The organism is Ruminococcus flavefaciens ATCC 19208 (assembly GCF_000518765.1).
Taxonomy (GTDB): Bacteria; Bacillota; Clostridia; order Oscillospirales; family Ruminococcaceae; genus Ruminococcus; species Ruminococcus flavefaciens.
The window spans coordinates 123,002-180,672 of record NZ_KI912491.1; the positions used below are offsets into that span (position 1 = coordinate 123,002).

General features: G+C 44.9%; 58 protein-coding genes (1 of these 58 cut by a window edge). 44 read left to right on the forward strand and 14 right to left on the reverse strand.

What is annotated here, in order from left to right:
- Positions 1 to 420, forward strand: a 420-nt coding sequence (locus L870_RS0113465; RefSeq protein WP_028518589.1) for a dockerin type I domain-containing protein, incomplete at its 5' end; no start/stop codon positions are given.
- Between the two features lie 28 nt (positions 421 to 448).
- Positions 449 to 1,291, forward strand: a complete 843-nt coding sequence (locus L870_RS0113470; RefSeq protein ID WP_028518590.1) for a dockerin type I domain-containing protein — start codon at positions 449 to 451, stop codon at positions 1,289 to 1,291.
- A 212-nt stretch (positions 1,292 to 1,503) separates the two neighbouring features.
- Here the strand turns inward: L870_RS0113470 and L870_RS0113475 are convergent, their stop codons facing one another.
- Positions 1,504 to 2,133 carry a metallophosphoesterase family protein gene (locus L870_RS0113475; RefSeq protein WP_028518591.1) on the reverse strand — a complete coding sequence of 210 codons (630 nt, stop codon included), beginning with the start codon at positions 2,131 to 2,133 and terminating at the stop codon, positions 1,504 to 1,506.
- A gap of 112 nt (positions 2,134 to 2,245) precedes the next feature.
- Complete coding sequence (locus L870_RS0113480) at positions 2,246 to 2,869, reverse strand: hypothetical protein (RefSeq protein WP_028518592.1); 624 nt, start codon at positions 2,867 to 2,869, stop codon at positions 2,246 to 2,248.
- 451 nt (positions 2,870 to 3,320) lie between these two features.
- On the opposite strand from L870_RS0113480, the gene L870_RS0113485 reads away from it, so the two are divergent.
- The gene (locus tag L870_RS0113485; protein WP_028518593.1) at positions 3,321 to 3,755 is read left to right on the forward strand and encodes an RrF2 family transcriptional regulator; all 435 of its coding nucleotides are present in this window, start codon (positions 3,321 to 3,323) and stop codon (positions 3,753 to 3,755) included.
- A gap of 64 nt (positions 3,756 to 3,819) precedes the next feature.
- Here the strand turns inward: L870_RS0113485 and cysK are convergent, their stop codons facing one another.
- Positions 3,820 to 4,746 (reverse strand): cysteine synthase A, encoded by a 927-nt coding sequence (gene cysK, locus L870_RS0113490; protein ID WP_028518594.1) that lies wholly within the window; start codon positions 4,744 to 4,746, stop codon positions 3,820 to 3,822.
- Positions 4,747 to 5,006: 260 nt separating this feature from the next.
- Entirely contained in the window at positions 5,007 to 5,891 is an 885-nt protein-coding gene (locus L870_RS0113495) for a hypothetical protein (protein WP_028518595.1), read from the reverse strand.
- 447 nt (positions 5,892 to 6,338) lie between these two features.
- Here L870_RS0113495 and L870_RS18715 point away from each other — a divergent pair, with 447 nt between their 5' ends.
- The 22 genes from L870_RS18715 (at position 6,339) to L870_RS0113605 (ending at position 26,676) form a co-directional block, all read left to right on the forward strand.
- Entirely contained in the window at positions 6,339 to 8,405 is a 2,067-nt protein-coding gene (locus tag L870_RS18715) for a cellulase family glycosylhydrolase (protein WP_051411574.1), read from the forward strand.
- 201 nt (positions 8,406 to 8,606) lie between these two features.
- Complete coding sequence (locus tag L870_RS19760; protein WP_028518596.1) at positions 8,607 to 10,553, forward strand: GDSL-type esterase/lipase family protein; 1,947 nt, start codon at positions 8,607 to 8,609, stop codon at positions 10,551 to 10,553.
- A gap of 56 nt (positions 10,554 to 10,609) precedes the next feature.
- Complete coding sequence (locus L870_RS0113510; RefSeq protein ID WP_028518597.1) at positions 10,610 to 11,527, forward strand: diacylglycerol/lipid kinase family protein; 918 nt, start codon at positions 10,610 to 10,612, stop codon at positions 11,525 to 11,527.
- A 2-nt stretch (positions 11,528 to 11,529) separates the two neighbouring features.
- A complete protein-coding gene (locus L870_RS0113515) occupies positions 11,530 to 12,513 on the forward strand; it encodes a DNA polymerase III subunit (protein WP_028518598.1) in 984 nt (327 codons plus the stop codon).
- A gap of 20 nt (positions 12,514 to 12,533) precedes the next feature.
- Positions 12,534 to 13,397 carry a PSP1 domain-containing protein gene (locus tag L870_RS0113520; RefSeq protein ID WP_028518599.1) on the forward strand — a complete coding sequence of 288 codons (864 nt, stop codon included), beginning with the start codon at positions 12,534 to 12,536 and terminating at the stop codon, positions 13,395 to 13,397.
- 2 nt (positions 13,398 to 13,399) lie between these two features.
- On the forward strand, positions 13,400 to 14,023 hold the full coding sequence (locus L870_RS0113525; RefSeq protein WP_028518600.1) for an epoxyqueuosine reductase QueH: 624 nt from the start codon (positions 13,400 to 13,402) through the stop codon (positions 14,021 to 14,023).
- Positions 14,024 to 14,121: 98 nt separating this feature from the next.
- Positions 14,122 to 14,586: a GNAT family N-acetyltransferase gene (locus L870_RS0113530; protein ID WP_028518601.1), complete on the forward strand. Its 465-nt coding sequence runs from the start codon at positions 14,122 to 14,124 to the stop codon at positions 14,584 to 14,586.
- 174 nt (positions 14,587 to 14,760) lie between these two features.
- On the forward strand, positions 14,761 to 14,991 hold the full coding sequence (locus L870_RS0113535; protein WP_028518602.1) for a hypothetical protein: 231 nt from the start codon (positions 14,761 to 14,763) through the stop codon (positions 14,989 to 14,991).
- A gap of 22 nt (positions 14,992 to 15,013) precedes the next feature.
- Positions 15,014 to 15,490: a Cys-tRNA(Pro) deacylase gene (gene ybaK, locus L870_RS0113540; protein WP_028518603.1), complete on the forward strand. Its 477-nt coding sequence runs from the start codon at positions 15,014 to 15,016 to the stop codon at positions 15,488 to 15,490.
- A gap of 33 nt (positions 15,491 to 15,523) precedes the next feature.
- On the forward strand, positions 15,524 to 17,308 hold the full coding sequence (locus L870_RS0113545; protein WP_028518604.1) for a GGDEF domain-containing protein: 1,785 nt from the start codon (positions 15,524 to 15,526) through the stop codon (positions 17,306 to 17,308).
- A gap of 132 nt (positions 17,309 to 17,440) precedes the next feature.
- Positions 17,441 to 17,968 (forward strand): hypothetical protein, encoded by a 528-nt coding sequence (locus tag L870_RS0113550; protein ID WP_028518605.1) that lies wholly within the window; start codon positions 17,441 to 17,443, stop codon positions 17,966 to 17,968.
- 213 nt (positions 17,969 to 18,181) lie between these two features.
- On the forward strand, positions 18,182 to 18,607 hold the full coding sequence (locus L870_RS0113555) for an Hsp20/alpha crystallin family protein (RefSeq protein WP_028518606.1): 426 nt from the start codon (positions 18,182 to 18,184) through the stop codon (positions 18,605 to 18,607).
- A 410-nt stretch (positions 18,608 to 19,017) separates the two neighbouring features.
- Complete coding sequence (locus L870_RS0113560; RefSeq protein ID WP_037272392.1) at positions 19,018 to 19,839, forward strand: HAD family hydrolase; 822 nt, start codon at positions 19,018 to 19,020, stop codon at positions 19,837 to 19,839.
- 156 nt (positions 19,840 to 19,995) lie between these two features.
- Positions 19,996 to 21,726 carry an indolepyruvate ferredoxin oxidoreductase subunit alpha gene (iorA, locus tag L870_RS0113565; RefSeq protein WP_028518608.1) on the forward strand — a complete coding sequence of 577 codons (1,731 nt, stop codon included), beginning with the start codon at positions 19,996 to 19,998 and terminating at the stop codon, positions 21,724 to 21,726.
- A 158-nt stretch (positions 21,727 to 21,884) separates the two neighbouring features.
- Positions 21,885 to 22,112 (forward strand): hypothetical protein, encoded by a 228-nt coding sequence (locus L870_RS0113570; protein ID WP_028518609.1) that lies wholly within the window; start codon positions 21,885 to 21,887, stop codon positions 22,110 to 22,112.
- The gene (locus L870_RS0113575) at positions 22,090 to 22,485 is read left to right on the forward strand and encodes a hypothetical protein (protein ID WP_028518610.1); all 396 of its coding nucleotides are present in this window, start codon (positions 22,090 to 22,092) and stop codon (positions 22,483 to 22,485) included. The genes L870_RS0113570 and L870_RS0113575 overlap by 23 nt, the downstream gene beginning before the upstream one ends.
- Before the next feature lie 28 nt (positions 22,486 to 22,513).
- The gene (locus L870_RS0113580; RefSeq protein WP_028518611.1) at positions 22,514 to 23,299 is read left to right on the forward strand and encodes a hypothetical protein; all 786 of its coding nucleotides are present in this window, start codon (positions 22,514 to 22,516) and stop codon (positions 23,297 to 23,299) included.
- Positions 23,300 to 23,326: 27 nt separating this feature from the next.
- Complete coding sequence (locus L870_RS0113585; protein ID WP_028518612.1) at positions 23,327 to 23,902, forward strand: indolepyruvate oxidoreductase subunit beta; 576 nt, start codon at positions 23,327 to 23,329, stop codon at positions 23,900 to 23,902.
- Between the two features lie 131 nt (positions 23,903 to 24,033).
- A complete protein-coding gene (locus L870_RS0113590; RefSeq protein ID WP_028518613.1) occupies positions 24,034 to 25,341 on the forward strand; it encodes a phenylacetate--CoA ligase family protein in 1,308 nt (435 codons plus the stop codon).
- A 67-nt stretch (positions 25,342 to 25,408) separates the two neighbouring features.
- A complete protein-coding gene (locus L870_RS0113595) occupies positions 25,409 to 25,633 on the forward strand; it encodes a hypothetical protein (RefSeq protein WP_028518614.1) in 225 nt (74 codons plus the stop codon).
- Positions 25,634 to 25,682: 49 nt separating this feature from the next.
- A complete protein-coding gene (locus tag L870_RS0113600) occupies positions 25,683 to 26,117 on the forward strand; it encodes an amino acid-binding protein (RefSeq protein ID WP_028518615.1) in 435 nt (144 codons plus the stop codon).
- A 124-nt stretch (positions 26,118 to 26,241) separates the two neighbouring features.
- The gene (locus tag L870_RS0113605; protein ID WP_028518616.1) at positions 26,242 to 26,676 is read left to right on the forward strand and encodes a zinc ribbon domain-containing protein; all 435 of its coding nucleotides are present in this window, start codon (positions 26,242 to 26,244) and stop codon (positions 26,674 to 26,676) included.
- Here L870_RS0113605 and L870_RS0113610 read toward each other — a convergent pair whose 3' ends face one another.
- Positions 26,677 to 27,093 (reverse strand): putative ABC transporter permease, encoded by a 417-nt coding sequence (locus L870_RS0113610; protein ID WP_051411575.1) that lies wholly within the window; start codon positions 27,091 to 27,093, stop codon positions 26,677 to 26,679.
- Positions 27,094 to 27,165: 72 nt separating this feature from the next.
- Between L870_RS0113610 and malQ the strand changes: the two genes are divergently transcribed.
- From malQ to nifJ, 3 genes are all read left to right on the forward strand, one after another.
- Positions 27,166 to 28,638 carry a 4-alpha-glucanotransferase gene (malQ, locus tag L870_RS0113615; protein WP_028518618.1) on the forward strand — a complete coding sequence of 491 codons (1,473 nt, stop codon included), beginning with the start codon at positions 27,166 to 27,168 and terminating at the stop codon, positions 28,636 to 28,638.
- Between the two features lie 114 nt (positions 28,639 to 28,752).
- Positions 28,753 to 29,196 carry a SpoVA/SpoVAEb family sporulation membrane protein gene (locus L870_RS0113620; protein ID WP_028518619.1) on the forward strand — a complete coding sequence of 148 codons (444 nt, stop codon included), beginning with the start codon at positions 28,753 to 28,755 and terminating at the stop codon, positions 29,194 to 29,196.
- A gap of 940 nt (positions 29,197 to 30,136) precedes the next feature.
- Positions 30,137 to 33,664 carry a pyruvate:ferredoxin (flavodoxin) oxidoreductase gene (nifJ, locus tag L870_RS0113625; RefSeq protein WP_028518620.1) on the forward strand — a complete coding sequence of 1,176 codons (3,528 nt, stop codon included), beginning with the start codon at positions 30,137 to 30,139 and terminating at the stop codon, positions 33,662 to 33,664.
- 158 nt (positions 33,665 to 33,822) lie between these two features.
- On the opposite strand, the gene L870_RS0113630 is transcribed toward nifJ, so the two are convergent.
- From L870_RS0113630 to L870_RS0113650, 5 genes are all read right to left on the reverse strand, one after another.
- Positions 33,823 to 34,251, reverse strand: a complete 429-nt coding sequence (locus L870_RS0113630) for a DUF2178 domain-containing protein (protein ID WP_028518621.1) — start codon at positions 34,249 to 34,251, stop codon at positions 33,823 to 33,825.
- A gap of 11 nt (positions 34,252 to 34,262) precedes the next feature.
- Positions 34,263 to 34,469: a helix-turn-helix transcriptional regulator gene (locus L870_RS0113635; RefSeq protein ID WP_028516074.1), complete on the reverse strand. Its 207-nt coding sequence runs from the start codon at positions 34,467 to 34,469 to the stop codon at positions 34,263 to 34,265.
- Positions 34,459 to 34,584: a hypothetical protein gene (locus tag L870_RS20080; protein ID WP_278244615.1), complete on the reverse strand. Its 126-nt coding sequence runs from the start codon at positions 34,582 to 34,584 to the stop codon at positions 34,459 to 34,461. The genes L870_RS0113635 and L870_RS20080 overlap by 11 nt, the downstream gene beginning before the upstream one ends.
- A 213-nt stretch (positions 34,585 to 34,797) precedes the next feature.
- Positions 34,798 to 35,184 (reverse strand): hypothetical protein, encoded by a 387-nt coding sequence (locus tag L870_RS0113645; RefSeq protein WP_028518622.1) that lies wholly within the window; start codon positions 35,182 to 35,184, stop codon positions 34,798 to 34,800.
- 318 nt (positions 35,185 to 35,502) lie between these two features.
- Positions 35,503 to 35,982, reverse strand: a complete 480-nt coding sequence (locus L870_RS0113650) for a hypothetical protein (RefSeq protein ID WP_028518623.1) — start codon at positions 35,980 to 35,982, stop codon at positions 35,503 to 35,505.
- Between the two features lie 214 nt (positions 35,983 to 36,196).
- Between L870_RS0113650 and L870_RS17780 the strand changes: the two genes are divergently transcribed.
- Positions 36,197 to 36,478, forward strand: a complete 282-nt coding sequence (locus tag L870_RS17780; protein WP_037272395.1) for a sporulation transcriptional regulator SpoIIID — start codon at positions 36,197 to 36,199, stop codon at positions 36,476 to 36,478.
- Between the two features lie 34 nt (positions 36,479 to 36,512).
- Here L870_RS17780 and L870_RS0113660 read toward each other — a convergent pair whose 3' ends face one another.
- From L870_RS0113660 to L870_RS0113675, 4 genes are read right to left on the reverse strand one after another with little or no spacing between them, the layout of a single operon-like run.
- Positions 36,513 to 37,883: a DUF4340 domain-containing protein gene (locus L870_RS0113660; protein WP_028518624.1), complete on the reverse strand. Its 1,371-nt coding sequence runs from the start codon at positions 37,881 to 37,883 to the stop codon at positions 36,513 to 36,515.
- Positions 37,883 to 39,391 (reverse strand): Gldg family protein, encoded by a 1,509-nt coding sequence (locus tag L870_RS0113665; RefSeq protein WP_028518625.1) that lies wholly within the window; start codon positions 39,389 to 39,391, stop codon positions 37,883 to 37,885. Before L870_RS0113665 ends, L870_RS0113660 begins: the two co-directional genes overlap by 1 nt.
- A gap of 6 nt (positions 39,392 to 39,397) precedes the next feature.
- Entirely contained in the window at positions 39,398 to 40,132 is a 735-nt protein-coding gene (locus L870_RS0113670; protein WP_028518626.1) for an ABC transporter permease, read from the reverse strand.
- 1 nt (position 40,133) lies between these two features.
- Positions 40,134 to 41,153 (reverse strand): ABC transporter ATP-binding protein, encoded by a 1,020-nt coding sequence (locus tag L870_RS0113675; protein ID WP_028518627.1) that lies wholly within the window; start codon positions 41,151 to 41,153, stop codon positions 40,134 to 40,136.
- Positions 41,154 to 41,730: 577 nt separating this feature from the next.
- Between L870_RS0113675 and L870_RS17785 the strand changes: the two genes are divergently transcribed.
- The 15 genes from L870_RS17785 to L870_RS0113750 all read left to right on the forward strand — a co-directional run.
- Positions 41,731 to 44,319: a glycoside hydrolase family 48 protein gene (locus tag L870_RS17785; RefSeq protein WP_051411576.1), complete on the forward strand. Its 2,589-nt coding sequence runs from the start codon at positions 41,731 to 41,733 to the stop codon at positions 44,317 to 44,319.
- Positions 44,320 to 44,499: 180 nt separating this feature from the next.
- A complete protein-coding gene (locus tag L870_RS0113685; RefSeq protein WP_028518628.1) occupies positions 44,500 to 45,378 on the forward strand; it encodes a YicC/YloC family endoribonuclease in 879 nt (292 codons plus the stop codon).
- Between the two features lie 6 nt (positions 45,379 to 45,384).
- Positions 45,385 to 45,642, forward strand: coding sequence for a DUF370 domain-containing protein (locus L870_RS19650; protein WP_028518629.1), 258 nt, complete (start codon positions 45,385 to 45,387; stop codon positions 45,640 to 45,642).
- Positions 45,629 to 46,240 (forward strand): guanylate kinase, encoded by a 612-nt coding sequence (gene gmk, locus L870_RS0113695; RefSeq protein WP_037272399.1) that lies wholly within the window; start codon positions 45,629 to 45,631, stop codon positions 46,238 to 46,240. The genes L870_RS19650 and gmk overlap by 14 nt, the downstream gene beginning before the upstream one ends.
- Positions 46,233 to 46,442: a DNA-directed RNA polymerase subunit omega gene (gene rpoZ, locus L870_RS0113700; RefSeq protein WP_028518631.1), complete on the forward strand. Its 210-nt coding sequence runs from the start codon at positions 46,233 to 46,235 to the stop codon at positions 46,440 to 46,442. Before gmk ends, rpoZ begins: the two co-directional genes overlap by 8 nt.
- Positions 46,442 to 48,892, forward strand: a complete 2,451-nt coding sequence (gene priA / locus L870_RS0113705) for a replication restart helicase PriA (RefSeq protein ID WP_037272402.1) — start codon at positions 46,442 to 46,444, stop codon at positions 48,890 to 48,892. Before rpoZ ends, priA begins: the two co-directional genes overlap by 1 nt.
- Before the next feature lie 19 nt (positions 48,893 to 48,911).
- Positions 48,912 to 49,382 carry a peptide deformylase gene (def, locus tag L870_RS0113710; RefSeq protein ID WP_028518633.1) on the forward strand — a complete coding sequence of 157 codons (471 nt, stop codon included), beginning with the start codon at positions 48,912 to 48,914 and terminating at the stop codon, positions 49,380 to 49,382.
- Positions 49,379 to 50,308: a methionyl-tRNA formyltransferase gene (gene fmt / locus L870_RS0113715; RefSeq protein WP_028518634.1), complete on the forward strand. Its 930-nt coding sequence runs from the start codon at positions 49,379 to 49,381 to the stop codon at positions 50,306 to 50,308. The genes def and fmt overlap by 4 nt, the downstream gene beginning before the upstream one ends.
- Before the next feature lie 10 nt (positions 50,309 to 50,318).
- A complete protein-coding gene (locus L870_RS0113720) occupies positions 50,319 to 50,993 on the forward strand; it encodes a zinc metallopeptidase (RefSeq protein WP_028518635.1) in 675 nt (224 codons plus the stop codon).
- Positions 50,993 to 52,285 (forward strand): 16S rRNA (cytosine(967)-C(5))-methyltransferase RsmB, encoded by a 1,293-nt coding sequence (gene rsmB, locus L870_RS0113725; protein ID WP_028518636.1) that lies wholly within the window; start codon positions 50,993 to 50,995, stop codon positions 52,283 to 52,285. Before L870_RS0113720 ends, rsmB begins: the two co-directional genes overlap by 1 nt.
- A gap of 9 nt (positions 52,286 to 52,294) precedes the next feature.
- Positions 52,295 to 53,353, forward strand: coding sequence for a dual-specificity RNA methyltransferase RlmN (rlmN, locus tag L870_RS17790; protein ID WP_037272406.1), 1,059 nt, complete (start codon positions 52,295 to 52,297; stop codon positions 53,351 to 53,353).
- Positions 53,350 to 54,075 carry a Stp1/IreP family PP2C-type Ser/Thr phosphatase gene (locus L870_RS0113735; RefSeq protein ID WP_028518637.1) on the forward strand — a complete coding sequence of 242 codons (726 nt, stop codon included), beginning with the start codon at positions 53,350 to 53,352 and terminating at the stop codon, positions 54,073 to 54,075. Before rlmN ends, L870_RS0113735 begins: the two co-directional genes overlap by 4 nt.
- 16 nt (positions 54,076 to 54,091) lie before the next feature.
- Positions 54,092 to 56,473 carry a Stk1 family PASTA domain-containing Ser/Thr kinase gene (gene pknB, locus L870_RS17795; RefSeq protein ID WP_051411577.1) on the forward strand — a complete coding sequence of 794 codons (2,382 nt, stop codon included), beginning with the start codon at positions 54,092 to 54,094 and terminating at the stop codon, positions 56,471 to 56,473.
- Positions 56,473 to 57,348, forward strand: a complete 876-nt coding sequence (rsgA, locus tag L870_RS0113745) for a ribosome small subunit-dependent GTPase A (protein ID WP_028518638.1) — start codon at positions 56,473 to 56,475, stop codon at positions 57,346 to 57,348. Before pknB ends, rsgA begins: the two co-directional genes overlap by 1 nt.
- On the forward strand, positions 57,345 to 57,671 hold the 5' portion of the coding sequence (locus L870_RS0113750; RefSeq protein ID WP_037272409.1) for a thiamine diphosphokinase. The gene runs 315 nt beyond the window's last position; only the first 327 of its 642 coding nucleotides appear in the window; the start codon lies at positions 57,345 to 57,347; its stop codon lies beyond the right edge, outside the window. Before rsgA ends, L870_RS0113750 begins: the two co-directional genes overlap by 4 nt.

The window sequence follows — 57,671 nt, forward strand, 5'->3', positions numbered from 1 at the left end:
ACCGAATCAACTACATCAACCTCAAAGACATCAATTGCATCTACAACTACTACCACCGAATCAACTACATCTACTTCAAAAACATCAATTGCATCTACTACAACAACTGTGACATCAACATCAACTGCCACAACAACACAGCCAACGACCACAACACCGGATACAGGAAAGAAGTATAAGCTCGGAGATCCTAACGGTGACGGTCTTATAGACTCTGTTGACGCTTCTGCTATACTTAAAATTTACGCAAGATTATCCACTAACAGCACAGAACCTACAGAGAAGGAAAGTGCTACATGTGATGTGAATCATGACGGACTTATCGACTCGGCAGACGCATCAAAGGTACTTGCTTACTATGCATACATTTCAGCAAATGACGCAATAGAGCTTGAAGCATTTCTCAGCAGGAAGAAATAAGGAACAGACTCGGAAAGGACTGTAATAAATGAAGAAATTATTCAAAAAACTCGTTTCAGTATCTATCGCAGCATTAATGCTCGCATCTGCAACAGCACTGCAGGCTTTTGCAGGTGCTGCCAAGGGCGATGAATATGAACTCGGTGACCTTGACGTTTCGCAGGCAACTGTAAAGCCCACTATATCCATAACTCAGCAATCAATTTCATATGCTGAATACAAGGCTAACCCTGTTAGAACAATAGAGGTCAAAATAAAAGATGCCGACGGCAAATATGACAATGCAGGCTTCAGCGTAAAGGTCGATGACAGACTTAAATTAGTCAAGGACGACGAAGGCTATATTGCATTTGCAGGTCAGGCTCTCAAGAGAAGTATGTTTGAAGCTTTTCCTGAGGGGGATAACGGTTTCAGAGTTTTGATCGCAAGTGCAGGTGAGAAGAACAGAGACGGCGTGATGTTTACGTTTCAGGTCGAGCTTCCCAGCGAGAACGGAGATTTCACTAAATATCCGATTGAGATATACTACAATAAGGATACCGATCTTTTCACTAATGCCTTAATGGACGAAGAGGGAAAGCTCATGGAAGCATGGACTTTCACTCATGGTATCGAGCACGGATATATAGAAGTTTACGGAGACCCCTCACATGATCTTTTCCCTAAGGGCGATGTGAACTTCGACAGAAAGGTAGACTCTGTAGACGCTTCGATGATACTTGCTTTGTATGCCAAAATATCCACAGGCAAAACAGAGCCTACAGAAAAGCAGCTAAAGGAATACGACTACAACGAGGACGGTTCTATAGACTCTGCCGATGCATCAAAGGTACTTGCTTACTACGCAGCAAATTCAACTTCAACTAAATAAACAGCAAGCCCCGAGGCATTGCCTCGGGGCTTGTCTTTTGAGCCATTAGTCGTTAGCCTAATTAGTAGGGGCGGATATTATCCGCCCGATAATAAAGCGGCGAAGCCGCTTCCTGATGACTAACGGCAAGATCAAAATTTTTTCAAATCACGCGATGATATCTACCTGATAATTCAGTGTCTCTCGCGGCTGTATTTTGTTTATCGGTATCATTATAGCGCGGAGCAAGGGTGCAGCGTCACGCTGCAATGCTCAAAGCTGACACCGTTTTCGTTAGCTTCGATCATAAGGAACGAAGCACCTTCCAGTCCGGAAGCCGAAACGGAAACTACATTTCCTTTCACGAAATTCTCGTGACAATGACCGACTACGACGAGATCGTATCCCTTTACTTCTTCACTTTCGCAAGCCTTATCGAACTCGCCGTTTTTCAGAGATGACAGCGGCAAAAACGGATAAGGCGCATTTACGTCTAAGAACAGAAAATGCGAAAAACGTATTTTGTGTCCGTGGCATTCGTTCTCATAGTACAGCGGCATCTGCCTGATGAACTGCATCTGCTTGTCCGTAAGCTTTTCCCTGATACCGTCATAATAAGCTCTCAGGTGTTCAACGTCGGGATCAACATCGACACCATGCTCGGCATAAAGCTCGCAGTTGCCTTTCAAACAGATTATATTACTTGCCTTTAAAAGCTCAAGACATTCCGTTTCTTCATTTCCGCGCTGAAAGATATCTCCTAAAAACACTGTCAGATCGGGAGCTTTTTCTCTGATCTGTTCAAGTACAGCTTTTAAAGCTTTAAGATTTCCGTGTACATCTGAGAATACTGCAATTTTCATAGCAAACCCTTCTTTCGTATCATTATCGTTAAAAATAAAATAACGCCATAGTGCTCATATCAGAAAACTATGGCGTAAAATCCAGTAATAGGTATAACGGTCAAGCCGTTTTTTACTTTAATACCTCAGCGTCGGGAGCTGTGATATTATCGGCAGTGATCTTATATTTGATAACTGTTGTTTTGTTGTTGGGGTCTTTTCCTGTAGGGAAGAAGCATACATTGAAATCGTTCATATCTTCATTGAGAATGAAGCCGCCTATGATACCGCTGAACTGTCCGTTTGATGGGATAGTGAACGGATCAACGAAATACTTGTCGTCCTTGAAGTGGTTTCCTGCATACAGCTGTGTGCGGACTTCGGAATAAAGCTTAGTACCCGCAGGAAGCTCGATATAGAAATTATTGAGTGTGCTGAGCTCATATTCCTTATCGGTGTTGTTGCGGAGAGTTATATCAAAGTAGATGAACTTTGCAGAGTCGTCGCGCAGACCCGGGTCGATAACAGCGTTGAGAGTGAAGTCGGTATCGTTTTCTGATACCATAGTTCCGATTTCGCCGTTTATAACATTGGAACCCATAGATGAAAGGTCTACCTGTGATCTTTCGTCATCGGCAGCACGTGTCGGACGTGGCTCAGATGAAGTAGTGGATTTCTTTCTGCCAAGACATCCTGCGGAAACGGATGTTGTTACAACAGCCGCAAGAATCAGAGCATAAAGCCTGTTTTTTTTCATTTTTTCTATCCTCCGTATCGTTAAAAGCCGCTATACGGCGTATTTTTATATAAGACAAGTATAGTATATCACATTTTACAGCAAAATGTCAAGATTAATTCGGATAAGCGGAAAATAATAAAAGATGCAAAAAAGCACTTGCAAAACATAGTAAACCTATGGTATAATTAGCGTATCCTCGATGACCGCCGAATGGCGGTTATCGCCCTGAACAAAGTTCAGGGAGCGCAAATTCTTTATTATTTAGGAATTTGCGCGATACACTAATTGATGTCAAGCTCATTTTGCCCTAAGGGGCAAAACAAAGTGCAGAAAAAATCATAAATTATTATTTTTTCTTACACTTTGACAACTTCAGATTGGCTTTATAAAGCTATATTAAGCCAATCTGAAGTTGCTGAGCTGACATTAATTAAAATACACCTAACAATCGCTTGAAAGGAGCGTACTAATGAAAATATCTACAAAAGGCAGATACGCACTCAGAATGCTGTATGATCTTGCTGTTCATCAGGAAGAGGGCTATGTATCCTTAAAGGATATTGCCGACAGACAAGGAATATCAAAAAAATATCTCGAACAGATAGTGCCTCTTCTTAATAAAACAGGACTCCTCAGGACTAACCGCGGAAACAGAGGCGGATATATGCTTGCGGGAAAGGCAGCTGACATCACTGTGGGAGATGTACTGAGAGCGACTGAGGGAAGTCTTGCGCCTGTATCATGTCTTGACTTTGAACCAAATGAATGTCCGAGAGTGAATGAATGCTCTACACTTTTTGTCTGGGAGGGGCTTTATAAAGCTATAAATGAATACCTTGACAATATAACTCTCCAGACAGTTATCGAACGCGGAGCCGTTATCGGCGGAGATTATTGCATATAAGTGTTTATTATGACAAAAGCGGAGCTTTTAAGCTCCGCTTTTGCTGTATAATGGCATATAAGAATTATTCAAACATAGGAGTTGAAAGGTAACGCTCACCTGTATCCGGGAGAAGTGCTACGATGACCTTTCCCTTGTTTTCGGGGCGCTTTGCGAGCTGGATAGCAGCCCATACAGCAGCACCTGATGAGATACCAACGAGTACGCCGTCGTTTCTTACGATATTTCTTCCTGTTTCAAAAGCGTCCTCATTTGAAACAGTGATGATCTCGTCATAAATACTTGTATTGAGTGTCTCGGGAACAAAGCCTGCACCGATACCCTGTATCTTGTGAGGGCCTGCTGTGCCCTCTGAAAGTACAGGTGAGCTCTTAGGCTCAACAGCAACTACCTTAACGTTAGGGTTCTTGGATTTGAGATAAGCACCTGTACCGCTTAAAGTACCGCCTGTACCTACACCTGCAACGAAGATATCTACCTTTCCGTCGGTGTCGTCCCAGATCTCAACGCCTGTTGTCTTTTCGTGGATAGCAGGGTTAGCAGGGTTAGTGAACTGTGATGGGATAAAGCTGCCCTTGATCTCGGAAGCAAGCTCCTCAGCCTTTGCAATAGCGCCCTTCATGCCCTTTGAGCCTTCTGTGAGAACCAGCTCTGCACCGTAAGCCTTCATAAGGTTGCGTCTTTCGATACTCATTGTCTCAGGCATTGTGATAATGAGTCTGTAGCCTCTTGAAGCTGCAACAGAAGCAAGACCGATACCTGTATTACCGCTGGTAGGCTCAATAATAACGCTTCCCTCATGGAGAAGTCCCTTAGCCTCGGCATCGTCGATCATAGCCTTTGCGATTCTGTCCTTGACGCTTCCTGCCGGGTTGAAGTATTCGAGCTTAGCAAGGATAGTAGCATTGAGCTCATAAGTTTTTTCAAGGTTTGAGAGTTCGAGAAGGGGAGTTCCTCCGATAAGATCAGTTATCTTCTTATAAGTTTTCATAATAATATCTCCTTTATATAAATTATATTTAAAATTTCATTTTATTCAAAAAAACATTTCTTGTATAGGATATTCAACATCGTTTAGAAAGAATACCATACATTCAACTCACTCCATTTCGTTCCACTATATTTCCTATATGTTTGGTATGGTTTTATTATAGCAGTAAAATTTACATTTGTCAAGCTCTTTTTTAGTTTTTTCGGTATTTTTTTGAAGAAAAAAATAAAGCTCCCGAAATATCGGGAGCTTTCAGCTTTTTAGTTTGACTTTGGCTTTTCGCCTGTAGAAGCAGATGAAGCAAATTTAGCAAATTCACCTGAAGGGATAACGTCCTCAACTTCCATAGCGTTTGAATCAAAGTATATCCATACCAGCATAGCAGCCATGCCCGGGTTGTTCTTGAGATTTATGCGGTAGCAGATCTCTTCGCCCGGCTTTGCTGAAATATTGTCACCGTAAGCAACGAAGCCTGTTTCGGATGAAACGTTCTGAGCCTCGATATCGCCGCCTACACGGATATTACCCTGAATTACCTTATCAGGCTTGATAGAAGTTCCGCCGATAGTTGAGAAATCAGGATTGAATCTTACAGCATAGTCCTTTTCGGGGATATTGTCCTTGAGCTTGAAGTATACCTCGATGAAATCATCGTTGAATACATAGTCTTTATCCTTTGAGATGTCTATCCACAGACAGTATCTGCTGTCGGTCTTGCTTACATAGTTGTTAGCAGAAGAACCTGTTGTGGTTTCAGCAGCCTTTGTAACGATCTGTGTAACTACCTGTCCGTTAGCGTCTGTAGCCTTTTCACCGTTTGCCTCGGTAACTTCTACTACCTCTGTAGCAGGCTCTTTAGCAGCTGTAGGATCTTCAGCGTCAAGTGCCGTTGCCTCATCAGGAGCTGATGCAAGTCCGAGATCGGAAGGCGAACCTGACTGGAAAGGAGTTACGACAACATTGCCCTTTTCGTTGTCGATATGCTCGAGTGTGGGAGCATTACTATCCTCGGTTGCCTCAGTAGCAGCGCTGTTGTTATTACCGCCGTTATCGTCTTTTTTTGAATCCATACATGAGACAGCTGATGTAAGCATAACGCATGCAACAGCTGCTATGGCGATCATTTTTTTTCTGAAATCATTCATATTGTTTGTGTCCTTTCATTTCATATAAGAGTTTTATACGATTGAAAAATGCGAAGCAGTGCTCTTCGCTCATCTTATAATCATTATACACGTGTGGTTATAATTTGTCAAGCCGAATAACAAATTGTAATCAATTATTTGCATATTCACCACCGGGATTTCATCGTTCTGTCATTTTTGATACAGGTACAGAAAAAGCGGAAGTTATAGGCATATTAATAAATAAAAACATACTGATACAATATATATTAGTTTAAATCATGTATTGCAAATATGCCTGAATCATGTTATAATAACAATGAGTGTTCTTAAAACTGATGTTTAAATATTCCGCTTCTGTAAGATACACTATTATGACTCAAAACGATCAGCAGCGGAGCAGAGATAGGGGACATCGGTTGTGTTTGAGTTTTCGTTATCATCTATGATGAGGAGAGGAAATTTGAAATGAGGATAAGAAAGGTCGCACTGGTGATCGCTGCGGTATTAGCTGTATCGGCTGTCGGCTGTGCGAAGAAAAAGGGGACTTCTGATGTTGCCGAGAAAGAGAAGGCAACTCAGGAGAAAATTACTACCGTTATTACCGAGGAGGAAACTACAGAGATGGCGACCGAGCATATAAGCCCAGTTGAGACTGTTTCCGCAACTCTTAATTCGCAGATAACCGTTAACAGGACTATCGGCCGAGCTGAGGGAAGCAATACGATCAAGTTCCCCCTTGCCGATCTCATTGAGGACGGCGACAGGGTAAAGTCTTTTACTTTTACCATATATTCAGCTGACGGCAGCGATATAGGGGGATTCAAAGGCGGCTGCGGAATTGCTGTTGACAGCGATTGTCCTGCTGCTACAAACAAGGGCTGGTATCAGAGCCCTGACTTTTCAGCACCTACTCAGGGAAGCTATGGTGAAATAACATGGGAAGTACCTGAAGAGCTGAAGGATTACATACACGCAGGCGGAGAGGTTTTGTTCGGATACTGGTGGGGCAATTGTGAGAGTATCAGAATAGAAAATGTTGTATGTACATATGAAAGAACGAGAGAGGTCCCTGTTGACGGCATGGGAACAGCAGAGGTAGGCATCAGCGTTAACTATTCTGACGCTGACAATACTATCCATGTGCCTCTTGATTTTATTCCCGATAAGGTCATACCTCAGGTAGTCACCTTTAAGGTGAGTGCAGTGGGAGGCTTTGGAAAATTCACGGGAGCATTCGGCATAAATTCTTCAAAGGGCAAATACCAGTCTGGTGATACAGCTGTATTCACCAATGATTCCAGCATAGAGCTGGTATGGTTCGTGCCTGATAAGGCAAAGGAGAATATAGCCAAGAACAATGAGCTTGTGCTTGGATACTGGTGGAGCGAGCAGCCTTCGGTAACACTTGACAGTGTATCGGTAAAATACAGTCAGGGTGAGGGCTTTACAGGAGAATTCCCTGTTATTACTACAGCTGCCCCCGAAGATAACGTTACAGTCCAGACGGCAACGATCGCTGCGGCTGAACGCGGCTTCCGCACAGCAGACGAGATAGTTTCCGAAATAAAGGTGGGCTGGAATCTGGGAAATACCCTTGACAGCTACAAGACCGATAAGAATGGACTTGAGACTGAAACCGCATGGGGCAACCTCAAGACCACAAAGGAAATGATTAAATCCGTCAAGGCAGCAGGCTTCAATGCAATAAGAATACCCGTAACGTGGGCTGAGCATATGGACGGCGATACTATAAGCACCGAATGGATGGACAGAGTTCAGGAGGTAGTGGATTATGCTTATACCGAGGGAATGTTCGTTATAATCAATATGCACCACGATGACTATATCTGGTTTGAGCCTCAGAAGAGCTCGTATAACGGCGACAGCTTCAGACTCAAGACCATATGGGAGCAGATTTGCGAGCGTTTTGCCGATTATGACGACCGCCTTATATTTGAAGGCATGAACGAACCAAGAACTGTCGGTTCAACAATGGAATGGATGGGCGGTACAAAGGAAGAGCGTTCAGTCATAAACGATTATGCAAGCGACTTTGTGAATACAGTACGCCAGAGCGGCGGAAACAATGCGGCAAGAACACTTATCGTAACTACATATGCAGCTTCTGCCGACAGTGTCGCACTCAATGATTTCAGAGTCCCCACAGGCGGAAATATCATTCTGTCCGTGCATTATTACGCACCGTGGAAGTTTGCCGAGGGCTCGGAGACTGCATTTACGGAAAGCGGCAAGGACGAGGTGAGCGCAAAGTTTGCAGAGCTCAAAAAGAAATTCATCGACAAGGGCACACCTGTAATAATCGACGAATTCGGCTGCGTAAATGCTGCAAGTGCCGCGACCCGCAGTGATTACTATAAATACTATGTCAGCAGCGCAAAGGCAAACGGAATAAAGTGCTTTGTATGGGATAACGGAAAAATGAGCGGCGAATCAAGCTTCGGTATCTTCAACAGAGGCGCACTTACATGGGACGGCGGTATACTCGGCGCAATAATGGAAGGTGCAAAATAAAAAATATTAACTGCCTGTTCTGTTCGTAAAAGCGGAACAGGCAGAAATTATAATATAATATTATTTCTGATGATTTTTGATGTTTACTGTAATTTCCGCTTGACATGGAAAAGATAATATTATATACTACATTTAGCTGCGGATTTTTTCCGCCGGCTGTAATGCAGCAATGAAATTTATATTCAAACAGAGGAGGATCTTATGAAAAAGTTTATATCAACAATTCTTTCGGCAGCATTGAGCGTATCTGCTATCGCTTCAATACCGTGCAGTGCGGCTGAAAAGGTAACTGCCGCATCAAAATCAGGAATGGTGCTTCTTGGCGACAGCATTGCGACAGGCTATACAAGAAAAGGTGACGTTGCTCACAACTACGGTGAGATATGCGGCGATTATCTTGGCTGTAAGGTCTCAAACTATGCAGTTGTAGGCGATACAACAGATGATATGCTCACACTTATTGACGGTATGAATGCTGAGCAGAAGAAGAATATTTCCGATGCGGAATATGTAGTTATTTCCATAGGCGGCAACGATATAATGCAGTATATTGCAAAGGGCCTTATTGATTTTGCTCTTTCAAAGCCTGATCAGAATTTCTTCAATGAAGGCTATACAGCAGCTGATATCCCGAAAAATCCGTCTATGAGCACATTGACTACGGTACTTAATATAAACAGCATTCTTTCTTATGCAAACAGCGGTATCAGAGCACAGATAGAGCTCAGCAGCCTTTTCGGTGATATTGGAAGCAACCTCAGCTATAAGAACGAGAACTATGAAGGATATATCGAGACACATATTATCCCCAACATAAAGAAAGCAGCCGATAAGGTAAAGGCTGTTAATCCTGATGCAAAGATAATGGTACAGACCATTTATCAGCCTGTTCAGTTCGATCCTACATATATCGAAAAAACATACGGCAAAAAGTCAAGCACTGCTACCTTCATCAGTCTTTTAAGATCTCAGATGGAGACTGTAATGGGAAGCTATTCGCAGAATCTCAATACTATTGACGGTATAGACGTTGTTGACGTAAAGGCAGAGTTCACATCATATGACGGAAGCCTTTCCACAGACAATCCGGGCAACGCAAACTATTTCGTTGATGTTCAGACAGGCGGACTTTCAACTATGGATGTTCACCCAAATCAGAAGGGACACCTTGCTATCGCAGCAGCTATCCTCAACAAGATAGGCAAGCTCCACGTTGATGACGGACTTCTTACAGAGGTATACAAAGGCATCACAGATAAGGACAAGTACCCTGCAATAGCTTATGCAACATACAAGAAGGTAGCAGGAGAGCCTAAGGTAACTACAACAACTACAACTACCACAACAACGTCCAAGACAACTACCACAACTACAAAGACTACTACGACTACATCAAAGCCAACAACTACTACGACATCAAAGACAACTACAACAACATCTAAGCCAACTACTACAACATCAAAGACTACGACTACAACAACATTAAAGCCAACTACTACGACCACTACAACAACTGCTCCTGCAAACAATACGAAGTATTACGGAGCAATATTCATAAACAAGCCTGAAAAGACAGAGTATACTGTTGGCGACAAGGTGGATTACACAGGTGCAAAGTTCCATTATACTGTAGAAGCAGAAAATGGTTCAACACACGCAACAGGCGGAAAAGAACACAAATTCGAGGATATAAGCGAGAATATCTTTACTGAGAATTATGTTCTTGAATACTCAAATATCAAGCCTGAGACATTCGTTATCACCCTTGACAGATCAAAGGTTGATACATCTAAGGCAGGTACATATAAGGTAACTGCAAAGCTCACAAACAAGGACGGTTCAAAGGTATACGGAACAGATTCCTTTGAGATCGTGGTGAAGGCTCCTGAGAACAAGCTGGGAGATATCAACAATGACGGTCTTATTGATTCCGTAGATGCTTCAGGTATACTTGCAGAATATGCAAGACTTTCATCAAACGATGCAAAGGGCAAATTCACAGATGCTCAGGGCAAGGCTGCCGATGTGGATAAGAACGGACTTATAGACTCGGTAGACGCTTCTAAGGTACTTGCTTACTACGCTTATGTATCAAATACAGACAACGCAAAGACCATAGAGGAATATCTCAAGACAGTTAAAAAGTGAACATAAAGACAGCGGACAGGCAAAACTGTCCGCGTCGTCATATAGGGAGAATATAAATGGAAAAAATATTTTTTATTGTAAATCTCGTTGCCGGAAAAGCAGCGATCAGTAAAAAGCTTGGGGAGATCATTGATGAATTCGCTAAAAGCGGATATGAAGTTACCGTCCATACTACACAGAGCAGCGAAGACGCTGTGGAAAAGGCAGTATACGCCTGTGAGAACGGCTTTGACAAGCTTGTGATAGCAGGCGGCGACGGAACTTTGAGTCAGTGCCTGCAAGGGGTAATGGGCAGTGACCGCAAGATACAGATAGGATATATACCGGCAGGCTCTACAAACGATTTTGCAAAGAGTCTGGGTATACCTACCGATCAGCTTAAAGCGGCTGAGGCTATTATTGACGGAGAGCCTGTGTTATGCGATGTGGGCGGCTTCAATGGCAGATACTTCTCGTATGTGGCAGCCTTCGGAGCTTTTACGAATATCACATATGAGACTTCGCAAAAGGTCAAGAATGTGTTAGGACACGCTGCGTATATCGCGGACGGTGCGAAGGAGATCGGAAACATAAAAGCAAAGCCCATGCGCATAGAATATGACGATATGGTCATCGAGGACGATTTTATTTACGGCATGGTCACAAATACATCTTCTGTTGCTGGAATGATAAAGATGAAGGATTTCCTGCTCGATGACGGAGTATTTGAGGTTACGCTCATCAGAAAACCGAAAAATCCTGCCGATTTCGGAAAAACAGCGTTCTCGCTTTTCAGGAATGATCTGACCGATAAAAATATCGTCTTTTTCCGCACGGACAATGTTACTATCACCAATCTGTCCGACGAGCCTTTTTCATGGACAAGAGACGGTGAGTACGGCGGAGAAGAAATCGTGAACCATATCTGCTGTCATAAAAAAGCAGTGCCATTTATTGTATGCGGCAAGGAGAACCTGCCGTTTGAAAAGGAATAAGCATGAAAAAAATATACGGTAACAAGCAGCTCATTGATACTCTTGCGGGAATGGCTTCAAGCGGAAGAACTGCACACTCTCTGCTTATATGCGGAGAAAAGGGCAGCGGCAGGAAGCTAATGGCAAGGTATTACACTCAGTCGCTCATGTGCGAATCACCTGTGGGCGGCAAGCCCTGCGGAGTCTGCAACGCCTGCTCCAACATAGAAAAAGGCATACACCCTGATGTGATATTTCCCGAAAAGACGGGAAAGCTCAATAATTTCAGTGTCAAAGAGGCAAGAGATGTCATAGCTGACGCATATGTAAAGCCCAATAACAGCAGCGGCTGCAAGGTGTATATTTTTGAGGACTGCCACAATGTTGACACAAGAACGCAGAATGCTCTGCTGAAGCTTATAGAAGAACCGCCCGATTACGCATATTTCATCTTTACCTGCGGTTCAAAGTCGGAATTCCTGCCGACTATCATCTCGCGCTGCGTCTGCTTCAATACATCGCCTGTAACTGAGGAAGAGGCTGCGCAGTCACTTGCGGAAAGCGGCTTTGAGCCCGACGATATACGCAGGGCTGTGGACTGCTTTCACGGCTGTATAGGTATGTGTGAGCAGTATATAACAGATGAGGAACTGAGAAAGCGTGTGGATTTGACAAAAGCCCTCGCAGATAGTATAATAAAAAAAGACGAGTATGCTCTCAATGTGGGATTTTTCTCGCTGGGTCGTGAACGCGATGACGTAAGAGAGGTGCTGTCTATGCTCGACAAGCTGGTGCGCGATGCAGCAGTGCTTGGAAAAGACCCGGGCAGTCAGACTATAGGCTGCTACCGTGAGGGGGCTGTAAGGCTTTCAGAATATGTCACTCCGAGCCAGTCTGGAAGGATACATTCTTGTATCGAAAAGGCGTGGGGAGCTGTCGAGAGCAATGTTAGTATACCGCTGGTGCTGACGGCACTGTGCGCTGATGTAATGGATATCGCAGGATAAGCCATAGATAGGAGCTTTCAATGAAGGAAATAGTCGGAGTACGCTTTAAGAGCGTAGGAAAAATATATTATTTCTCCCCTGGAGACATAAAGGCGCAGGTGGGAGATCACGCTATAGTTGAGACTGTCCGCGGAGTAGAGTGCGGAGAGGTCGTCATTGCCAACCGTCAGATAGAGGACGAGATGATATCATCACCGTTAAAGCCGATAATCAGGCTTGCAGACGATAACGATATGAAGGTCGTTGAGAAGAATAAACAGCGTGAGAAAGACGCTTTCAGGATATGTGAGGAAAAGATAGCATTCCGCAAGCTCAGCATGAAGCTTGTAGATGTGGAGTGTACATTCGACAATAACAAGCTCCTCTTCTATTTTACGGCTGAGAACCGTGTTGACTTCCGTGAGCTTGTAAAAGATCTTGCGGCAGTATTCAGAACAAGGATAGAGCTCCGTCAGATAGGCGTGAGAGATGAAGCTAAGATACTGGGCGGACTTGGCATATGCGGCAGAGAATTCTGCTGTAAGGGTTATATGGGCGATTTTCAGCCTGTATCTATAAAAATGGCTAAGGAGCAGGGACTGTCCCTTAATCCTACAAAAATATCGGGTACCTGCGGCAGACTTATGTGCTGTCTGAAGAACGAGCAGAATGCTTATGAGGCGCTTCTGAAGATCACTCCTAAGATAGGCGCTATCGTAGTTACTCCCGACGGCGACAATGGCAAGGTCGAGGACGTAAATCTTATCACAGGAAAGCTCCGCGTAAAGACTGAAAAGTCAGAAGTGCCTGTAACTCTTGACAGAAGCGAGGTAAAGCTCCTGAAGGACGCTGAGATAAAGGTCAACCGCGAAGAGTTGAAGGCTCTGAAAAATCTTGAGGAATAATAATGGATAAGCAGCCTAAGACCAATTACGGTCTGCTTCTGGATAAGAAGCTTGCAGAGCTTGAAAAAAGCGGCGAAAAGCCTTCGCTTTTGCTTCATGCCTGCTGTGCGCCGTGCAGCAGCCATACTCTTACGGTACTGGAGAAATACTTCCGTATCACGCTGTATTTCTGCAATCCCAACATAGCTCCCGAGGAGGAGTTTGCTTTCAGATATGAGGAACTGAAAAGGCTGGTCAGGGAAATGGGACTTGATATCCCTGTTATTGAAGAGCCTTATGACTCTGCGCCTTTTTATGAGCTGGCAAAGGGACTTGAAGACCTTCCCGAGCGCGGTGAACGCTGTAGGAAGTGCATAGAGTATCGCCTGAGAATGGCAGGAGATAAGGCTAAGGAGATGGGATGTGATCTCTTCACGACTACGCTGACGATAAGTCCCCATAAGGACTGCACTTTCATAAACGAGTGCGGAGCTCGTTTGCAGGAGGAGTGCGGAGTGCCTTATCTGTTTTCGGATTTCAAGAAGCACGATGGCTATAAACACTCAATAGAGCTGTCAAAGCAGTATAACTTGTACAGGCAGAATTACTGCGGCTGCGTCTTTAGCAAGAGAGCCGTTAGCCTGTAGGGGCGACCATAGATCGTCCGTGTTTAAACATTGAATGAATTTTTGGGCTGCCTTTGGCAGCCCGTGTCGTATATACAAGCTGTAGGGGTAGAGATAGTATGAAAAGCTTTTACGTGTACGAAATGAAATACATAGGAGATGCTAAAGCAGCCGATAATGTGAAGCTGCTGCCGTTCAGCGATAAATACTACAGTCAGTATGAGCGCGTATACAATGAATGTTTCTATGATATGCGCAGGGCACTGGATAATGAGCCATATGACTTTTACTTCGATATCAGGCAGCTGAACGGCAAAAAGGAAAACATCTTCCTGCTCATGGAGGGCGAAACTATCATAGGCAGTGTAGGCTGCTTCGGTGCGGAAATTGATGACCTGATAGTGAATAAAAAGTATCAGGGAAAAGGCTTCGGAAAGCAGCTGCTCGTATGGGCAATAGGGCATATCAGAGAATATACAGTTGAACCTATAACGATCCATGTGGCTGAATGGAATAAAAGAGCGGTTGAATTATACACGCATAACGGCTTTGTGATAAAAAACAGGGAGCTTATAAGCCGTTAAAGTCTGATGTGCATTATGCTTTTTGTAAAAGGGCTGAAATGAGCTGTTTTTCAACGGAAAAACGTTGAATATTGGAAAATTTAATTATGAATTCTATGTTTTGAACAAAAAACAAAACACATATTTGTTGACTATTGATGGCGGATAGTATCCACTTGTATAAGAGGTGAACAGATGATGGATAAATTTACTTTTCAGCTTATTCTTTGCGGTATAGGTTACATAATAATATGGTTTGGGATATATTTCCTTTGTGCGAAAGCGCATATCCGAAGAGCAGAGGAAAACAATGAAGAACCCGATCTGAAAAGATTAAGGATATGTTTTATCGTTTCATGGCTGATAATTCATTCTTTTTTTGTGTGGCTCGGTATTGAGCTGACTAAATGGGGCGGACCGGATTAATAAAGTTTCAGGAGTGAAGATAATGGGAAAAGAACTAAAAACAAACGCAATGCGTTTTCTTGACAAGAGCAAGATAGATTATACCGTGCAGACTTACGAGTGCGATGAATTCATCGACGGTATACATACTGCCGAAAAGCTTGGACAGCCTCTTGAAGAGACTTTCAAGACACTTGTGGCTCAGGGCAAGAGCGGAAACTATTTCTGCTTCCTTATACCTGTAGCACTGGAGCTGGATATGAAAAAGGCTGCAAAGAGCGTGGGAGAAAAGTCCGTGGAGCTTATCCACGTAAAGGACATAACCAAAATAACGGGATATGTCCGCGGCGGCTGTACTCCTATCGGCATGAAAAAGCAGTTTATGACAGTGATACATAAAAGCGCAGAGAGCCTGCCCCTTTTCTATATAAGCGGCGGACGCATAGGCACTCAGATACGCCTTTCGCCGCAGGAGCTTGTAAAGGCTATACGCGGTAAATTTGAAGATATTATCCTTTGATATTTCTGATATAGTTACGGAAGGAGGCGGCATATGAACAGTGAGCTTATCAGTGAGGAGCTTTACAGCGTTGGCAGAGTTGTGGTTGACAAGAGTCTGCATACTCAGAGCGGTGATGAAGCCTTTTACACTTTTTTCGGAAATGACGTTACTTATTCCATAAGGCGTACCATTGACGATGAGGACTATCCGCGGCTTATGGAATGCATTGAAAAAGTGTCTGTGGGCGAAGTTCGCAGGACGGTCATACGCATGAAAGGCATCAGCGGCGAATACCGCTGGATACTTGCGGCTGTTCGTTTTTTCGGAGCAGGTGAAGCAGAGCCTCTTTACTCCATAACCTTCAGCGATGTGCTGTCTCTTGAGCCGCTGGCATACAGCCGTGAGAGCAAGGCTGCTGAATACAGAAATGTACTCAGCCTTATCTCGGACCTTGCCTTTGAATACAGCTTCGAGACAAAGCGCATACGCATATATATGTTTGAGTGCTTCCGTGAGATAGTCCTGCTTGACGAGGAGCTTGAAAAATGGCGCAGCGACGCTATAGAATCAGGTTATATCCTGACAAGATACATCGAGACCTTCAATGCCCTGTGCAGAGATATCAGGAGCGGAGTATACCGTTTTGATTATGAACTGGAAACATCAATGTTCACCGAGGGCAAGAACCGTGAGACCTGCCTTTTCAGGGGCATAACCCGTTATGATATGCCCGATGTGAAAAAGGTCAGCGGAATCATATCCGTGGTCAATTCACGCAGCAAGGTAAAGGACGTAAATCTTGCTCTTGAAGCAAATAAGGATTCGCTTTCGGGACTTCTCAACAAACGTGCGGTCACTTCATTTACTCAGGAGATGCTTGCGGAAAAGCCTGCATATAACGTCAATCTTGTAATACTCGATATCGATGATTTTACAGATATAAACAACGGCTTCGGACACCTTTTCGGAGATGAGGTCATATACAAGGTGGCTTCAATAATCAGGTCTGCAATAGGTTCACGGGGGATAGCAGGAAGAATAAGCGGAAGCGGCTTCCTTATCGCACTTGAAAATATCCGCGATGAAGAAGAGCTCCGAGGTATACTCCGCGCCATAAGGACTAATACGGAGTTTGCTTTTGCGGACAGATCCGAGAAACTCCGCCTTACCTGTTCAATGGGAGTAGCTACATATCCCGTAGACAGCGAAAGCTATGACGAGCTTTTCATGCAGGCGGATAAGGCTCTGTATATCGCCAAGGAAAAGGGTCAGAACCGCTATGTCATCTACGATATCAACAAGCACGGACCTGTAGAAAAGGATATGGAAAACAAAATAGCCTTCCTCAGCGGAAAAGGCGAGGCTTCCGAAAAGCTTGGCTTTGTGAGCGGACTTGCGGAAAATCTTGTACTGGGCAGGATACCTGATATTTCGGTGCTTCTTGAGCAGGTGCGTTCACAGTTCGGCATAGATGATATATGCGTATTCTCTGGCAGCGATATGGGACTTATGCTGAGCTGCGGAAATGCCGCATCAAGAAATGCAGCGTATCTCCTTGAAAATAATTATACTGATCGCTTTTCGGGTGACGGAATATTCGTCATAGACAATGTGAACGAGCTTGAAGGCAGAGACGACAACGCCTTTGAAAAGCTTGCCGAGCAGAATATAGGCGGAGCAGTTCAGTATCTTATGACAGATGACAGCATTATAAAGGGCATGATATCATTCTGTTATGTCGGCCGTTTCAAAAAATGGTCGGTAGCGGATATAAATTATTTTGCCGTTATCGGCAGAACTATATCCGCTCTTCTCAAAAAACAGGCTTATATCTGATTTGTATTGGATATTACTTACTAAAAACGTACAACTCAATTGTGCAAGCATACGAAATTTTGCCGAAAGTGCAACAAAATGGCTTCCTGAAGCGACTTATATAGTAGAAATACTTTTTATAGGGGTGATACCATGGAACGTACATTAACTGCATTTTCGGCTATTATTCTTCTCATAGGCTGCTGCACGGGCTGCGGCAGAAACATAAAAACATCAAAAATAAAGATCCCCGATATAGCTTTTTTGTATTACAAAAGCTCCGATGGGCTTCTGACAAGCAAATTCTGTGACAAAAACGGCAATTGCTACAGTGTATTGTCCGATGATATCAATTATCTAAGGCCTGATGAGCTTATGGAAAGATTTTCGGACGGCAGCCTTGAAAACGATATAAAGCTGGTAAAGACCTGTGACAAGGAAGAGCTTGAAAAAATGTACAGCAAGTTTGCTGGGGCTTTGGATCAGGAAAATATCGGACTTATCCAGCCTGAGGTACTGCCTGCTGTGGAGGCACCGTCAATGTCGTGGTATGGGGTATATTACGATGAAAACGGTGCTGCGGAAAAAATATGCATACATGAAAATAAATGTATGACAGGCATAAATTCGGGAAATAATGATATAAACGACGTTTACAGATGGCTTTCTGATAAATTGTAAAGAAGAAAATTAGCACTCTCACATCGAGAGTGCTAATTTTCATTATACTTTCACAATGTTGTGATATTTCTTTCAAAAAACGGCAGTATCATATAGACAATGAAACGAAAGGAAGCGATACCAATGGAAAGTGCATATAATGAGGTAAACTGCATAGGATAAATATGAGGTCTGTCAGAGGGACAGGCAAATAAGAATTTGGAGGTATGGATCATGTATGGACTTACACCTTTCGGCGGCACAGGCTTTGGTCTGTGGGACGCATTCAATGACTTTGACAAAAACTTCTTCGGCAGCAATATGCCGATAAACAACTGCCGTACAGATATCCGTGATGACGGAGACAAGTACGTTATGGAGTCGGAGCTCCCGGGCTTCGACAAGGAAGATATCAAGCTCGATATCAACGGCTCGCAGCTTACTATAGCGGCTGAGCACAGCACTTCCAATGATGAAAAGGACGACAAGGGCAATTATATCCGCCGCGAGCGCAGTTTCGGCTCGTACAGGAGAAGCTTCGATATCGGAGATGTAAATACCGATGCGGTAAGCGCAGAGTACAAGAATGGAATACTGACCATTGAGCTGCCGAAGAAAGCTCCCGAAGCTCCTGTCGCAAAAAGACTCGAAATCAAGTAAAGGCAAGCCTGCCATAATATAACACACACTTTGAGCCATGAAGAACCATAACTCTTCATGGCTCTTTTTTTATTAGTGATTAGTGATCAGTAGTGGAGCCCGCCCAACAGGCACCGCGACCCTCTGTCCTTCGGACATCTCCCTACACTGTAGGAAGTAACCCTGTACTACAGGGAGTCACCCTCGGGTTCCCGACTGTGATGATGTGCATATTACGGGAGGGCTACTTACTACTCTCTACTCACTAAACGCCGTGCTTTGCGTGGCGTTTATGCATGATTAACATTCAAGGGGGCTGAATTCCGTCGGAATGTACAAATCTAATAAATTATAACAATAAATTCTTCACTTTTAAGTTGAAATATGTTATAATACCTTTATGAGTATCTATCGGAGGTGACCGGCTAAAATTGAAGAGGCTCTACATTACAGACCTTGACGGTACGCTTCTTGATACCGATGGGAAGATAAGCAAAAAAACAGCAGGTATACTGAACGGACTTATCGGTAAAGGCATTTACTTCACCTTTGCCACAGCAAGGTCGGTATATTCTGCAAAGCCTATAACATCGGCTGTAAATGTGAATGTCCCGTGCATACTTATGAACGGTGTCAGCATATATGACCTGAAGGACGACTGCTATATCAAAAACGAGTACATACCCGTAAGTGCTTCGGCACAGATAACCGAAGCCTTTAATAAAGCAGGAGCTGAGTGCTTCATGTACCGCTTCAATAACGGGGTGCTGACCTGTTATTACACCGAAATAACCAGCCGTGTGATGAAGGCTTTTGCAGAGGTGCGGAAAAACAACTACCACAAGCCCTATGTGCAGTGCAGCTCGCTGCTTGAAGCTGCCGATGATATGACCATATATTATACGGCACTCACCGATTACGAGAAGCTTATTCCCGTAAAGGAAACTATCGACAGCATGGAAGATGCAGACTGTGCATTCTATAAGGATACCTACACAGGAAAGTGGTTTTTGGAGGCGTTTTCAGCAAAAGCATCTAAGGCAAACGGTATACGCTTCCTGCGCGAGAGGTACGGCTTTGATGAAGTCGTGGCTTTTGGTGATAATCTCAACGACCTGCCTATGTTCGAGCAGGCTGATATAAAAATTGCAGTAGGCAATGCAAGAGAAGAGGTAAAGGCTGCCGCAGACCATATCATCGGTACTAACGATGAGGACGGCGTTGCACGGTGGCTGCGTGATGAATTAAGTTGAGAGTTGAAAGTTGAGAATTGAGAGTTAATGTGTTCGCTGCGCTCACATTATTTGAATAATGCCGCCGCAGGCGGCACCATAACTGTCAACTCTAAACTCTCCACTCTCAACTGACATAGATATGATAATCTTTAACATGAAAGGAAAATACATAAAATGAAGAAATTAATGCTTGGAAACGAAGCTTTTGCAAGAGGCTTATATGAAGCGGGCTGCCGCGTCGTATCAAGCTATCCGGGTACTCCTTCAACTGAGATAACTGAGGAAGTTGCAAAGTACGACGAGGTCTACGCAGAGTGGGCTCCTAACGAAAAGGTCGCTATGGAGACTGCTCTCGGAGCTTCTATAGCTGGCGCAAGAAGCTTCTGCGGAATGAAGCACGTTGGTCTCAACGTTGCTGCTGATCCGCTCTATACAGCAGGATACACAGGCGTAAATGCAGGTATGGTCATCGCAGTTGCCGATGATCAGGGAATGCATTCCTCTCAGAACGAGCAGGACAGCCGTCACCATGCTATTGCTTCGAAGGTGCCGATGCTTGAACCCTCGGACTCTACAGAATGTAAGGAGTTCGTCAAGCTTGCTTTCGAGCTTTCTGAGCAGTTTGACGCACCTTTTATAGTAAGAATGTCCACAAGAGTTGCTCACTCACAGAGCATCGTTGAAATGGAGGAGCGCAATGACCTTCCTCTCAAGGACTACGAAAAGACACCGAGCAAGTTCGTTATGATGCCTGCTTACGCAAAGGGCAGACACGTATTCGTTGAAGAGCGTACAAAGAAGCTCATCGAGTATGCTGAGACAACTCCTCTCAACAGAGTCGAGATATCGGACAAGGCTGAATTCGGCGTTATCACAAACGGCGCTGCTTATCAGTACGTAAAGGAAGCTCTCGGCGACAAGGCTTCCGTACTAAAACTCGGTATGGTAAATCCTCTCCCTGTAAAGCTTATTCAGGACTTCGCAAAGAAGTACGAGCAGGTATACGTTATCGAGGAGCTTGACGGCATTATCGAAGAGCACTGCCGCAACATCGGCGTGAACAATGTAAAGGGCAAGGAGATATTCGGCTATATCGGCGAACTTCCTCAGTCTGTTATCGCAGAAAAGCTTCTCGGCGAGAAGAAGGATTACGCTGAGCTTGACGAGAATATCCCTGTACGTCCTCCTGTAATGTGCGCAGGATGTCCTCACAGAGGTCTGTTCTACTGTCTGAAGAAGCTGGGCGTTACAGTATCGGGCGATATCGGCTGCTACACTCTCGGAGCTGCTGCACCTCTCAACGCTATTGATACAACTATCTGCATGGGTGCTTCCATTTCGGGACTTCACGGCTTCAACAAGGCAAGAGGAACTGAGTCCGAGCACAAGACAGTTGCAGTTATCGGTGATTCCACATTCATGCACAGCGGTATGACAGGCCTTGTAAATATCGCTTACAATAATTCAAATTCTACAGTTATCATTCTCGATAACTCTATCACAGGTATGACAGGTCATCAGCAGAACCCGACTACAGGTAAGAACCTCAAGGGCGATCCTGCTGCGGCTGTAAATCTTGAGGAGCTCTGCAAGGCTATCGGTATCAAGCGTGTTCGTGTAACCGACCCGTACAAGCTTGCCGAGACAGAGGCTGCTATCAAGGAGGAGCTTGCTGCTGACGAGGCTTCGGTTATTATTTCCCGCCGCCCATGCGCACTTCTCAAGTACGTTAAGCACAATCCGCCTGTAAAGGTGAACCATGACAAGTGCGTAGGCTGTAAGCAGTGTATGAAGCTGGGATGTCCTGCTATCTCGATGCGTGACGGCAAGGCAGTAGTTGACCATACTCTCTGCGTAGGCTGCGGCATATGTCAGGAGCAGTGTAAGATCGGAGCTATTGAATAAGCAGAACTAAGATCTAAGAACTGAGTAGGGAACGCCGCCCTCGGCGTTCAGAATGCAATGCAGCATAAGTGCACTGTAGGGGACGGCGTCTTCGACGTCCCGTGTTTTCGGACGATATTCAAATCATTATAAGACGCACTAACAGACGAGGTATTACTATGAAGATAAGGAAAATAAACTGTCCCTACTGCAATATTATGATGAAGTACATAGGTACAAAACGTATACAGCTCGGAAAAAGCGGTTTGATATTCGAGCATCTCGATCAGTGGGCATCGGGTGCTCTTACAGTAAGCATATACGAATGTCCCGAATGTGCAAAGCTTGAGTTTTTCAGATTTAAGAAAACAAAGAGGAAAAAAGATGATACAGTTACCAATATATGAGGAGTTCGCACGTTGGCTGGACGACCTTCTCGAAAATAACGATATGCCTGAGGAGACTAAGGCTTTCTGCTTTAATCTCTATGAGGAGTCCGATGAGGACCATATCTACGGAGCGCAGCTCATAGCCGCAGGGGAGTTCGATCCCGATGACAAGGACGGCGACTGGGCTTGCGAAGAGGTGTGGAGCAGCGGAGAGAATATCTTTACAGTTGATACCTCAGATGAGGACGATACAGGGTGGAACCATGCGCTTGAGCTGTTTAAGGAAATGGCTGAAGAATACATGAAAAACGGCAAATACTCAGAGATACTCAAGGGGGCTAAGGGCACTGCCATCGGTTTTGTCGATGGCGAGCTTGAAATGCTGTCCTGAGCATTTGATCGTTGGGAGGATATGAAAAATGGATGATTTAATGACCGGTATCGGAAATTCCAACGGAATGGACGATATAAGCAATATGAATGCACTCGCTCAGCAGGCGGCTGAGGAGGCAAATAAACAAGCAGTGCAGGTAAGTAATAATGCCGTACAGACGGCACAGCAGTCTACAGGCTACAGCAATGCACAAAGCGGCTACGGACAGCAGTCCTCGAACAACTACAGCAGCTATGACACAAGGAGCGGTTATCCCGCATCTGATACGGTATACAGCGGCTTTAATTCCAATGAATCAAAGCTTATGCCTATAGTTAAAGGCGTACTTGGAGCTGTTATAGGTGCTATTCCGGGTATTCTGCTTATAATCCTTGTTGCAAGAATGGGATTTGTTGCTTCGGTATGCGGAGCTGTAATGGCATTGGGTATTTTCTTCGGATATACCATAATGACTAAAAACAGTGATCTCGAAGAAAAAACAGGTCTGATAATATGTGCGGTAGTTATGGTGTTAGGTATTTATTTTGCAGTAAGAACATCATGGTGTCTGGAAGTATCATCTATCCTGCAAGATAAGCTTGGCGTAGAGGCAGGAAGTCTGAGTTATGAACAAAGTGAGTTTTTGTACGAATTGATAGGCGTCAGAGATGTATCATTCTCAGATGTATCAGCAGATTTCAGTACATTGCTTGAAAAGTGTGACTGCAAGGGCTCGTTCATCAGGTCACTGCTTGAAAACATTGGTTTCGCAGCACTTGGCGGTTTCGGAATGTTTGCAAAGTTTGCCGGAATGGGCAGCAGTAAATTCTAATAATAATCTATTAAGGAGTAATATAAAATGGAAACAAAATCTATTATGATCGTAGGTGTCGGCGGACAGGGTTCGCTGCTCGCTTCGAGGCTTCTGGGAAATGTGCTTCTTGCACAGGGCTATGACGTAAAGGTCAGCGAGGTACACGGAATGTCGCAGAGAGGCGGCTCGGTCGTAACATATGTAAAGTATGGTGATAAGGTATACTCACCTGTAATAGAAAAGGGCGAGGCTGATGCAGTTATCTCCTTTGAGCTTCTTGAGGCTGCAAGATGTCTGCCATACCTCAAAAAAGGCGGCAAGCTCATAACCTCAACACAGCAGATCGATCCTATGCCTGTTATCACAGGTGCTGCACAGTATCCCGAGAACCTTGTTGAAAAGCTCAGGGCAGCAGGTGCGGAGATCGTTGCAGTTGACGCGCTTTCACTGGCTGAGCAGGCAGGTACTGCAAAGGCTTCAAACGTAGTTCTTATGGGCGTACTTGCTTCACGTATGGATTATCCCGATGAGCTCTGGCAGAAGGCACTTGAACAGTGCGTACCGCCTAAGTTCCTCGAACTCAACAAGAAGGCTTTCGAGCTGGGTAAAGCAGCTAAGTAATAAGAGCAAAGAACTTAGAACTAAGAGCTAAGTATGAGTGAATATTATCCGCCCATACTAAGAGTTTAGAAATAATTAATCTGAGATCTTAGATCTAAGATCTTAGATCTAAGAAAAGGAGTCGAAGTCCAATGGAAAAATATTGGAACAAAGAGATCGAATGTGCATCGCGTGAAGAAATGAAGAAACTTCAGGACGAGCGACTTGTTGTACAGGTAAAGCACGTTTACGAAAACGTTAAGTATTACCGTGATCTTATGGACGAAAAGGGCGTAAAGCCTGAGGACATCAAGGGAACTGAGGACCTTCACAAGCTGCCTTTCCTGAGCAAAGCAGACCTCAGAGAGGCTTATCCCTACGGACTGCTTGCAAAGCCCCTCAGCGACTGTGTAAGGATACATTCCACAAGCGGTACTACTGGTAAGAGAGTAGTTGCTTTCTACACTCAGAACGATGTTGATATGTGGGAGGACTGCTGTGCGAGAGCTATCACTGCCGCAGGCGGCACTAACGAGGACGTAGTTCAGGTAGCATACGGCTACGGTCTGTTCACAGGCGGTATGGGACTCCACGGCGGCTCACACAAGGTAGGCTGTCTTACCCTGCCTATGAGTTCAGGCAATACAGAGCGTCAGATACAGTTCATGCGCGACCTCAATGCGACTATACTTTGCTGTACTCCGTCATATGCGGCATATCTCGGCGAAACTGTCCGCGATATGGGACTTACTCCCGACGATCTTAACCTCAAGGCAGGTATCTTCGGCGCCGAGCCGTGGACTGAGGAAATGCGCCGCAGTATCGAGCAGTCACTGGGTATCAAGGCTTACGACATCTTCGGACTTACAGAGTCCAGCGGTCCCGGTGTGGCATTTGAATGTTCTGAACAGAGCGGTATGCACATCAACGAGGACAACTTTATCCCCGAGATAATTGATCCCGAGACAGGAGAGGTACTCCCCGAGGGCGAGGTCGGCGAGCTTGTGTTCACAAGCATAACCAAGGAGGCATTCCCGCTTCTTCGCTATCGTACACGCGATCTTTGCAGGCTCAGCAGAAAGAAGTGCTCATGCGGACGTACTCTCATAAAGATGGCTAAGCCTATGGGCAGAAGCGATGATATGATGATAATCCGCGGAGTAAATGTATTCCCTTCACAGATAGAAACAGTTCTCATTGAACAGGGCTATTCACCTAACTACCTTATCGAAGTAGACCGTGTAAACAATACCGATACTCTTGATATCAACGTTGAGATGAATCCCGATAAGTTCTCGGATAAGGTAAAGGATATTCAGAAGGAAGAAAGAGCACTTGCAGGTGCTATGAAGGATATGCTTGGCATCAATCCAAAGGTACACCTTGTATCACCTAAATCCATCGCAAGAAGCGAGGGCAAGGCTGTAAGAGTTATCGACAAGCGAAAGCTTCACGATTGATCGTTTATAGCAGGGGCGTTAAGCTTCTGTGATATAAATTTCCATTTATTTTAAGGAGGTTTCATTTATGAAAATCAAATTATTTTCCACAAATTATATGCCGGAGCAGGAGAAGTATCAGAGATTTGCGGCTTTTGAGAATGAACTCAATCAGTTTATTCAGGGGGTAAAGGTCATCGATATCAAATACAGCGTTGCTTCAGGACTTTGTCATGATGCACAGACTCATGTAAATGAGTACGTTGACGAGCATTCTGTACTCGTTATGTATGAGGATCTTCCAAAGGCATAATTCTTCCTGCTGACGCAGTAAAATACCAACCACAAAGGAGGGAGATCATATGTCAAATGTAAGACAGATCTCGGTTTTTGTAGATAATAAGCCCGATCAGGCAGCAGGTGCCATGAGGATAATCAAGGAGAGCGGAATAAATCTCAGAGCTCTCAGTCTTGCTGATACTGCTGATTTCGGCATAATCAGGCTCATCGCCAATGATACCGAAAAGACAGTGGATATTCTAAGAGCGGCTTCATACGCGGTAAATGTAACAGAGGTGCTGGCGATATCCATACCTGATTCTCCCGGTCAGCTCAGCCGCGTACTTGATGTGCTCGGTAATGACAATGTTAATGTTGAGTATATGTACTCATTCCTCGGTACCTCAGACAGGGCTGTATCTTTCGTTATCCGTGTTGATGACAATGCTCAGGCTTCTGAAGCGCTTAACAGAGCGGGTATTATTCAGCTTACCGAAAATGATATAGCCGAAATGTGAGTATTGCACAAAAAACAAGCCTGCACTTAAATTTATTATGAAAACACTTGACATAATTCCTGTTGCTGTTGTATAATAAAAATGCAATATTTAACGAGAAAATATTGAACAGGAGTGATTAAAGATGGGAATTCTCGATAAATTTAACGATGCAAGCAGGGGTGTGTCTGAAAAGGCGAAAAATATCTCAGAAGCCAGTAACCTCAAAAGAAAGATACTTTATGAGGAGGAGCGTATAGTTGAGATCTTTACTGATATCGGAAAAAAATACTATAAAAATCAGGGCGAAGATCCCGCAGCTCTTAAAGTGCTTTGCGACGATATAGATACAAGACGCAGAAGAATCAAGAAAATGAGATATGAGCTTAACGGCATAAGAGGATATAAGATTTGTCCTAAGTGTGACGCTGAGGTCAATGAGCGTTTTCAGTTCTGTGGTCGATGCGGTGCAAGACTTCCTGATATCGACGATGACGATTTCATGTCGCTTGAATCCAACGACTACTACACAGAAAGCAGCAACGATTTCTTCGATGCTGATTCTAATAAGAACTATTGATCACATGGGCTGTTCTGAGGCTATCGGAACAGCCTTTTTGTTACAAAACTGATGCCTAATGCGTTTGCAAAGTCTGTTTGCGGGTATGCACAGTACGAACCAGAAAAGTGAGAAGGGTATGCATATCTGTCCGAGAAAATTAAAGGGCATATCCGAGTAATCCCATACGTTCCAGTTCATAATAACATTGTCAAATACCCCTACGGTAAGCTCAATGGCGGTTATCATGACTGTACCGATGACACAGCTTCGTATAAGCGTCATGGTGCGTCGGCTGTTTATGACATAGAGTATTGTAAGTACAGTTCCGCCTGTAAGTGACATTGTCCAGTGAGTGTAGCCGCGCATGACTATTTCTATAAGACTATAACAGAAAAAGCCCATAAGAAATGAAAATAACAGCTGTGAAAGCTTCATACGTATCAACTCCTTTTGGTTTTAGTATGGCGTTTTTGCAGGCCTTTTATACGGAAAGAGAGTTGAATAAATATGAGAAAAAGCTGTATACTTATGCATATTTCAAGTCTGCCGTCGGACTACGGTATAGGTAAAATGGGAAAGGCTGCCTTTGAGTTTGTGGATTTTCTGAAGTCTGCCGAAGTGAAATGCTGGCAGATACTTCCGCTTTCGCCTACAAGCTACGGCGATTCGCCGTATCAGTCTTTTTCGGTAAAGGCAGGAAATCCTTACTTTATAGACTTTGAAGTGCTTGAGGGTGACGGACTTCTTGAGCATCACGAGTACGCTTCATTTGAATGGGGAAGTGATCCCGACAAGGTGGACTACAGCCTTTTATATGACCACTGTTATGATGTGCTGAGGATAGCGTTCAACAGGTTCAAGCCTGCAAAAGCTGTGGGGTATAAGGAATTCTGCGATGCCAACAAGAAATGGCTCGATGAATATGCACTGTTCATGGCTCTGAAGTTCAGATATGACGGTAAACCGTGGTATGAGTGGGACAGCGATATTTCCATGCATAAGCCAAAGGCTGTTGCAGCTGCCAAAAAGGAACTGAAAAAGGACATCGCTTTCTATAAGTTCATACAGTATGAGTTCAACAGACAGTGGAGCGAGCTGAAAAAATATGCAAATACAAACGGTATTGAGATAATAGGAGATATTCCTATATACTGCGCTTTGGACAGCGTTGAGGCGTGGGCGACACCAAAGCTTTTCCAGTTCGACAGAAAGCGCCGTCCTGTAGCTGTTGCAGGCTGTCCGCCTGATGATTTCTCACCGCTGGGTCAGTTGTGGGGAAATCCGCTTTATAACTGGGACTACCACAAAAAGACAGGCTTTGAGTGGTGGATAGATCGTATAAAGGCGGCTTCGGAGCTCTACGACATTGTTAGAATAGATCATTTTCGCGGATTTGAAAGCTATTACAGCATTCCCTTCGGCAATGAGGACGCTACTGTAGGAGAGTGGGAAAAAGGTCCGAATTACGAGCTTTTCAGACTTGCCGAGGAAAAGCTTGGCAAGCTTAATATAATAGCTGAGGACTTGGGCTTTATTACTCCTGAGGTAAGAGAGATGCTGGACAAATGCGGCTACCCCGGAATGAAGGTATTGCAGTTCGGGTTCAGCGGCGGTGATAATGAGTATCTGCCGCATAATTACAGCAGTACAAATTATTTCGCTTATACGGGTACTCACGATAACGAGACTCTCATCGGCTGGGTGGATACTCTTGACAAGAAGTCGCTGAAATTCGCTAAGCAGTACCTATGCGTCAAGAAGAAAAAGGAGATACCTGCGGCAGTTATACGCGCTGCATGGGGAAGTGTTGCGCAGGTCGCAGCTGCACAGATACAGGATTTCCTCGGCAGTCCTAAAGAGGGCAGAATGAATACTCCGTCCACTCTCGGCGGCAACTGGCAGTTCCGTACAAGCAAGTCGGATTTCACACCTGAGCTGGCGAAAAAGATACGTAAACTCAACAGACTTTATAACAGATAATAAATGAGCGGCTGAAATGGTATTGTAAGCTTTGCCGTTCGTGTTACAGCTTCGCTGCTTTTTATGCATATTTTGTGCTTAAAAGCAGATACTACCGTAAAAGGAGCTGGTAATATGAAAATAACACCCGAGCTTTACAGCGATATGACGCGGCAGGCTTCACCCAAATCAAATTCTAAAATAAATATCACCTTTGCATTTCTTGTGGGCGGAGCAATATGCGCATTTGGAGAAATTATCCTTTCATTGCTTCAGGCATACGGTCTTGACCGTACAGAGTCAGGCACATGGACTTCCATTATACTGGTTGGGATAAGCTCTGTATGCACAGGTCTTGGTTGGTACGAAAAGCTTGCCAAACATGCAGGCGCAGGCACTCTTGTACCTATCACGGGCTTTTCAAATGCAATAAGCTCATGCGCTATAGAGGCAAGGTCTGAAGGTCCCATACTTGGCGTAGGCACAAAGATATTCACCATAGCAGGACCTGTGATACTCTTCGGCTGCTCAGCCGCGACCGCATACGGACTGATATATTATTTAATTCATAATGCATAATTCATAATTATTGGTGTCGGCTCACGCCGACAAATTACGAATAACAATGTGTAGGGGCTGCCTGTAGCAGTCCGCGAGTGAGTAGTAAATAGTAAGGTAGAGAGTAGTAGATGCAGGGGCTGGCGTTTTCGACAGCCCCTAAAACTTTATTGCAGAAAAATGGTACAGTATCACATTACGCGATGATACATCAATTCCACATATTACCACTCGCGGCGGCAAACTCATAATTCACAAAGCTATAATGCGGAGAAAGGGTTCAGCGTCATATAACGCGATGATACACCAATTCCGCATATTACCATTCGCGGCAGTAAACCCAAATTCCACAAAGCTATAATGCGGGGAAAGGGTGCAGCGTCATATCACGCGATGATACACCAATTCCACATATTACCACTCGCGGCGGTAAACTCATAATTCACAAAACTATACCGCGGAGCAAGGCAGCGCGGACTCCGCGCAAAAAAATAAGCAGGGCATATGCCCTGCTTGTCTTAGATAAACAGATGAAAATAAATATGTGTAGAACAAAAGAAAGGAGACAACAAAACGAGTGTTAATAATTAAGAATTATTTAACACTATAGTTATTATACATTATTTACGCTCTCCCGTCAAGCAAATCCTTGAACTTTTGTTAAAGTGCACAACTTTAGTCACAGCTTATACAACATTTTTTACAATATCATTTTATAAACCTTTACACTTGTACAAATTATCAGCATTCCGATTGTCAAAAGTCTGACAATTCGATGTAATATAGGCAAATTGCGCAAAATACGCATGATAACTTTGTATCAAAGCGCAAAAAAAGGTGTTTACAAAAAAAATGTTTTGTGGTATAATAGATAGCGTAGTTATACATGGTTAACGCTCGTTCCGTTAAACATTCCTATAACCTAAATTTAATACTATTTTAGGAGGTCATTCCTATGGCAATCAAAAGAAAAATGAAAACAATGGACGGTAATAACGCCGCTGCATATGTTTCATACGCTTTCACGGAAGTTGCCGGTATTTATCCGATCACACCTTCCAGCCCTATGGCAGACTATGTTGATCAGTGGTCAGCTCAGGGTGTCAAGAACATTTTCGGCACGACCGTTAAGGTTGAGGAGATGCAGTCTGAGGCCGGTGCAGCAGGTACTGTTCACGGTTCTCTGAACGCTGGTGCTCTGACCACAACATATACTGCTTCTCAGGGACTTCTCCTTATGATCCCAAATATGTACAAGATCGCCGGTGAACTGCTCCCTTGCGTTTTCCATGTTTCTGCACGCTGCGTTGCTTCACACGCACTGAACATTTTCGGCGACCACTCAGACGTTTACGCTTGCCGTCAGACTGGTTTTGCAATGCTCGCTGAGACTAACCCGCAGGAAGTAATGGATCTTGCTGCTGTTGCACATCTCGCTTCCATCAAGAGCCGTGTTCCTTTCATCAACTTCTTCGACGGTTTCCGTACATCTCACGAGATCCAGAAGATCGCTGTATGGGATTACGAGGATCTCAAGGAAATGTGCGATATGGATTCTGTTAAGGCATTCCGTGACCGTGCTCTTAATCCTGAGAATCCTACAATGCGCGGTTCTCACGAAAACGGAGATATCTTCTTCCAGCACCGTGAGGCTTGCAACTCCTACTACAATGCTGTTCCCGGTATCGTTGAGGAGTACATGAACAAGGTAAACGCAAAGCTCGGCACAGACTACAAGCTCTTCAACTACTACGGTGCTGCTGATGCAGAGCGCGTTATCGTTGCAATGGGTTCTATCTGCGACGTTGCTGAAGAAGTTATCGACTACCTCAACAAGAAGGGTGAGAAGGTCGGTATCGTTAAGGTTCGCCTGTTCCGTCCATTCTCTGCTGAGAAGCTCGTTGAGGCAATCCCTGCAACTGTAAAGACAATCGCTGTACTCGACAGAACAAAGGAGCCTGGTTCTCTCGGTGAGCCTCTCTACCTCGATGTAGTAGCAGCTCTTAATGCTACAGGCAGAAACGGTATCAAGGTTATCGGCGGCCGTTACGGTCTCGGTTCTAAGGATACTCCTCCTGCATCTGTATTTGCTGTATATGCAGAGCTCGCTAAGGCTGATCCTAAGCCACAGTTCACACTCGGTATCGTTGACGATGTTACAAATCTTTCACTCGCTGAGGAAGATGCTCCTAACACAGCAGCAGAGGGTACAATCGAGTGCAAGTTCTGGGGTCTCGGCGGCGACGGTACAGTTGGCGCAAACAAGGACTCTATCAAGATCATCGGTGACCACACTGACAAGTACGTTCAGGCATACTTCCAGTATGACTCAAAGAAGACAGGCGGTATCACAATCTCACACCTTCGTTTTGGTGATAAGCCTATCAAGAGCCCTTACTACATCAACAAGGCTGACTTTGTTGCCTGTCATAATCCATCATACATACTCAAGGGCTACAAGATGGTCAACGACGTAAAGCCCGGCGGTGTATTCCTTATCAACTGCCAGTGGAAGCCGGAGGAGCTCGATCAGCACCTCACAGCTGATACAAAGCAGTATATCGCAAAGAACAATATCCAGCTCTATCTGGTTAACGCAATAGACCTTGCACAGGAGATCGGTCTTGGCAAGCGTACAAATACTATTCTCCAGTCTGCATTCTTCTCACTTTCAAAGGTTCTTCCTGAGGCTGAGGCAATCGGCTACATGAAGGAGAAGGCTCAGAAGTTCATGAAGAAGGGTATCGAGATCGTTCAGATGAACGAGAAGGCTATCGACGCAGGCGCAAATGCTTACGTTAAGGTAGATGTTCCTGCTGAGTGGGCAAATGCTGTTGATAATTCAGCACCTGCAAAGCTCGAGGGCCCAGAGAAGCTTGTCAAGATGGTTGACGGCATCATGAACCCTGTAGGCAAGATGCTCGGTGATACTCTCCCTGTTTCTGCATTCTCAGATCACGTTGACGGTACATTCGAGCAGGGTGCTTCCGCATACGAGAAGCGCGGCGTAGCTGTTATGGTTCCTGAGTGGAATCAGGATACTTGTGCAAAGTGTAACAAGTGTTCATTTGTCTGCCCACACGCAACTATCCGTCCATTCGCTCTGACAGAAGCTGAGGTTGCTGCTGCTCCTGAGAACATCAAGATCGCTCCTAAGCCGATCGTAAAGAGCGAGTACAAGTACACTCTCGCTGTTTCCGCTATGGACTGCATGGGCTGCGGCGTATGTATCGGTGTCTGCCCAACTAAGTCACTCAAGATGGTTCCAAGAGAGTCACAGGAGCCACAGCAGGCAGTATTCGATTACTGTGTTGCTAAGGTTACAGAGAAGACAGATGTAGCAACTGACGCTACTGTTATCTCCAGCCAGTACAAGAAGCCACTCCTTGAATTCTCAGGTTCATGCGCAGGCTGTGCTGAGACTTCATATGCAAGACTCATCACTCAGCTCTTCGGTTCAAGAATGTATATCTCAAATGCAACAGGATGTTCTTCAATCTGGGGCGGTCCTGCTGCAACATCACCATACACTGTTGATGCAAACGGCCACGGTCCTGCATGGGCAAACTCACTGTTCGAGGACAACGCTGAGCATGGTCTCGGTATGTATCTCGGCCAGAAGGCAATCCGTGAAAGACTCATTGAAGAAATCAAGGAAGTTGCTGCAAGCGACAAGGCATCTGCAGAGTTTAAGGCAGCTGCTGATGAATACCTCGCAACAGTAAACGACGGCGCAAAGAATACAGCTGCAACAGCTGCACTCGTTGCTGAGCTCGAGAAGTGCGCTGACAAGTGCGATAAATGCGCAGATATCCTTGCTAACAAGAACTACCTCTCCAAGAAGTCAGTATGGATCTTCGGCGGCGACGGCTGGGCTTATGATATCGGTTTCGGCGGTCTTGACCACGTTCTCGCTACAGGCGAAGATGTAAACATCATGGTATTCGATACCGAGGTTTACTCAAATACAGGCGGACAGGCTTCCAAGTCATCCAACATCGGTCAGGTAGCACAGTTCGCAGCAGCAGGTAAGGCAATCGCTAAGAAGCGCCTTGCTGATATCGCTATGAGCTATGGCTACATCTATGTTGCACAGATCGCTATGGGTGCTGACATGAACCAGACTCTCAAGGCAATCAAGGAAGCTGAGTCTTATCCGGGCCCATCACTCATCATCGGCTATGCACCTTGTGAGATGCACTCCATCAAGGGCGGTATGACTAACTGTCAGGCTGAGATGGAGAAGGCTGTTAAGTGCGGCTACTGGAACAACTTCCGTTATGATCCACGTCTGGCTGCTGAGGGCAAGAACCCATTCCAGCTCGATTCTAAGGCTCCAACAGAGTCTTATCAGGACTTCATCATGAACGAGGCTCGTTACAGCGCACTCACACGTTCATTCCCAGACCGTGCTAAGGAGCTCTTCGAGAAGGCAGAGAAGACTGCTGCTAATCGTTACGAGTACCTCACAAAGCTCGCTGAGAAGTAAGCAGCGTGACGCTGCACCCGTCCACGTTAACGCTCGTAAACTCGCTTACTCTCTGCAAAACGGGTAGTCTGCTTTCGCTTACGGCGGTTTAACGTGAATTATGCACATATGAATAGAAAATTACTCCCCGATACGCACAGGTATCGGGGAGTTTTATTTTACATTTTTTTATTAAAGTAAATAAGTGAGCCGAGATAAATAAACATATAAATGCCTAATGCTGCTGCTAGGACCGCATAGGCGACGTTGTTGATGTATGAAAATACTATAGTAGCAATGCCAAGAAGAACAATTGTAAACAGCGATGTAAAATTAGCAGCTCTGAGCTGTACGGCAACTGCACGCTCATCAGTATTGCGGATATACCAGTCTTTAAATGACTTCTCATCTTTGAGAGCTTTTTTCATACGCAGGATATTCATTATCAGTATTATAATACCACCTGCAAAGAAGCCGATATTTGTTTCACCATGAATGGTTCCGCGGCGCTCCAAAGATTGAAGAGTTATCAGCGCAACAACAAGTACAACTGTTAAGATACTGCATAGTATTATTCTTGTTTTAAGCTTACTTCTGAATTCTTCCATAGTTATCCTCCTTAAAGATTTTCTTCTCCCTCGAATATGAACAGTTCCTCTATGGTGACTCCGAAAAACTGCGCCGCCTTGTGAGCAAGAGTGAGGGACGCGTTGTATTTTCCGTTTTCCAGTGATATGATAGTCTGCCGCGTGACACTGAGAGCGTCCGCAAGCTCCTGCTGCGTGACCTTTCGGGCTTTGCGCAGTTCCTGAATCTTATTTTTCATGCTCTTTCTCCTTTTTCTTTTCACTATCACTACAAACTGCGAAGTACGCAATTGCAACACTGTATGCCACCCACGGCATTGCTGCATCTATAAAATCTTTTGTTACCCCGAACATTAAATTACCTCCCTTTGGTGTAAAGTATACTTTACTTCTTCTATGATTATAGTATAGCACGCTTTACATTTTTTGTCAAGTGCACTTTACATATTTTTATATTTTAACATAGCAAAGCTCCCCGACATCATATCGGGGAGCTTTGTTATTATATCAATGATAATACCTTCATTGTTTTTTCAGCGCCGCAGCACTGATATAAAGCCTGTTATTTTAAGCTTTGATCTCTTTGTTCTTTCTTGAATGTGCATAAGACTTGAAAAGATAATATGCGATCCAATCATAAGCAAAGACTAAAACCAGACCTACTCCTGCATAAAGGACAAATCCTACGCCTGCCCATATCATAATAAAAGCAGCAATTATAAAGAGTCCCAGAGCAAGTGCACTTACGGCAAAACGTTTGCCGAGGTGTGTGTAGCTGTTATCAGCGACAAGATCATTCCAGAAACCTGCTGCTTTAACAGTGCAGCCAATAACAACATTGCTGAGTATCAGTATTATATCGCAATGTTTTTCGTTCAACAGAACAATTGAAATGATAAAGATAATATCCAGAATTGTAGCTAATAAAGCTTCTTTCATAATTTTTTTATTCATATGCTCACTCCCTAAAACAAATCATCTTCAAAATGTTCCAGTATGATGCAAGCATCATCCCCTACACTGAAACACTGCATAAAAAAATTTTTGTCACCTCCGTTATAAAGATTTTTGGTCCATCTCTCTTGAATGTTTTTGCGAAAAGTACAACTCAAATCAAACATAAAAATCATGAATGAAAAAGCTGATAATATGATTATACACTATAAATATGAACAATTAAAGGCTTTTTTGTTATTTTTATAGTGACATTTGTCACTATTTTACGGACGAAAATAATATGGTGCGGGTTTTACGTATATAAAATAAGAATTTTTATCCTGCTTTTCTGTTGCGTATCCACTTGACTATGTAGAATATCTGCCAGAAAAAACATAACGGGAAAACAGGGATAACGCAGAATACAATTCCCATTATAACAAATGCGCTGTAAAAGCCTTCCCAGCCGTATGTTGTTGTGAAGAAAGTAAATCCGAACTTACTGCAATAAAGGCTGTATAATAACAGCAGTAAATACGGTACATATGAAACTATAAAGGATATGGTGTATTTTTTTGAAATTGGCTTTAAGCCTGTACTTTTACGTTTTTTGATGCGATGTGAAAGTCCGAGACCGATAAGTCCGAATACGGAAAGAAGCAGTATAACACCAAATACGGAAGCATACCCAAGTCCGAGATAATCCCACAGAGGTGCATGAAGCCCGTCCTCTGCGGCAATGCATATGCAGTGGATAAGATATATTCCTATACCGCCAAAGCAAATCCACATAAAGTTGCTGCCCTTTTTAGTCATATGATCATCTCCTTAAAAACGTAAAACAGCAGTTGTTTTCTCTCCCTTTGTTAAGATGATTATACTGCATAAAATGAATTTTTTAAAGATGTCATTCGTCACTTTCTCAGTGACATTCGTCACTAAAAAGCATACGGCAAGATATACTGAAAGTTCATAACATTTCTTCTTTTTACATATAAATTAGTAAATGCAAGAGAAAGAGGTGATATGTTTGAAAACACAGCCAGAAGAGCGTGCGGTCATGCTCGGAAGGTATATTATCGAAAACAGGACTACTGTACGCGGTGCGGCAAAGAATTTCGGCATCTCGAAAAGCACCGTACATAAAGATGTCAGCGAAAGGCTGAGGCAGGAGGACCCAGAGCTGTACGACAAAGTGAAGGATATACTTGAAATAAACAAAAAGGAAAGACATATCCGCGGCGGACTTGCTACCAAGCGGAAATATGCCGAGATAGCCTGCCGCAGAAAAAATAATGTATATTATAAATAAAAAAACAGCATCTTTTAAGATGCTGTTTTTTTATTTATATGCCTGCAAGTTTTTTGAATTTGATATAGAACTCGCTGAGTGAATTTCTGCCTGTGAGCATATCCTCGTCAACGTAAGCACCGATGTACTTTCCGTCACGGAATACATAATAGTGTGAATCTTCTCCCTTTACAAGGTCAATCTTGAGTGTGCCGCCTTCCTTGAAGGTGTACTCTGCGGTCATTGCAGGATCTTTCAGTTCGGGCTTTGCACTGACATCTGTACCTGTGAGCTTAAGTATCGCAAAAGAATTGAAGAAATTGTTGAAAGCAACATAATTCTCGGTAGAATCGAAATCAACGTCCTTGCCGTTGTATTTGCATTCCATGTTTTTGATATCAACTTCGCAGGTGTCGTTATTGTCGATGTAGCTGAACTTAAAGCTGCTGACATTATATGAGTCTGCCGAAATGTAGTTCTTTACAAGATAATCGTAGGGGAGAGCCTGTGCAATAGTAAGGTCTGCCTTGTAATAAAGCTCTACCTGTTTGTCATCAACAAGTACGAAGCAGTATGTAGGATCATTTTCGTTTGCACTTATGAGGAGGTGATGCTCATTGCCGTCAATTCCCTTTACGACTATATCGCCGTATGGATCGTCAAAGCCGTATTTTGAAAGGTCATCGAGTTTTTCGTCAAGCATTTCCTCTGCTTCAAGACGTACAAGGTCGTTGAGAGCGGCTGTTACCGCAGTCTGGTCAAGTTCGAGCTCCGAATATTCTTTGGGGAGCGACCATATCTGGCTGTCTGTATCAAGTGTAAGATCACAGAGCACCTTGCCGTCCTTGTAAGTAGTTACCTCTTTGATATCATAGAGTGAGTAAGGTACTATCATCTTGTTCTTGAGAAGGAGCCTGTCGAGCTTGAGTACACTTCCGTGCTGTGCGTCAACGGCATATACATTGCTTTTGCCGTCAACGGTAACGTAGTAATAATCGCCTGTAGGGCTTTCGTTGCCTATACATATCGTATGTGTGCCCGATGGAACGGTGATCTCGACTTTGTCGGGATCATCAAGTCCGTACATTGCGAGCTTTTCGTCTGTTACAGCACCGTAATTGGTATCAGCTTTAAGGTCTGAAAGGTATGTGCATACGAGCTGGAAATAGGTCTGGTCAAGCTTGAACTCGTCATTGGTCAGCGCCCATTCTTCATCTGTTTTCTCTGCGGTATAAACTTCATCGCCCTTTGAGAAAACGATTTTTGTGGGGCTGTACGGGTCAAAGCTGAAGAGCACATTATCTGCAAGCTCCTGTTTTGTCTGCTCTTTTTCCTTGTCCTTATTGTTTTTTACTGCAAGGAATCCTATTACAGAACCGCAGGCAATTAAAAGAAGGACTACAAGTGCGATAATAGGTTTTTTCATCAGGAATTTCTCCTTTTAAGCCATACGCCTACTCCGATCACAGCAAGGAGTGCAGGGATAACATAAACGATTACCATAACGCTTGTTGCTTCCTTGCTGTCCTTGAATGTCATGCGGTCGTAAGAGTTGAATTTGTTTCCGACACCGAACTGGATGTCGCTGTCATACAGCCATGTGTTGCTGAAAAGCGCGAGCATCTCGGTACCGCTTAAAGAAGGTGCGATAACATCATTGTCGATGATAGCAGTCGTACCGATAACTACCATTTTGCCGCCTGATACCTTGTTGTAAGAGTAATAGCCGAAATCAAGATCCATATTGCTGAGAAGCTCGTCTGCCTGCTGTGCAGTGACGTCGTCGCCGCCCATTGACTTGCTGATAGTTGAATAATTGCCTGATTCATCGGCAACATTCTTGATTATAGATGAACGCTCTGTATAAGCTGCGCCGGGGAAGCTGTCCTCAGGGATCTCTGTAAGGCTTCTTGCGTTTGCTATACCTGCGATATACGCGCCCTGACTTATAAGCTCGTTAAGATCAGAGGTAAGATCCTGAGTGAATTCGTCGTTGTATCTTGAACCGGCGGGATATTCAACGCGGAAGTAATTCTCACTCTGCTTTGAGTCTCTGTCCTGAAGCATATTAGCGGGAAGAGATTCTGTAACGTAGTTATAGTCGAGGATAAGTCCGAATTTTTCCATTACGTCTTCTATATTGTAGAAACGTCCCTTTGTGTCGCATGGGTCTATGAGGAAGGAAAGTGCGCCGCCGTTTTCGGCATACTCGTTGAGAAGGTCTTTCTCCTTATCTGTAATATCTTCCTTAGGACCTGCAAGGTATATTATCTTTGCATTGTCGGGGATAGCGCCTGCTTTATCGAGATCGAGCTCCTGAACGTCATAGTCGTTGGACTTGATCTGATTTGCGTAGATAGAGAAGCTGTTGGTAATTGACTTCTCTCCGTGACCTGTAAGGAAATATACAGTCGGGAGCGAGCCGCTTGAGCAGATAGAGATAGCTGCTGCGATAAGCTCTTCACCTGCATACTGCTTCTCACCGCTTGATGACTGCTGGAATATCTTTGCACTGCTTACCTTTTTTACAACATTGTTGCATCTTACGAAGATATCACATTCTGTTGTGTCGAGAACGCCCTCGGGATCAAGCTCTTTTGCAAGAGCGGCATTTTCGTTGGGGTCAAAGCAGGTAAGGTCGATATTGTCGTATCCGTCCAGCTGAGTGAGTGTGTGGTAAAGCGGAAGGAATTCCGAAGCCTCAGCCTCATTGAAGTATGAAAGCTTTGAAAGATAATACAGATCAATGTGCTTGTCGGAATTATCTGCAATGAGCTGTTTGGTCTTGTCGCTCAGGGTGTACTTCTTTGAAGGTGTCATATCGAAGCCTTTATCGTAAAAGCTTACTATAAGGTTTATCGGTATGATGATAACGAGTACGAGCAGTGCCATAATGAGGGCGATAGTATTGGTGTAATTCTTTTTCTTCTTCATATCGGCTTACCCCCTGTTCCAGCGTCTCTTCTCAATGGTCATATATGTCCATGAGAGGAAAACTATTATTACAGAAGCGAAGAATACCATATCCGAAAGACGAATGAAGCCTTCTGAGAAGTATGCAAATCTTGGCTGTGCTGCAAATGAATATATAACTGACTGTACCTTGGGGTACTGTGAGATGAATGCTGTGTTTGAAAAATCGTCGATGAACAGGAGCACAAACATGATTACTTCACCGATGATAGCTGCAAGGATAGGGGACTCGGTGAGGGATGAGATGAACATACCTACTGCGATATACATGGTTCCCCAGAAGAAGATGCCGATGTAAGCGCATATAAGCTGGCTGACGATGACCTCTCCCTTCATGGCTGTTATGATCGGGAAGAAAGCAGTTCCGAGGAGCATGAAGAGGTATACGGTAACGTTTGCAAGGAATTTAGCGATAACTATCTTCAGAACGCTGACAGGTGATGTCATCAGAAGGACTTCCGTACCGTTCTTGCGCTCGTCAGCAAATGTTCTCATGGTGAGGAGAGGTATAAGGAATATGAAGTAGAGAATGACCGAATAGAACATCTCGGTGAAGGAGAATGCCCATGTGTTAGAGCCTTCAAGCTTTGCGATTCCGTTGGAAAAGCTCAGTGAAAACAGCAGCATGAAGAGTGCTGCGAAAGCGTAAGCGAAAGGAGTGTAGAAGAATGATTGCAGCTCCTTCTTATAAATAGGAAACATCTTACTCTTCCTCCTTTTTCTCAGTAGTTTTTTCAGACTCATCGGGTATCTCGTCAAGCAGCTCCTGAAGTCCGTTTTTCTTTACGGGGCGGTTGATGAGCTCGATGAATACGTTTTCAAGGTTAGGCTTGTCGGTATACATTTCAAGTATACTTACGCCGTTTTTGAGACAATCGGACATAATAGCGTCTCTTACAGTATCGGAATCGCCTTCAAGATCAACGGTAAAGGCATAGATGCTGCTGCCCTCGTCTTCGATCTTCTTCAGCTCCTTGACACCCTTGGTCATACCTATTACAGAAGCGGCTGTGTCCTTGTCGCCCTTTACCTTGATATGGAGGACAAGTGTAGAAGCCATAGACTTCTCAAGGTTCTCGATAGTGTCGATAGCTCTGATATCGCCTTTATTTATAATGATGACTCTGTCACATACTGCACTTACCTCGCTGAGGATATGCGAGCTGAAAATGACGGAGTGCTCTTTTTTCAGATCCTTGATTATAGCACGTACCTCTGCTACCTGATTGGGGTCGAGACCGACTGTAGGCTCGTCAAGGATAAGGAACTTGGGATTGCCGAGAAGCGCCTGAGCGAATCCCACACGCTGCTTGTAGCCCTTTGAAAGGTTACGGATAAGCTTGCCCGAAACGTCCTTGATTTTGAGAAGTCCCATAACGCGCTCGATCTCCTTGCTGCGCTCACCTCTGGGAACTCTTTTGAGACCTGCACAGAAGGAAAGATATTCCTTTACCTTCATATCGGGGTATACAGGCGGTATCTCGGGGAGATATCCGATATTACGCTTTGCCTTTAGAGGGTCTTTGGTTATGTCTGCACCGTAAATGGTGACAGTACCGTCAGACATGGGCAGATAGCCTGCGATCATGTTCATGGTTGTTGATTTTCCCGCACCGTTAGGTCCGAGAAAACCGAGGATCTCATTATCATTTATTGTAAAGCTTATATGATTTACAGCACGGTTATTGCCGTAATACTTCGTAAGATTTTCAATATTAATCATGAGCTGCTCCTTTCCGATCAATAAATCAAATTTAACAAAAATCAGGTGCTATTATCTCATCATAGCATACTGCTATATTATCGCAGAATAATATTAACACAAGATGAATAAAAAATGAATAAAATGTTAATTCAAAGAATGGAGGGGGCGGACACCGCCTCCGTACACGTAATTCGACAGGTAAATCTTATAGCGAAAGTGTGAGGATTTTGTGAGAATTTATTGTAGGTAAGATGAATGTTGAGAAGTTTTGTTTTATTATGCAACTAATTAACAGATAGTTAGCATACGGGTTTTTCAGCCCTTTTCGGCGGTAGACAAAATGTACAAAAAAGCTTTTCCCTTTGTGTGCATTGCAACAAAATTGACTTTGCTCAAATGTGAAAACGAGGTAAACTGTTGACACGAATTAAATTGTAGAATATAATAATCTTGAAAATAGTTTGAGAATTGTGTGCAGTCTGCGTGAAAATGCACACAGTGTACGAAGTATTTTCGTATGCACCCCCGAAAGTGCGAACCTTAGGGGGTAATCCATTTTTTAACCACTATACTATTACGAGAGGGGTAAAAACAAATGATAAGCAAAAAGAATAAGGCTCTCGCAGCTGGCGTTCTTGCAGCTGCAATGTCCGCAACCGCAGTTCTTCCTTCAATTGCTTCAGCTGCTGAAATTTCCAGCTATGCAAAGGAAAAGACTTATGCTGAGATGTTCTCGTCACTCTATGATGACGTTGTAACAAACGGTGTAAAGAACGGCTACCTCAGCTCACAGACAAATGGTTCAGGCTTTGGTATTCCTTACCATTCAGTTGAAACATTTATCGTTGAGGCTCCTGACTACGGTCACGAGACAACTTCAGAAGCTATGTCATACATTGTATGGATGGCTGCTATGCACGATGTTCTTGCAGAAAAGAACGTTATCAGCGGTTCTAAGGGCGACCTCAAGAAGGCTTGGAACACAATGGAAGCTATGATCCCTGGTTGGTCAAAGGCTCATGGCAGATCTGATATCGACTACGGTTCATTCTGGGAGCAGACAAAGGTTGAGGCTGACTCATCAGAAGAGTGCGATCAGCCAAGTGACTATCCTGCAAAGCAGGAAGGCGGTAAGGCTGCTAACCCACTTTATGAGACATTCAAGTCTGCATACAGCAGTGACGAAGGTTACTACCTTATGAACTGGCTCGCTGACGTTGATGACTGGTATGGATTCAGCAAGGGCACAGCAGGCGAAGGCAAGTTCACATTTATCAATACATTCCAGAGAGGTGAACAGGAGTCTTGTTTCGAGACTGTTCCTGCTCCTTGTCTTGAAGAGCTCCTTTGGGGTGACACAACAAAGAACGGCAATGACGGTAACGGTATCAAGGCTATCTTCAACGGTCACAACAAGGTTCCTTCACAGTATTCATTCACAAACGCTCCTGACGCTGAGGATCGTTGTATCCACGCTGTATACTTTGCAAACCAGTACAACGCAGGTGATTCTTCTGTATCTGCTCTCGCAGGTAAGATGGGTGACCAGTGCCGTAACGACATGTTTGATAAGTATTACAAGAAGATCGCAGAGGATACAAAACTCACAAGCTCTGCTGTAACAGGCAACGGCGGTCAGCACTACCTCATGGGCTGGTATACAGCTTGGGGCGGAGCTCTCTTTGCTGATTACGGCGATTACGGCTGGGCTTGGCAGATCGGCTGCTCACACTCACATCAGTTCTATCAGAACCCACTTGCTGCTTATGGTCTTCTCTATGATTCATCTATCAATGCTGGTATGAAGGCTAAGGGCGCAACAGATGACTATACAGAGTCTCTCAAGAGACAGATCGAAATGTATCAGTGGCTCCAGTCAGTTGACGGTCCTTTCGCTGGTGGTTGTACAAACAGCTGGAGAGGTCGTTACGAGACATATCCTTCAGGTCACGCTACATTCTATAAGATGGCTTATGTTCCACATCCTGTATACGCTGACCCAGGTTCAAACCACTGGATCGGTAACCAGGTATGGTCAACACAGCGTCTTGCTGAGCTTTACTACTATGTAGTAACTAACGGCGACAAGTCCAACCAGACATACGGCGGTCTCAGCCTTGAGGATGCTCTTGACAAGCTCCTTACAAGATGGGTTGAGTGGTTCGAGAAGAACACTAAGTTCGATTACGAGGATGAGTCCGGTAATATGCATACATACGCTATCCCATCAACTCTTGACTGGGGTTCAAGCGATACAGACTATACTTGCACACCTGATACTTGGACAGGTACATACAATGAGGACGGCAACCAGAAGCTCCACTGTGAGATCAAGGGCTATGGTCAGGGTGACGTAGGATGCGTATCCTCACTCTGTAACTCACTTATGTACTATGCTAAGGCTAAGGGCGTTGATCCTTCATTCGCAAAGAAGGAAGGCACATCTGTTGCTGAAAAGGCACTTTACCTTGCTAACAGACTCCTTTCATATCAGTACTATGAGGGACGTGACGAGATCGGTATCACATTTACTGATTCTAACCCAAGCCTCAAGAGAGTATACGAAGAAAAGGTTTATATCCCTGATTTCTATAAGGGCGAGATGCCTGATGGTTCTAAGCTTGAGCCGGGCGCTACATTCTCATCAATCCGTAAGAGCTACGAGAAGGATAAGATGTGGCAGGAGTGCAAGGAGTACTACGAGGGCAAGGGTACAGATAACAACGGCGACGGCGTTGTTGACTGCGGCGACTATCAGTTCCAGTATCACAGATTCTGGCATGCTGGTGACGCTACTGTTGCTTACGGTACAATGGCACTTCTCTATCCTGAGGTTGAGCCAATTATTCCTGGCAGCACAACACCTCAGACGACAACTACAACAACAACTACTACAACTACAACAGTTACTACAACTGTTTCTGATAAGACTCCTACAGTTACTGTATGGGGCGACGCAAACTGCGACGGCGATGTAGATATGTCTGATATCGTTCTTATCATGCAGAGCCTTGCTAACCCGAACAAGTACGGTGAGGGCGGTACAGATAAGTCTGCTATCACAGCACAGGGTAAGGCAAACGCTGACGTTGATACATCAAGCAAGGGCATCACAACTCAGGACGCAGTTCGTATCCAGAACTACCTCCTCAACAAGATCTCTTCACTTGATCCAACTAAGTAATTATTATTTATAATTAAGTAGTTTAAAGCTGCACGGTTTTACCGTGCAGCTTTTTATTTTTATAAAATGGACTATCCCCAATATTTTCAGAAAAATGCTTGCATTTTAATGCAAATAATGATATAATATTATAATAGCATATTTATGCGAAAAAATATTCCTAAGAAAGCAGGCGATAGGGTGCTTAGAAGTATGACAGGCTACGGAAGAGCGCAGCAGATCCTTAATGGACGCGATATCCTTGTTGAGGTACGCTCCGTTAATCATAGATATTACGAATATTCATCAAGAGTTCCCAGAACCTACAGCTACATAGATGAAAAGCTGAAGGCTCTGCTCAAAACAAGCATTTCACGCGGTAAAGTAGAAGTATCCGTAACCATAAATAACATCGAAGGCAAAGATACCGAGATCGCTGTTAACAAGGGCGCGGCTGAGGGATATGTGAATGCTCTCAGAAGCATTGCCGACGAGCTTGGTGTTGAGGACGATATCACTCTTTCAAAGCTTATGAAGCTCCCTGATATATTCAATATACAGAAAACTCCCGATGACGAGGAGCAGGTCTGGGACGACGTTTCAAAGGTAGCTTCCGAGGCTATAAGCAAATTCGTTGAAATGCGTCAGACAGAGGGTGAACGCCTTAAAGCCGACATAATCGAAAAGGCTGAGGGCATACTTAAAATGGTATCAAAGGTCGAGGAGCTTTCTCCGCAGACCGTTGAAAACTACAGAAACAGACTTTACAAGAAGCTCAGCGAAGTCCTTGAAGGCAAGGATATAGACGATCAGCGAGTTCTTACAGAGGCTGCTGTTTTCGCAGAGAAAATAGCCGTTGACGAGGAGACTGTAAGACTCCGCAGCCATATCTCTCAGCTTGAGACTATGGTATCGGGCGATGACGCAGTCGGCAGAAAGCTTGACTTCATCGTGCAGGAAATGAACCGTGAGGTAAATACTATCGGCTCGAAAGCTCAGGATCTCAATATCACCAAGGTGGTAGTCGATATGAAGGCTGAGATCGAGAAGATACGTGAACAGATCCAGAATGTAGAGTAACAGAATATGAAGCTTATAAATATAGGTTACGGAAATATGGTGTCCGCTGACAGGATAGTTACTATAGTAAGTCCCGAGTCAGCTCCCATAAAACGCCTCGTTCAGGAGGCGCGCGATGACGGCAGAGCTGTTGACGCTACCTACGGAAGAAAAACAAGAGCCGTAATGATAATGGACAGCGGTCATATTATCCTTTCATCACTCATTACCGAGACTCTTGCTGCAAGAATAAACGGTTCAGGAGGAGCTGATGACGATGAATAAAGGCAGACTTATTGTATTTTCCGCTCCGTCGGGCTGCGGAAAAGGCACAATGCTGGAGGAGATACTGAAGGACGAGCGTTTTGCTGTATCTGTTTCGGCAACTACAAGAGCTCCCAGAGAGGGCGAAAAGGACGGAGTGAATTATCACTTCCTTACCCGCGAGGACTTTGAACAGCGTATCGCTGACGGCAAGTTCATTGAACACGCCGAGTACTGCCAGAACCTTTACGGTACACTTTCAAGCGAGGTTGACGGCAGACTCGAAAAAGGACTCAATGTCATTCTTGAAATAGAGCCTCAGGGCGCAATGAAAATACGCGAAAAGCGTCCAGATGCACTGTTTATATTCATAGTTCCGCCTTCAATAGGTGAACTCCGCCGCAGACTCAAAAAGCGCGGCACAGAGACCGATGAGGTCATAGAAGAGCGTGTTTCAAAGGCTGCATGGGAGATATCTCAGGCTGAGAAATACGATTACATCATTGTCAATGACGCCCTTGAGGACGCAATAAGCGACTTCTTCGCAGTTATACGCGGAGAGCAGCTTAAAAAAGAGTTTTCGGGCGATATTATAGAAGAGGTGCTTAAAAATGCTTAGACCTGCAGTAAATCAGATCATCACAAAGAATGAGAGCTGTTATTCACTCGTTATTGCTGTTGCAAAGCGTGCAAGACAGATCACAGAGGAACTCTACGAGAACGGCGAGACTCTTGAGGAGAAGCCTGTAAAGACAGCAGTTGAGGAGCTTGCAAGCGGAAAGTGCAAGATAGTAAGCACTGTTCCACAGAGCAACGAGTAATGCCCCTTATTGCGGAGACCGCAGTCAGCGGAACAGCCTATTCATTTGATATGCTGTTCAGCTATGCTGTTCCCGAAAAGCTGAAAGCGGATATCGCCTGCGGTTGCAGAGTGCTTGTACCTTTCGGCAAGGGGAACAAACGCAGGATAGGTGTGGTCATGAAGCTCTCCGAGGAGGATAAAAAGGGACTGAAATCCCTTGTGTCACTTGTGGACGAAGAACCTGTTATTTCGGAGGAGCTTCTCAGACTTGCCCTGTACGTAAGAGAGCATACCTTCTGCACTTATTTTGATGCAGTAAAAGCCATGCTCCCGCCTGCAATGAGCGTGAGCGCGAAAGAAACGTTCAGGCTTGTTAAGAATTTCACGGATATATCTTCTCTCAGTAATGAGGCAGCCGAGCTTCTGGAAATACTTTCGGGTACGGCAGGAAGCAAGGAGCTGAATGAGCTGATAGAGAAGCATATAATAGATAATGGCAGACATCTTCCCGATGAGCTGTGCGACGCAGGCGCTCTGGAATCGGACAACGTTTTCAGGCAGGCTGTGGGCGATGCGGCAGTTAGAATGGTGCGCCTGACAGAAAAGTATATGAGTGCTCCCGAGGGCTTCGAGCTTACTCCCAAGCAGAAGAAGGTAGCTGATTTTCTTGAAGAATTCGGCTCTGCTGCCGTAAGGGAAGCTGCGTATATGTGCGGAGTTACCGATGCGGTAGTGAAGCGTCTTTGCGCAAACGGAGCAGCCGAGGAATACGAAGCCGAGGTGCTGAGAAGAGTAGAGGGCGATACGGACGAGAAAAGAAGTCCGCAGGATATAGTCCTTTCAGATGAACAGCAGAAGGCTCACGATACCGTGCTTGCTCAGCTTTTTGAGAGAAAGCCTGCGGTGTTCCTGCTTCACGGTGTAACGGGAAGCGGCAAGACCTCGGTATTTGAGAAGCTCATAGACGATACTGTAAAAATGGGACGGCAGGCAATGCTGCTCATTCCCGAAATAGGTCTCACACCACAGATACTGAAGCGATTCCGTTCGCTTTTCGGTGAGAGGGTAGCTGTTATACACAGCGGACTGTCACTGGGACAGAGACTTGACGAATACAAGAGAATAAAACGGGGCGACGCGGATATCGTAATTGGTACGAGAAGCGCGGTATTTGCTCCGCTCAGCAATATCGGACTCATCATTATAGATGAGGAGGGTGAGCGTTCCTATAAATCGGACAGTTCGCCCAGATATTCCACACATGATATCGCCAAGCAGCGATGTGCTTATCATAAGTCCGCACTTCTGCTCGCTTCGGCTACACCTTCGATCGAGAGCTATTACCTCGCCGAAAGAGGAGCATACAGGCTTCTCGAAATGAAGGAGCGTTATCAGAATTCGCCTTTGCCTGAGGTGAGTATCATTGATATGAACCTTGAGCGTGAGGCAGGCAACCGTACGGAATTCAGCCGCAGACTTGCGGAGGAGATAAGCCTTAATCTGAAAAACGGTGAGCAGTCTATACTGCTTCTCAACAGGCGAGGCTATCACACTATCATAAGCTGCTGCGACTGTTATCAGCCGCTGTATTGCCCGAATTGCTCGGTACCGCTGACATACCACAAAAAAAACAACAAGCTGATGTGCCACTACTGCGGCTACGTCAGTGACCCTGTGGAGGAGTGCCCTTCCTGCGGCTCGAAGCACCTTAAAAATATGGGCTTCGGCACACAGAAGCTTGAAGAGGAGCTTTCCACATTCTTTCCGAATGCGCGTATACTGCGCATGGACGCTGATACAACATTTTCACGTTATTCCTATGAGAAAAGCTTCAAGGAATTCCGTGAGGGAAAATATGACATAATGATAGGTACTCAGATGATAGGCAAGGGACTGGATTTCCCCGATGTTACGCTGGTGGGCGTATTGTCGGTGGATAAGGCTCTGTATGCAGGGGATTTCCGAAGCTATGAGCGCACCTTCTCACTCATTACTCAGGTGGTGGGGCGAGGCGGTCGCGGTGAGCGCAAGGGCCGAGCTATATTGCAGACCTTCATTCCCGAGCACTATATCATGAACCTTGCGGCAGCGCAGGACTATAAGGGCTTCTACAATGAAGAGATAGCCATACGCCGCGCAATGATATTTCCGCCGCTGTGCGATATGTGCATATTCTGCTTTGCAGGCGGTGAGGACTTTTCCGTAAAAAACGGCGCGGACGCTGTTCTGAGACTTATGAACGATAAGCTCAGGGAGCTTCAGCCGAAAACTCCCGTGCGCGTACTTGGTCCTGTGAGATGCTCTTACGGCAGGATAAACGGTAAGTACCGTTACAGGATAATAATGAAATGCAAGAACAATTCCGAAATGAGGGACTATATAAGCGGAGTCCTTACAGAGTCGGCAAAGCTGAAAGAGATGAAAGGTATTGCCCTGTATGCCGATATGAACGGCGATGTGGGCGTATGAGAGAAAAGGATAGGATAAAATGGCACTTAGAAGAATTTTAACCGATAAGGACGAGGTACTCCACAAGGTTTGCAAGCCTGTGGATAAGTTTGACGAAAAGCTTGCGCAGCTTCTCGATGATATGCATGAGACTCTCGACAAGGCTGAGGGCGTTGGTCTTGCAGCTCCGCAGATAGGCATATGCAGAAGAATATTCATCATGCATCTTGATGAAAATGATATCGTGGAGGCTATAAATCCCGAAGTTACCAAAAAAGAGGGTAAACAGCGTGTGCAGGAGGGCTGTCTTTCATGCCCGAATGTATGGGGCTATGTTACAAGACCTATGAGCTGTCACCTGAAAGCTCAGGACAGGAACGGAAACTGGTTCGAGCGCGATTTCACAGAGCTCGGCGCACAGTGTACATGCCATGAGAACGACCACCTTGACGGTCATATATTCACAGAAATAGTCGAAGAATTCTTTGTACCAGAGGAGCCTAAAAAATGAAAATAGTATTTATGGGAACACCTGATTTTGCTGTACCCTGCCTGCGTACTCTTTCAGAGAGCGGACATGAGGTAGCAGCGGTGTTCACGCAGCCCGACAAGCCCAAGGGCAGAGGATATAAGCTTATCCCCACACCTGTAAAGGCAGCTGCCGAGGAGTACGATATCCCTGTATATCAGCCCCTTTCACTGAGAAAGGGCGATGACGCAGAGGAGGCTATGAAGATACTCCGCGACATAGCTCCCGAGCTCATAGTCGTTACCGCTTACGGTCAGATACTTCCTAAGGAAGTCCTTGAACTTCCAAAGTATGGCTGTGTGAACATACACGCTTCACTTTTGCCGAAATACAGGGGCGCAGCTCCTATCAACTGGGTAATACTAAACGGCGAAAAGGAGACAGGTGTTACTTCCATGCAGATGAGCGAGGGACTTGATACAGGCGATATGCTCATCAAGAAAAGCACCGAAATAGGCGAAAATGAGACCTATGAGGAGCTTTATGCGAGACTTTCCGATATGGGCGGTGAAGTTCTTGCAGAGACAATAAAAGCTATCGAAAGCGGCAATCTTCACCCGGAAGTTCAGGACGACAGTCTCAGCTGCTACTCACCTATGATACGCAAGGAAATGAGTGCGCTGGACTTCTCAAAGTCCGCTGCGGATATACACAATACTATCCGCGGAGTTACCGGATTTGCAATGCTTGAAGGTAAACGCCTGAAGGTGTTCAGATCAGAGCTTTCAGATAAAAAGTACCCGAATGCTGAAAACGGTGCAGTTGTCGATACAAAGAGTTTTGCAGTAAAGTGCGGCGACGGCGGGGCGGTAATATTCCGCGAAGTTCAGCCTGAGGGCAAAAAACGTATGAACACAGAGGATTTCCTCAGAGGCAAGAAGCTGACTGAGGGAGAGAAACTCGGTTAAGGAGGAAAATATGGATATCTTATTGCTTTTAATAATGATCCTGCTGCCTATCATCGCGCAGATAAACGTAATGACAACTTTCAGTAAGTACAGCAAGGTAAGCAATTCAAGAGGACTTACTGCTGATGAAGTTGCAAGAAGGATACTTGATGCAAATGGTCTTACTCACGTTGGCATCGAGCATATCAAAGGCAATCTCAGCGACCACTATGATCCAAGGGCAAATGTTGTAAGACTTTCAGATTCATGTTACGGCAATACATCTGTTGCTGCTATCGGCGTAGCTGCTCATGAATGCGGTCATGCCTGTCAGCATGCTGAGAACTACACTCCTATAGTAATCAGAAGCAAGATAGTTCCAATAACAAATATCTGTTCAAATTTTTGGTATTTTGTACTGATCATAGGTGTATTCCTCAGCCAGATGGCTGTTGGTACAACTCTTATCTATGTAGCTATCGCAATGTTTGCAGCAGTAGTGCTTTTCCAGCTTGTTACTCTGCCATGTGAGTTCAATGCAAGCGACAGAGCTTTAAAGACTCTTGAGAATGACGGCATACTTGAACTTGGTGAAGTTCCGAAGGCAAAGAAGGTGCTCACAGCAGCTGCTATGACATACGTTGCAGCTCTTGTAACATCAATTATCCAGCTTCTCAGACTTCTTGCATCTGTAAGAAGAAGATAATGACAGACCCGAGATATCTTGCTGTAAAGCTTCTCGATAAGACCTTCAGCAGCGGAAGTTACTCGAATTTGCAGCTTGACAGCGGTCTTAAAGCCTCTGACCTTGACGACAGGGGAAAGAAGCTGTGCTCGGCTGTTTACTACGGAGTTATAGAGCGCAGGCTGACTCTCGACCATATAATCGGCGGACTCAGCTCCCGTCCCATTGCAAAGCTTGACAGCATTATCCTTAATATACTGCGCTGCGGTATATACCAGATAATGTATATGGACAGCATTCCCGATAATGCAGCCGTAAACGAAAGCGTTGCACTTGCCAAGAAATTCCGCAAGACAAGTGCTTCTGGCATGGTCAATGCAGTACTGCGAAGCTTTATCCGCAGCGGCAAGGAAATAAAGCTGCCGAAAAACAGCGTTGAAGCAATGTCTGTGAAGTATTCCGCACCTGTGGGACTGGTGAAAAGCTTCACTGACGATTACGGTGCAGAAAAAGCAGAAGAATTTCTGAAAAATTCTCTTGAAAAAAGTGTCACATATCTGCGCAGAAATGCGTTAATATGTAGTGAAGAAGAATTTCTTGCTGCACTTTGCTGCATAAAAGCAGAAAAGCTGAAAGATTGCTGCTACACCGTGGAAAGCGGTGACTTAACAGCTTCGGAGGCTTTCAGAAAAGGTTTTTTCCATGTTCAGGGACTTGCCTCGCAGCTTTGCTGCGAGACCCTTGCTCCAACGGAGCAGGACAGAGTCCTTGATATATGCGCAGCTCCCGGCGGAAAGACCTTCACTATGGCGGAACTGATGAACGGTAAAGGTGAGATATACGCCTTTGATCTTCACGAAAAACGTGCCGAGCTCATACGCAAGGGTGCGGAGAGGCTCGGTCTCACCAATATAAAAGCGGCGGCAGGGGACGCGACAGTGTTCAATCCTCAACTGCCTAAATTTACCAAGATTCTCTGTGATGTCCCGTGTTCGGGACTGGGAGTCATCGGCAGCAAGCCAGAGATAAAGTACAAGAATATCTCGGATTTTGCGGGGCTCCCCGATATACAATATAAAATAGTGTGCAACGCGCTGAACTATCTGGAAGCGGGAGGTACTCTCGTATACTCCACCTGTACAGTGCGCAGAGCCGAAAATGAAGAGGTCTGCAAAAGACTTCTCAGTGAACACCCTGAGCTGGAAGCAGTGGAGCTTCCTGAGATGATGGAAGAAAATTTCGGCACTATGGCTACGCTTATGCCGCCGAAATTCGGCAGCGGTTTCTTTATTGCGAAATTCAGGAAAAAGTAAGGTGATAAATTGGAAAAAATTGATATTCTCAGTCTTGATCTTGACGAGCTTGCAGAGATACTGACAAGCATCGGCGAGAAGAAATTCCGTGCAAAGCAGATATTTCAGTGGCTGCACGTGAAAAGAGTCCTTGATTTCGACAAAATGACTGATATATCTGTCCAATTACGCCGCAGCCTGAATGAAATTTTTTGTATAAATAGACTATTTGTGCAGAAAAGGCTTGAATCTGCTATAGATAATACGGTAAAATATCTTTATAGGCTTTCTGACGGCAATTTCGTCGAGACTGTTCTCATGGAATACAGCTATGGCTACAGCATCTGCGTGTCAACTCAGGTGGGCTGTAAAATGGGGTGCAACTTCTGCGCTTCAACTATAGCAGGCTATGTCAGAAGTCTTACTGCCTCGGAGATCTTAATGCAGATCTATGAGGCTGAACGCGATTCGGGCAAAAGTGTTTCGGGAGTGGTGCTCATGGGCATCGGTGAACCCCTTGACAATTTTGACAACGTTATGAAGTTCCTGCATCTGCTGTCTCATAAAGGCGGCAATGATATGAGTCTTCGTCACGTATCATTATCTACCTGCGGCATAGTGCCGCGTATTTATGAGCTGGCGGATATGAAGCTTCAGCTTACCCTTTCGGTATCACTTCACTGTGCGGATAACGAGGGGCGAAGCGAGATAATGCCCGTCAATAAAAAGTACGATCTTCCGAGCCTTATTGAGGCTTGCAGATATTATATTGATAAGACAGGACGGCGTGTCACCTTTGAATACGCTGTTATCGACGATGTTAATTCCTCGTCCGCAGATGCCGATAAGCTGGCAAAGCTGCTGAGAGGAATGAACTGCCATGTTAACCTTATCCCTGTCAATAAGGTAAGGGAACGAAATTATCATACAGCCCGCTCAGGCGTTGCGGAATTCGCAAAACAGCTTGGCAGGCGGGGGATAAACGCTACCGTAAGAAGAACTCTCGGCAGCGATATCGAAGCAGCGTGTGGTCAGCTAAGGCGTGACGCTGCACAGCAGAATGAAAAGAATGGGGGTGCGGATACTTGAGATTTCGCTTTGGCACGGATATCGGTCTCATGCGCGAGGAAAATCAGGACGCGGTGAGATGCGAATATTTCGGCCATAATGTTCTCGCCGTGGTATGTGACGGTATGGGAGGCGAGCGGGCAGGCAAGGAAGCCAGCGAGCTTGCAATAGAAGAATTCTTCCAGCGTTTTTCGGCGGATTACAAAGAGAGTCTGAGCGATGAAGAGATCCGTAAACTCCTTATCTCCTCGATCTCGGCAGCTAATTCCGTGATATATACACGGGCACGGTTCGATTTCAAGAATTTTGGCATGGGAACGACCTGTGTGGCTGCCTTCGTCAACAAGAAAACAGCTTTCATAGCCAATGTCGGTGACAGCAGAGCGTATCTTATAACGGATACGGGGCTCGTCAGGATCACTACAGATCATAACGTAGCCGCTCTACTCTTTGAACAGGGCAAGATCACCGAGGAGGAAATGGAGGTACATCCTCAGAAGCATATGCTCGTTCGAGCGGTAGGCGTAGAAAAAACCGTGCTTACAGATACATTTATGCTTGATTATGAGGATAAGATCAGCCTGCTGCTTTGCTCGGACGGACTTTCGGGGTATTGCAGCGACGATGAAATATACAGCGTCATACTAAACTCTGATTTTGATGATGTTGCAGACGAACTTATTAAATTAGCTCTCGCAAAGGGCGGCCGTGACAATGTAACTGTTGCGGTAATTTCTGACTAACGCAGGAGGAAAGGAAATGGATAAAAACATTGGCAAAAAGCTCGACGGAAGATATGAGATAACCGAGCTTATCGGCGTCGGAGGTATGGCTGAGGTCTACAAGGGCGTTGATGTTATTGACAACAAAACGGTAGCAATAAAAATACTGAAAAAGGAATTTGCAGAAAATGAAGAGTTCCTGCGCCGTTTCAGAAATGAATCAAAAGCGATAGCAGTTCTTTCTCATCCTAATATCGTAAAGATATATGATGTAGGTTTCTCTGAAAAGATACAGTATATCGTTATGGAGTATATCGACGGTATCACACTTAAAGAATATATCGAAGAGGAAAGAGTCCTTTCATGGAAGGATACAGTTCATTTCGTTATACAGATACTCCGTGCTCTTCAGCACGCTCATGACAAGGGTATAGTCCACCGCGATATCAAGCCGCAGAACATTATGATGTTCACTGACGGCACTATAAAGGTCATGGACTTCGGTATTGCCAAGTTTGCCCGTGAGGAGGGCAAGACTGCTACAGATCAGGCTATCGGAAGCGTTCACTATATCAGCCCCGAGCAGGCAAGCGGCAACGTTACAGACGCTAAGAGCGATATCTACTCTGTAGGCGCTATGATGTACGAGATGCTCACAGGAAGAAAGCCATTCGACAGCGATAACCCCGTTGCTATCGCAGTTATGCATATGCACGATATCCCCGAGCGTCCAAGACAGATAAATCCTGATATTCCTGACGGTCTTGAAGAGATAGTTCTCAGAGCTATGGAAAAGGCTCCCGAGGACAGATATCAGACAACTGCCGAGATGATAAGCGATATCGAAGCATTCAAAGCTGATCCTCACATCACCTTCGGTTACTATGCCGAGGAGGGTGACGAGAGCGAGCAGGATATGCTCGATCCTTCAGTTGAGAATAATGTCCAGTCAGAGAGCAGACAGGATGTAGCAAGTGCCTACGCTGCAAAGGCTGCGACTTCTTCAGCAATGGGCGCACCTGCTTATGCAGGAGCAGCTGCTGCAATGTCAGCAGGCGGCAGAGGTGCAGGCGCAGGCGGAAGCTCTGTTTCACAGAGATATAATGACGCTTATACCAATAACTATAACAATAACGGCGGCTATGATGACGATGAAGACGACGAGGAGGAAGAAGAGCGTTCTTCACTGGTAGTTCCTGTTCTTACCGCTGTAGTAGTTGTTGTTATCATAGTTGCAGTATTCTTCGTTGTAACAATGCTGCGCAACCTTATTACAAACAATGCTAACAGAGGCGGCAACAAGATGCCTGAGCTCTATGGTATGGACTACTATCAGGCAGAACAGAAGTGGGGCAACAGCATCAAGTTCCAGATCGAAGGCTCTGAGTATAACGAAGCAGATGAAAACTGCATTATAAAGCAGAGCATCGAAGCAGGCTCAGTATTCAAGAAGGGCGATGTCTGCAAGGTAACTATCAGTAAGGGCATGGAGACTGTTGATGTTCCTCATGTTGCAGGAATAAACGCCGACCTTGCGAAGTTACAGCTCAAGGACAGAGGACTTGAATGTAAGATAATCAAACGTTCGGACGCTAATGTTAATCCGAACTATGTAATCAAATCCGAGCCTGAAGAGGGTACGGAAGTATATAAGGGTTCTACAGTTGTTCTCTATGTAAGTATGGGTGCAAATGCAGAGCAGTTCGAGCTTGAGGACTATACACATATGAGCATTGATGACGCTGTTATCAAGGCAGGATATAAGAACCTCAAGGTCGAGACAGTTTCAGAGCCTTCATACGAGAAGAAGGACGTAGTATTCAAGCAGGATCCTGAAAAGGGTACAAAGGTAGAGGGTGGTTCTACAATTACTCTCTATGTCAGCGACGGTACTATCCCTGACGGTAAGGTAAACATTGATATCCCGCTTCCAAGCGATGCAGAGGGAAGATTCAGCATCGACTTTATCCTTACAGACGAAAAGGGTCATTCAAAGGCTGAAACAACAGGTCTTATCATTTGCCCCGGTATGTCAACAGCATCAGTATCCATCGACGGTTCGGGCAAGGGCGTTGAAGTAAAGGCTTACCTTTACAATATGAGCACTTCACAGAGAACTCCTCTCGGAACATATAACTTCGACTTCTCAACGAATTCCTATTCAACAGTATCCGAGGATATATGGGGCGCATTCAATGCAGTAGGCGGCTTCAAGCAGCCTGAAACAGAGGCTCCGACAGAAGCTCCTAAGCCTACAGAGGCTCAGCAGCAGCCTACAGAGACTCAGCCTACTTCACAGGATAATGGAAGGCAGCCAGGATTAAACGGTATTTACGATGAAAACCAGAACTGGATTCCTTATGAGGAGTACGTAAACGGCGACTGGGAAGGCCCCGGTAATACTTGGCGTTTCTATTGATGAAAGATAGTAACAGCGGAATAATTATAAAATGCTTAGGGGGACTCTACAGTGTAGAGTCCCCTGACGGTATATATGAGTGCAAGGCGAGAGGTGTTTTCCGCAACAGGGGTATCAGTCCCTGTGTCGGCGACAGAGTTACCGCCCGTGACGGCGTGATAACCGAGATAGCTGAACGAAAAAACTGTATCATAAGACCTCCACTTGCAAACCTTGACCAGCTTATATTTATAGTCTCTACCTGCGAGCCTGCACCTAATTATCTCATACTTGACAAGTTTATTGCTATAGCTGAGTATAAGGGCATAACCCCCGTTGTGGTCATCACAAAGACCGACCTCGGCGACAGCAGTCCCATACATGAGGTATACGGCGGCATCGGCATTGATGTAGTTGAGGTGAAGTATGATGACGAAACTTCCGTTGAAGCTGTAAGACAGCTTCTTACAGGGAAGATAAGTGCGTTTACAGGCAATTCAGGCGCAGGAAAATCAACGCTGCTGAATGCGGTCGATCCTACGCTGAATATCGCAACAGGCGAGATAAGCAAAAAGCTGGGCAGAGGCAGACATACTACACGCCATGCGGAGCTTTATAAGCTCAGCGGCGGCGGTTATATAGCTGATACCCCTGGATTTTCAACTTTCGAGACAAACAGATACGATATAATCCGCAAGGAAGAGCTTGCAGGCTGCTTCCGTGAATTTGAGGGGCTTACCGATAAGTGCCGTTTCAGGGACTGTGCACATATCTGCGAAAAGGGCTGTGCGGTAGTAGAAGCGGTGGAGAGCGGCGAGATATCGAAAAGCCGCCATGAAAGCTATAAAACTATGTATGAAGAGGCTAAACAGCTGAAGGAGTGGGAATTAAAATGAAAAAATGTGCAATTTTTGCAGGCGGAGATGTGCCTGAAAAGTCTACTGAATGGCTTCTTAAAATGCTGGAAGAAACAGACCTCGTCATATGTGCGGACTGCGGTTATAATCACGCAAAAAGGCTTGGGATAGTGCCAAATATAATCGTAGGCGATTTTGATTCCTATACGGACGAGCTGCCGTCGGGTATCGAGATATTGCAGAGTGTTCCCGACAAGGACGATACCGATACTCTTATGGCGGTAAAACACGCGATAGAGCTTGGCTACTCAAATATAGACCTGTACGGCGGTATCGGCGGCAGCAGATTCGAGCACAGCTTT

Bases quoted from the DNA above. Each gene is read 5' to 3' on its own strand.
- L870_RS0113470 (WP_028518590.1), top strand. From the start codon at position 449: ATGAAGAAATTATTCAAAAAACTCGTTTCAGTATCTATCGCAGCATTA.
- L870_RS0113475 (WP_028518591.1), bottom strand. From the start codon at position 2,133: ATGAAAATTGCAGTATTCTCAGATGTACACGGAAATCTTAAAGCTTTA.
- L870_RS0113480 (WP_028518592.1), bottom strand. From the start codon at position 2,869: ATGAAAAAAAACAGGCTTTATGCTCTGATTCTTGCGGCTGTTGTAACA.
- L870_RS0113485 (WP_028518593.1), top strand. From the start codon at position 3,321: ATGAAAATATCTACAAAAGGCAGATACGCACTCAGAATGCTGTATGAT.
- cysK (WP_028518594.1), bottom strand. From the start codon at position 4,746: ATGAAAACTTATAAGAAGATAACTGATCTTATCGGAGGAACTCCCCTT.
- L870_RS0113495 (WP_028518595.1), bottom strand. From the start codon at position 5,891: ATGAATGATTTCAGAAAAAAAATGATCGCCATAGCAGCTGTTGCATGC.
- L870_RS18715 (WP_051411574.1), top strand. From the start codon at position 6,339: ATGAGGATAAGAAAGGTCGCACTGGTGATCGCTGCGGTATTAGCTGTA.
- L870_RS19760 (WP_028518596.1), top strand. From the start codon at position 8,607: ATGAAAAAGTTTATATCAACAATTCTTTCGGCAGCATTGAGCGTATCT.
- L870_RS0113510 (WP_028518597.1), top strand. From the start codon at position 10,610: ATGGAAAAAATATTTTTTATTGTAAATCTCGTTGCCGGAAAAGCAGCG.
- L870_RS0113515 (WP_028518598.1), top strand. From the start codon at position 11,530: ATGAAAAAAATATACGGTAACAAGCAGCTCATTGATACTCTTGCGGGA.
- L870_RS0113520 (WP_028518599.1), top strand. From the start codon at position 12,534: ATGAAGGAAATAGTCGGAGTACGCTTTAAGAGCGTAGGAAAAATATAT.
- L870_RS0113525 (WP_028518600.1), top strand. From the start codon at position 13,400: ATGGATAAGCAGCCTAAGACCAATTACGGTCTGCTTCTGGATAAGAAG.
- L870_RS0113530 (WP_028518601.1), top strand. From the start codon at position 14,122: ATGAAAAGCTTTTACGTGTACGAAATGAAATACATAGGAGATGCTAAA.
- L870_RS0113535 (WP_028518602.1), top strand. From the start codon at position 14,761: ATGATGGATAAATTTACTTTTCAGCTTATTCTTTGCGGTATAGGTTAC.
- ybaK (WP_028518603.1), top strand. From the start codon at position 15,014: ATGGGAAAAGAACTAAAAACAAACGCAATGCGTTTTCTTGACAAGAGC.
- L870_RS0113545 (WP_028518604.1), top strand. From the start codon at position 15,524: ATGAACAGTGAGCTTATCAGTGAGGAGCTTTACAGCGTTGGCAGAGTT.
- L870_RS0113550 (WP_028518605.1), top strand. From the start codon at position 17,441: ATGGAACGTACATTAACTGCATTTTCGGCTATTATTCTTCTCATAGGC.
- L870_RS0113555 (WP_028518606.1), top strand. From the start codon at position 18,182: ATGTATGGACTTACACCTTTCGGCGGCACAGGCTTTGGTCTGTGGGAC.
- iorA (WP_028518608.1), top strand. From the start codon at position 19,996: ATGAAGAAATTAATGCTTGGAAACGAAGCTTTTGCAAGAGGCTTATAT.
- L870_RS0113570 (WP_028518609.1), top strand. From the start codon at position 21,885: ATGAAGATAAGGAAAATAAACTGTCCCTACTGCAATATTATGATGAAG.
- L870_RS0113575 (WP_028518610.1), top strand. From the start codon at position 22,090: ATGATACAGTTACCAATATATGAGGAGTTCGCACGTTGGCTGGACGAC.
- L870_RS0113580 (WP_028518611.1), top strand. From the start codon at position 22,514: ATGGATGATTTAATGACCGGTATCGGAAATTCCAACGGAATGGACGAT.
- L870_RS0113585 (WP_028518612.1), top strand. From the start codon at position 23,327: ATGGAAACAAAATCTATTATGATCGTAGGTGTCGGCGGACAGGGTTCG.
- L870_RS0113590 (WP_028518613.1), top strand. From the start codon at position 24,034: ATGGAAAAATATTGGAACAAAGAGATCGAATGTGCATCGCGTGAAGAA.
- L870_RS0113595 (WP_028518614.1), top strand. From the start codon at position 25,409: ATGAAAATCAAATTATTTTCCACAAATTATATGCCGGAGCAGGAGAAG.
- L870_RS0113600 (WP_028518615.1), top strand. From the start codon at position 25,683: ATGTCAAATGTAAGACAGATCTCGGTTTTTGTAGATAATAAGCCCGAT.
- L870_RS0113605 (WP_028518616.1), top strand. From the start codon at position 26,242: ATGGGAATTCTCGATAAATTTAACGATGCAAGCAGGGGTGTGTCTGAA.
- L870_RS0113610 (WP_051411575.1), bottom strand. From the start codon at position 27,093: ATGAAGCTTTCACAGCTGTTATTTTCATTTCTTATGGGCTTTTTCTGT.
- malQ (WP_028518618.1), top strand. From the start codon at position 27,166: ATGAGAAAAAGCTGTATACTTATGCATATTTCAAGTCTGCCGTCGGAC.
- L870_RS0113620 (WP_028518619.1), top strand. From the start codon at position 28,753: ATGAAAATAACACCCGAGCTTTACAGCGATATGACGCGGCAGGCTTCA.
- L870_RS0113630 (WP_028518621.1), bottom strand. From the start codon at position 34,251: ATGGAAGAATTCAGAAGTAAGCTTAAAACAAGAATAATACTATGCAGT.
- L870_RS0113635 (WP_028516074.1), bottom strand. From the start codon at position 34,469: ATGAAAAATAAGATTCAGGAACTGCGCAAAGCCCGAAAGGTCACGCAG.
- L870_RS20080 (WP_278244615.1), bottom strand. From the start codon at position 34,584: ATGTTCGGGGTAACAAAAGATTTTATAGATGCAGCAATGCCGTGGGTG.
- L870_RS0113645 (WP_028518622.1), bottom strand. From the start codon at position 35,184: ATGAATAAAAAAATTATGAAAGAAGCTTTATTAGCTACAATTCTGGAT.
- L870_RS0113650 (WP_028518623.1), bottom strand. From the start codon at position 35,982: ATGACTAAAAAGGGCAGCAACTTTATGTGGATTTGCTTTGGCGGTATA.
- L870_RS0113660 (WP_028518624.1), bottom strand. From the start codon at position 37,883: ATGAAAAAACCTATTATCGCACTTGTAGTCCTTCTTTTAATTGCCTGC.
- L870_RS0113665 (WP_028518625.1), bottom strand. From the start codon at position 39,391: ATGAAGAAGAAAAAGAATTACACCAATACTATCGCCCTCATTATGGCA.
- L870_RS0113670 (WP_028518626.1), bottom strand. From the start codon at position 40,132: ATGTTTCCTATTTATAAGAAGGAGCTGCAATCATTCTTCTACACTCCT.
- L870_RS0113675 (WP_028518627.1), bottom strand. From the start codon at position 41,153: ATGATTAATATTGAAAATCTTACGAAGTATTACGGCAATAACCGTGCT.
- L870_RS17785 (WP_051411576.1), top strand. From the start codon at position 41,731: ATGATAAGCAAAAAGAATAAGGCTCTCGCAGCTGGCGTTCTTGCAGCT.
- L870_RS19650 (WP_028518629.1), top strand. From the start codon at position 45,385: ATGAAGCTTATAAATATAGGTTACGGAAATATGGTGTCCGCTGACAGG.
- gmk (WP_037272399.1), top strand. From the start codon at position 45,629: ATGACGATGAATAAAGGCAGACTTATTGTATTTTCCGCTCCGTCGGGC.
- rpoZ (WP_028518631.1), top strand. From the start codon at position 46,233: ATGCTTAGACCTGCAGTAAATCAGATCATCACAAAGAATGAGAGCTGT.
- priA (WP_037272402.1), top strand. From the start codon at position 46,442: ATGCCCCTTATTGCGGAGACCGCAGTCAGCGGAACAGCCTATTCATTT.
- def (WP_028518633.1), top strand. From the start codon at position 48,912: ATGGCACTTAGAAGAATTTTAACCGATAAGGACGAGGTACTCCACAAG.
- fmt (WP_028518634.1), top strand. From the start codon at position 49,379: ATGAAAATAGTATTTATGGGAACACCTGATTTTGCTGTACCCTGCCTG.
- L870_RS0113720 (WP_028518635.1), top strand. From the start codon at position 50,319: ATGGATATCTTATTGCTTTTAATAATGATCCTGCTGCCTATCATCGCG.
- rsmB (WP_028518636.1), top strand. From the start codon at position 50,993: ATGACAGACCCGAGATATCTTGCTGTAAAGCTTCTCGATAAGACCTTC.
- pknB (WP_051411577.1), top strand. From the start codon at position 54,092: ATGGATAAAAACATTGGCAAAAAGCTCGACGGAAGATATGAGATAACC.
- rsgA (WP_028518638.1), top strand. From the start codon at position 56,473: ATGAAAGATAGTAACAGCGGAATAATTATAAAATGCTTAGGGGGACTC.